Source organism: Pseudomonas sp. AC083 (genome assembly GCF_979253165.1).
Map to the genome: position 1 here is coordinate 168,215 of NZ_CEEDDH010000010.1, position 43,351 is coordinate 211,565.

The 43,351-nt window shown below is 60.3% G+C and carries 35 protein-coding genes (1 of these 35 only partly in view); 25 read left to right on the forward strand and 10 right to left on the reverse strand.

The window, feature by feature from the left end; all coding sequences use genetic code 11:
• The 14 genes from hscA to AC0IXA_RS16685 form a co-directional block, all read left to right on the forward strand.
• A protein-coding gene (gene hscA / locus AC0IXA_RS16620) for a Fe-S protein assembly chaperone HscA (protein ID WP_073473310.1) crosses the window boundary here: on the forward strand, nucleotides 1–817 show its 3' end. The gene continues 1,049 nt to the left of window position 1, outside the view; only the last 817 of its 1,866 coding nucleotides appear in the window; its start codon lies beyond the left edge, outside the window; it ends in the stop codon at nucleotides 815–817.
• The gene (gene fdx / locus AC0IXA_RS16625; RefSeq protein WP_016773327.1) at nucleotides 817–1,158 is read left to right on the forward strand and encodes an ISC system 2Fe-2S type ferredoxin; all 342 of its coding nucleotides are present in this window, start codon (nucleotides 817–819) and stop codon (nucleotides 1,156–1,158) included. The genes hscA and fdx overlap by 1 nt, the downstream gene beginning before the upstream one ends.
• 14 nt (nucleotides 1,159–1,172) lie before the next feature.
• Nucleotides 1,173–1,373, forward strand: a complete 201-nt coding sequence (gene iscX / locus AC0IXA_RS16630) for a Fe-S cluster assembly protein IscX (RefSeq protein ID WP_016773328.1) — start codon at nucleotides 1,173–1,175, stop codon at nucleotides 1,371–1,373.
• Between the two features lie 87 nt (nucleotides 1,374–1,460).
• Nucleotides 1,461–1,886: a nucleoside-diphosphate kinase gene (gene ndk / locus AC0IXA_RS16635; protein WP_024014216.1), complete on the forward strand. Its 426-nt coding sequence runs from the start codon at nucleotides 1,461–1,463 to the stop codon at nucleotides 1,884–1,886.
• 28 nt (nucleotides 1,887–1,914) lie between these two features.
• Nucleotides 1,915–3,063 carry a dual-specificity RNA methyltransferase RlmN gene (gene rlmN, locus AC0IXA_RS16640; protein ID WP_024014215.1) on the forward strand — a complete coding sequence of 383 codons (1,149 nt, stop codon included), beginning with the start codon at nucleotides 1,915–1,917 and terminating at the stop codon, nucleotides 3,061–3,063.
• A 12-nt stretch (nucleotides 3,064–3,075) separates the two neighbouring features.
• Nucleotides 3,076–3,834 (forward strand): type IV pilus biogenesis/stability protein PilW, encoded by a 759-nt coding sequence (gene pilW, locus AC0IXA_RS16645; protein WP_016773330.1) that lies wholly within the window; start codon nucleotides 3,076–3,078, stop codon nucleotides 3,832–3,834.
• Complete coding sequence (locus tag AC0IXA_RS16650; RefSeq protein WP_024014213.1) at nucleotides 3,834–4,853, forward strand: RodZ domain-containing protein; 1,020 nt, start codon at nucleotides 3,834–3,836, stop codon at nucleotides 4,851–4,853. Before pilW ends, AC0IXA_RS16650 begins: the two co-directional genes overlap by 1 nt.
• 3 nt (nucleotides 4,854–4,856) lie before the next feature.
• Nucleotides 4,857–5,966, forward strand: coding sequence for a flavodoxin-dependent (E)-4-hydroxy-3-methylbut-2-enyl-diphosphate synthase (gene ispG / locus AC0IXA_RS16655; RefSeq protein WP_042608337.1), 1,110 nt, complete (start codon nucleotides 4,857–4,859; stop codon nucleotides 5,964–5,966).
• Between the two features lie 22 nt (nucleotides 5,967–5,988).
• On the forward strand, nucleotides 5,989–7,278 hold the full coding sequence (gene hisS, locus AC0IXA_RS16660; RefSeq protein WP_016773333.1) for a histidine--tRNA ligase: 1,290 nt from the start codon (nucleotides 5,989–5,991) through the stop codon (nucleotides 7,276–7,278).
• Between the two features lie 41 nt (nucleotides 7,279–7,319).
• Nucleotides 7,320–7,961, forward strand: a complete 642-nt coding sequence (locus AC0IXA_RS16665) for a tetratricopeptide repeat protein (protein ID WP_016773334.1) — start codon at nucleotides 7,320–7,322, stop codon at nucleotides 7,959–7,961.
• The gene (gene bamB / locus AC0IXA_RS16670; RefSeq protein ID WP_341638855.1) at nucleotides 7,954–9,105 is read left to right on the forward strand and encodes an outer membrane protein assembly factor BamB; all 1,152 of its coding nucleotides are present in this window, start codon (nucleotides 7,954–7,956) and stop codon (nucleotides 9,103–9,105) included. Before AC0IXA_RS16665 ends, bamB begins: the two co-directional genes overlap by 8 nt.
• 135 nt (nucleotides 9,106–9,240) lie before the next feature.
• On the forward strand, nucleotides 9,241–10,713 hold the full coding sequence (gene der / locus AC0IXA_RS16675; protein ID WP_024014210.1) for a ribosome biogenesis GTPase Der: 1,473 nt from the start codon (nucleotides 9,241–9,243) through the stop codon (nucleotides 10,711–10,713).
• A 151-nt stretch (nucleotides 10,714–10,864) separates the two neighbouring features.
• A complete protein-coding gene (locus AC0IXA_RS16680) occupies nucleotides 10,865–12,013 on the forward strand; it encodes a pyridoxal phosphate-dependent aminotransferase (protein ID WP_471813915.1) in 1,149 nt (382 codons plus the stop codon).
• Nucleotides 12,001–12,792, forward strand: coding sequence for an amidohydrolase (locus AC0IXA_RS16685; RefSeq protein WP_471813917.1), 792 nt, complete (start codon nucleotides 12,001–12,003; stop codon nucleotides 12,790–12,792). The genes AC0IXA_RS16680 and AC0IXA_RS16685 overlap by 13 nt, the downstream gene beginning before the upstream one ends.
• A gap of 178 nt (nucleotides 12,793–12,970) precedes the next feature.
• Here the strand turns inward: AC0IXA_RS16685 and leuA are convergent, their stop codons facing one another.
• The 3 genes from leuA to xseA form a co-directional block, all read right to left on the reverse strand.
• Complete coding sequence (gene leuA / locus AC0IXA_RS16690) at nucleotides 12,971–14,650, reverse strand: 2-isopropylmalate synthase (protein ID WP_133338429.1); 1,680 nt, start codon at nucleotides 14,648–14,650, stop codon at nucleotides 12,971–12,973.
• Nucleotides 14,651–15,114: 464 nt separating this feature from the next.
• The gene (locus AC0IXA_RS16695) at nucleotides 15,115–15,936 is read right to left on the reverse strand and encodes a peptidoglycan DD-metalloendopeptidase family protein (RefSeq protein WP_217878787.1); all 822 of its coding nucleotides are present in this window, start codon (nucleotides 15,934–15,936) and stop codon (nucleotides 15,115–15,117) included.
• Between the two features lie 3 nt (nucleotides 15,937–15,939).
• Entirely contained in the window at nucleotides 15,940–17,319 is a 1,380-nt protein-coding gene (gene xseA / locus AC0IXA_RS16700) for an exodeoxyribonuclease VII large subunit (RefSeq protein ID WP_024014206.1), read from the reverse strand.
• A gap of 187 nt (nucleotides 17,320–17,506) precedes the next feature.
• Here xseA and AC0IXA_RS16705 point away from each other — a divergent pair, with 187 nt between their 5' ends.
• From AC0IXA_RS16705 to guaA, 4 genes are all read left to right on the forward strand, one after another.
• Nucleotides 17,507–18,274: a sulfite exporter TauE/SafE family protein gene (locus AC0IXA_RS16705; RefSeq protein ID WP_471813920.1), complete on the forward strand. Its 768-nt coding sequence runs from the start codon at nucleotides 17,507–17,509 to the stop codon at nucleotides 18,272–18,274.
• Between the two features lie 135 nt (nucleotides 18,275–18,409).
• Nucleotides 18,410–18,958 carry a sugar ABC transporter ATPase gene (locus tag AC0IXA_RS16710; RefSeq protein ID WP_263471237.1) on the forward strand — a complete coding sequence of 183 codons (549 nt, stop codon included), beginning with the start codon at nucleotides 18,410–18,412 and terminating at the stop codon, nucleotides 18,956–18,958.
• Between the two features lie 105 nt (nucleotides 18,959–19,063).
• The gene (guaB, locus tag AC0IXA_RS16715) at nucleotides 19,064–20,533 is read left to right on the forward strand and encodes an IMP dehydrogenase (RefSeq protein ID WP_471813922.1); all 1,470 of its coding nucleotides are present in this window, start codon (nucleotides 19,064–19,066) and stop codon (nucleotides 20,531–20,533) included.
• A 125-nt stretch (nucleotides 20,534–20,658) separates the two neighbouring features.
• Nucleotides 20,659–22,236: a glutamine-hydrolyzing GMP synthase gene (gene guaA, locus AC0IXA_RS16720; protein ID WP_016773344.1), complete on the forward strand. Its 1,578-nt coding sequence runs from the start codon at nucleotides 20,659–20,661 to the stop codon at nucleotides 22,234–22,236.
• 77 nt (nucleotides 22,237–22,313) lie between these two features.
• Here the strand turns inward: guaA and AC0IXA_RS16725 are convergent, their stop codons facing one another.
• From AC0IXA_RS16725 to treR, 3 genes are all read right to left on the reverse strand, one after another.
• The gene (locus AC0IXA_RS16725) at nucleotides 22,314–25,442 is read right to left on the reverse strand and encodes a dermonecrotic toxin domain-containing protein (RefSeq protein WP_471813924.1); all 3,129 of its coding nucleotides are present in this window, start codon (nucleotides 25,440–25,442) and stop codon (nucleotides 22,314–22,316) included.
• 116 nt (nucleotides 25,443–25,558) lie between these two features.
• Nucleotides 25,559–27,769: a TerD family protein gene (locus AC0IXA_RS16730; protein WP_240996766.1), complete on the reverse strand. Its 2,211-nt coding sequence runs from the start codon at nucleotides 27,767–27,769 to the stop codon at nucleotides 25,559–25,561.
• An 83-nt stretch (nucleotides 27,770–27,852) separates the two neighbouring features.
• On the reverse strand, nucleotides 27,853–28,557 hold the full coding sequence (gene treR, locus AC0IXA_RS16735; protein WP_110647051.1) for a trehalose operon repressor: 705 nt from the start codon (nucleotides 28,555–28,557) through the stop codon (nucleotides 27,853–27,855).
• Nucleotides 28,558–28,792: 235 nt separating this feature from the next.
• Here treR and treP point away from each other — a divergent pair, with 235 nt between their 5' ends.
• From treP to tadA, 7 genes are all read left to right on the forward strand, one after another.
• Entirely contained in the window at nucleotides 28,793–30,235 is a 1,443-nt protein-coding gene (gene treP / locus AC0IXA_RS16740; RefSeq protein ID WP_110647052.1) for a PTS system trehalose-specific EIIBC component, read from the forward strand.
• A 117-nt stretch (nucleotides 30,236–30,352) separates the two neighbouring features.
• Nucleotides 30,353–31,999: an alpha,alpha-phosphotrehalase gene (treC, locus tag AC0IXA_RS16745; protein WP_471813926.1), complete on the forward strand. Its 1,647-nt coding sequence runs from the start codon at nucleotides 30,353–30,355 to the stop codon at nucleotides 31,997–31,999.
• A gap of 107 nt (nucleotides 32,000–32,106) precedes the next feature.
• On the forward strand, nucleotides 32,107–33,330 hold the full coding sequence (locus AC0IXA_RS16750; protein WP_471813928.1) for a carbohydrate porin: 1,224 nt from the start codon (nucleotides 32,107–32,109) through the stop codon (nucleotides 33,328–33,330).
• A 50-nt stretch (nucleotides 33,331–33,380) separates the two neighbouring features.
• The gene (ptsP, locus tag AC0IXA_RS16755) at nucleotides 33,381–35,909 is read left to right on the forward strand and encodes a phosphoenolpyruvate--protein phosphotransferase (protein ID WP_471813930.1); all 2,529 of its coding nucleotides are present in this window, start codon (nucleotides 33,381–33,383) and stop codon (nucleotides 35,907–35,909) included.
• Between the two features lie 2 nt (nucleotides 35,910–35,911).
• On the forward strand, nucleotides 35,912–36,202 hold the full coding sequence (locus AC0IXA_RS16760; protein ID WP_471813932.1) for a PTS sugar transporter subunit IIB: 291 nt from the start codon (nucleotides 35,912–35,914) through the stop codon (nucleotides 36,200–36,202).
• A 117-nt stretch (nucleotides 36,203–36,319) separates the two neighbouring features.
• Nucleotides 36,320–37,696 carry a multicopper oxidase family protein gene (locus AC0IXA_RS16765; RefSeq protein ID WP_471813934.1) on the forward strand — a complete coding sequence of 459 codons (1,377 nt, stop codon included), beginning with the start codon at nucleotides 36,320–36,322 and terminating at the stop codon, nucleotides 37,694–37,696.
• Complete coding sequence (gene tadA / locus AC0IXA_RS16770) at nucleotides 37,696–38,193, forward strand: tRNA adenosine(34) deaminase TadA (protein ID WP_471813936.1); 498 nt, start codon at nucleotides 37,696–37,698, stop codon at nucleotides 38,191–38,193. Before AC0IXA_RS16765 ends, tadA begins: the two co-directional genes overlap by 1 nt.
• Before the next feature lie 131 nt (nucleotides 38,194–38,324).
• Here the strand turns inward: tadA and cmoB are convergent, their stop codons facing one another.
• The 4 genes from cmoB to lon form a co-directional block, all read right to left on the reverse strand.
• Nucleotides 38,325–39,281 carry a tRNA 5-methoxyuridine(34)/uridine 5-oxyacetic acid(34) synthase CmoB gene (cmoB, locus tag AC0IXA_RS16775; protein ID WP_122507787.1) on the reverse strand — a complete coding sequence of 319 codons (957 nt, stop codon included), beginning with the start codon at nucleotides 39,279–39,281 and terminating at the stop codon, nucleotides 38,325–38,327.
• Nucleotides 39,278–40,021, reverse strand: a complete 744-nt coding sequence (gene cmoA / locus AC0IXA_RS16780) for a carboxy-S-adenosyl-L-methionine synthase CmoA (RefSeq protein WP_122602380.1) — start codon at nucleotides 40,019–40,021, stop codon at nucleotides 39,278–39,280. The genes cmoB and cmoA overlap by 4 nt, the downstream gene beginning before the upstream one ends.
• 209 nt (nucleotides 40,022–40,230) lie before the next feature.
• Complete coding sequence (locus AC0IXA_RS16785) at nucleotides 40,231–40,623, reverse strand: protease inhibitor I42 family protein (RefSeq protein WP_024014192.1); 393 nt, start codon at nucleotides 40,621–40,623, stop codon at nucleotides 40,231–40,233.
• A gap of 216 nt (nucleotides 40,624–40,839) precedes the next feature.
• Entirely contained in the window at nucleotides 40,840–43,254 is a 2,415-nt protein-coding gene (gene lon, locus AC0IXA_RS16790; protein WP_471813938.1) for an endopeptidase La, read from the reverse strand.
• Between the last annotated feature and the right edge of the window lie 97 nt (nucleotides 43,255–43,351).

Sequence of the window (43,351 nt, forward strand, 5' to 3'; positions counted from 1 at the left end):
AGCCTTCGGTCGTCAGCCTTTGACGGAAATCGACCCGGATCAAGTGGTGGCCATCGGGGCCGCGATCCAGGCTGACACCCTGGCTGGCAACAAGCGCGATGGCGGCGAACTGCTGCTGCTCGACGTGATTCCGCTATCCCTGGGGCTGGAAACCATGGGCGGTCTGATGGAAAAGGTGATTCCGCGCAACACTACCATTCCCGTCGCCCGCGCTCAGGATTTCACCACCTATAAAGACGGCCAGTCGGCCATGGCGATCCACGTGTTGCAGGGTGAGCGCGAGCTGATCAGCGATTGCCGCTCTCTGGCACGTTTCGAATTGCGTGGCATTCCGGCAATGGTGGCGGGCGCGGCGAAAATTCGCGTGACCTTCCAGGTCGATGCCGACGGTCTGCTCAGCGTGTCTGCCCGTGAATTGGGCTCGGGCGTTGAGGCGAGCATTCAGGTCAAACCTTCCTATGGTCTGACCGATGGCGAAATCGCCAAGATGCTCAAGGATTCGTTCCAGCACGCCAATGACGACAAGGTCGCCCGCGTTCTGCGTGAGCAGCAAGTCGATGCCCAACGCCTGCTCGAAGCGGTGCAGGGCGCGCTGGAGGCCGATGGCGAGCGTTTGCTCGACGCCGAAGAGCGCATGGTCATCGAACTGCAAATGCAGGAACTGGCCGAACTGATGAAAGGTACCGATGGTTACGCCATCGAGCAGCAGACCAAACGTCTGTCGCAAGTGACCGATGCTTTTGCTGCCCGCCGCATGGATCTGACGGTGAAAGCCGCTCTGTCGGGGCGCAACCTGAATGAAATCGAGGATATCTGATGCCGCAGGTCATTTTTCTGCCCCACGAGAAGTTCTGCCCTGAAGGCATGGTGGTCGAGGCTGCGCCCGGCACATCGATTCTCGAACTGGCCCACGAACACCATATCGAGATGGAAAGCGCGTGCGGCGGCGTCTGCGCCTGCACCACCTGCCACTGCATCATCCGCGAGGGTTTCGACTCGCTGGAAGAGGCGGATGAGCTGGAAGAAGACTTCCTCGACCGTGCCTGGGGCCTTGAGGCGCAATCGCGTCTGGCTTGCCAGGCCATCGTCGGTGAGGAAGACCTCACCGTCGAGATTCCGAAATATTCGCTTAACCATGCGGCCGAAGCGCCGCACTGACTGGTAAGACTGTCATGAGCTACGGTTGGAATGATGTTCAACGCATTGCAGAAGAGCTGGCCGAGGCCCATGAGGGACTCGACCCGTACTCTGTAGGTTTTGTCCGTTTGCAGCAGATGATTCTTGAACTGCCTGACTTCGATGCTACTTCTGGCCGGGTCGGCGAGAAGGTGCTCGAAGCGGTTCAGGAGCTCTGGGCCGCAGAATTGGACTGATCGTCTCGCAGGTTAGGCAATACCCAAGAACCCGCGTATAATTCGCGGGTTTAATTTTTCGCAAATTACCGTTTCTGGAGTTACACCATGGCTGTTCAACGTACTTTCTCCATCATCAAGCCTGACGCCGTTGCTAAAAACGTGATCGGCAAGATCACCACTCGCTTCGAAGACGCTGGCCTGCGCGTTGTAGCTTCGAAACTGAAGCAACTGTCCAAAGCCGAAGCCGAAGGCTTCTACGCTGAGCACAGCGAGCGCGGTTTCTTCGGTGACCTGGTTGCATTCATGACTTCCGGCCCGGTTGTCGTTCAGGTTCTGGAAGGCGAAAACGCTATCGCTCGCAACCGTGAGCTGATGGGCGCTACCAACCCTAAAGAAGCTGCTGCCGGCACCATCCGTGCTGACTTCGCTGAATCGATCGACGCCAACGCCGTTCACGGTTCGGACTCCGAAGCTGCTGCCGCTCGCGAAATCGCTTACTTCTTCGCAGCTACTGAAGTAACCACTCGCTAAGCATTGCTTGCAGAGTGAAGGTGAATCCATGACTACATCGACTGTTAAAACAAACCTGCTGGGTCTGACCCAGCCGGAAATGGAAAAATTCTTCGACTCAATCGGGGAGAAGCGTTTCCGTGCCGGTCAGGTAATGAAATGGATTCACCACTTTGGCGTCGATGATTTCGACGCCATGACGAACGTCAGCAAAGCCTTGCGCGACAAGCTCAAGGCCATTGCTGAAGTGCGTGGTCCGGAAGTGGTCAGCGAGGACATCTCCAGCGACGGCACCCGTAAATGGGTGGTGCGCGTGGCGTCCGGCAGCTGCGTCGAGACCGTGTACATTCCCCAGGGCAAGCGCGGCACCTTGTGCGTTTCGTCCCAGGCAGGCTGTGCCCTGGATTGCAGTTTCTGCTCCACCGGCAAGCAAGGCTTCAACAGCAACCTCACCGCCGCCGAAGTCATCGGTCAGGTGTGGATTGCCAACAAATCTTTCGGCAGCGTCCCGGCCACCGTCGACCGCGCCATCACCAACGTGGTGATGATGGGCATGGGCGAGCCGTTGCTGAACTTCGACAACGTCGTCGCCGCCATGCATCTGATGATGGATGACCTCGGCTACGGGATCTCCAAGCGCCGCGTGACCCTGTCCACCTCGGGTGTGGTGCCGATGATCGATGAGCTGGCCAAGCACATCGACGTGTCCCTGGCGTTGTCCCTGCACGCACCAAATGACGCATTGCGTAACCAATTGGTGCCGATCAACAAGAAATATCCGCTTAAGATGCTGCTCGAGTCGTGCCAGCGCTACATGTCCGCCCTTGGCGAGAAACGTGTGCTGACCATCGAGTACACCTTGCTCAAGGATGTCAACGACAAGCTTGAGCACGCGGTGGAAATGATCGAGTTGCTTAAAGATATCCCGTGCAAGATCAACCTGATCCCGTTCAATCCGTTCCCGCACTCCGGGTACGAGCGGCCGAGCAACAATGCCATCCGCCGCTTCCAGGATCAGTTGCATCAGGCCGGTTTCAACGTCACTGTGCGCACCACTCGTGGTGAAGACATCGACGCCGCATGTGGTCAATTGGTAGGGCAGGTGCTGGATCGCACCCGTCGCAGCGAACGTTACATCGCCGTGCGCGAGTTGAGCGCCGACAGCGATCTGGCACAGAACGCCGCGAACACTAACTAAGAGAGGATCTCTATGTCCCTGCGCTTTGCGCTGCTGTTGCTGTTGGCCAGCCTGTGTGCTGGTTGTGTCCTGTCGGGTGACTACAACCCGATGAAGACCAGCAAGGGCCGCGATGAAGCGCGGGCTGCCTACGTGCAACTGGGGCTGGGCTATCTGCAGCAGGGCATGACCGAGCGCGCCAAGGTGCCATTGAAGAAAGCGCTGGAGCTGGACGGTTCCGACCCCGACGCCAATGCGGCCCTCGGTCTGGTGTTTCAGGCCGAGATGGAGCCGGCACTTGCCGACGAGCACTTTCGCAAGGCCCTGTCCTCACGTCCCGCCGATGCGCGCATCCTCAACAACTACGGCAGTTTTCTCTACGAAGAACAGCGCTACAAGGAAGCCTACGAGCGTTTTGAACAAGCGGCCGCCGATACCCTGTATCCTGAGCGCTCGCGGGTCTTCGAAAACCTCGGCATGACCGCCGCCAAGCTTGGCCAGCGTGATCTGGCCCAGCAACAGCTGGAAAAAGCCCTGCGCCTGAACCGTCAACAACCACGCGCATTGCTGGAAATGGCTGAGTTGTCTTTCGAAGACAGGCATTATGTGCCCGCGCGTGACTATTACGACCGTTTCAGCCAGCTCACCGAACAGAATGCACGTAGTCTATTGCTCGGCGTTCGGCTGGCAAAAGTGTTTGAAGATCGCGACAAGGCAGCCAGTTACGGTCTGCAATTAAAACGACTCTATCCCGGTACGCCGGAATATCAGCAATACCTGTCGGAGCAATGATGAAAGCGGCGCATCCCGAAGTTGTAGCAGCGAATCGCGTAAATCCCGGTGAGACCCTGCGCCAGGCCCGCGAAAGCAATGGCTGGTCGCTGGCCGAAGTGGCCCTCAAGCTCAACCTCACCGTGACGTCACTGAGCAATCTTGAAGCCGGCGCTTTCGACAAGCTGCCGGGGCATACCTTCGCTCGCGGTTACATTCGCGCCTATGCCAAATTGCTCGGCATGGACCAGACCGTTCTGGTTCAGCAATTCGACCAGTCCACCGGCACCGACTCCCAAGGCAGCAACGTTCACGCCCTCGGTCGTATCGAAGAGCCTGTGCGGGTCTCCCACACCATTTTGCGTATCGTCAGCCTGTTGCTGCTGATCGCGGTCATCGGCGGAGGTTTCGTCTGGTGGCAGGATCAGACCTCGCAGCGCACCCGCGATCTGACCAGCCTGGCGCCGGAGCACGTCGAAGTCGAAGGCGCTGACGGCACAACGCAGATCCACCCGATCGACGAGCCGGAAGACCAGGCTGTCGCCGAAAATCAGGCTGACAATTCGACATCGCTGGCCTTGCCGCAGTCGGAAACCAGTGCTGAATCCACCGGCGCCGAATCTGCTGCGCCAGCAGCCGAGCCGGCTGCCCCGGCAGTTGCGCCAAGCGCACCGGCACAGACGCCTGCGCCAGTGGTGGCGGCTCCGGCCACTCCAGCGCCGAATGTCCCAGCGACACCTGCCCCGACCGCGCCGGTCGCCCAAGCGCCAAGCGCTGAAGCAGCTGCTCCGGTTGCCGGCGAAGGCCAGGTGCAATTGCAGTTCACCGGCGATTGCTGGGCACAGGTGACCGATGGCCGTGGCAAAGTGATTTTCAGTGGTCTGAAGCATAAAGGCGACAGCGTGAGCGTTTCCGGCAAACCGCCGCTCAATGTGCGTCTGGGCGTTGCCCGCGCAGCACAGGTCAGCTACAACGGCCAACCGGTCGACATCGCTCCGTTCACCAGTGGCGAGACTGCTCGCCTGAAGTTGGGTCAATAAGTCATGCACGGCGAATCTCCAATCAAACGTCGCGAATCGCGCAAGATCTGGGTCGGCAACGTACCGGTGGGCGGCGACGCGCCGATCGCTGTGCAGAGCATGACCAACAGCGATACCAATGATGTCGCTGCGACCGTGGCGCAGATCAATCGTCTGGAAGCCGCCGGCGTCGACATAGTTCGCGTTTCGGTGCCGGACATGGACGCCGCCGAGGCGTTCGGCAGGATCAAGCAACTGGTCAAAGTGCCGTTGGTGGCCGACATTCACTTCGACTACAAGATCGCTCTGCGCGTGGCCGAACTGGGTGTTGACTGCCTGCGCATCAACCCGGGCAACATCGGTCGCGAAGACCGTGTGCGTGCCGTGGTCGATGCCGCCCGTGATCGCGGCATTCCAATCCGCATCGGCGTCAACGCCGGTTCGCTGGAAAAAGACTTGCAAAAGAAATACGGCGAGCCGACCCCGGCGGCGCTGGTTGAATCCGCCCTGCGTCACGTCGAGCACCTTGAACGCTTGAATTTCCAGGACTTCAAGGTCAGCGTTAAGGCCTCCGACGTGTTCATGGCCGTCGAAGCGTACCGTTTACTGGCGAAAGAAATCGTCCAGCCGCTGCACCTCGGCATCACTGAAGCTGGCGGTTTGCGTTCGGGTACGGTGAAATCCGCCGTGGGCCTAGGTATGCTGCTCGCCGAAGGGATTGGCGATACTATCCGCATCTCGCTGGCGGCCGACCCGGTCGAGGAAGTGAAGGTCGGTTACGACATTCTCAAGTCTTTGCATCTGCGTTCCCGTGGCATCAACTTCATCGCCTGCCCGAGCTGCTCGCGGCAGAACTTCGATGTGGTGAAAACCATGAACGAGCTGGAAGGGCGCCTTGAAGACCTGCTGGTGCCGCTGGATGTCGCGGTCATCGGTTGCGTGGTCAACGGCCCCGGCGAAGCCAAGGAAGCCCATATCGGCTTGACCGGCGGCACGCCCAACCTGATTTACATCGACGGCAAGCCGTCGCAGAAGCTGACGAATGACAATCTGGTGGACGAGCTGGAAAAGCTGATCCGCCAGAAAGCGGCCGAAAAGGTCGAAGCTGACGCTGCCGTTATCGCGCGCGGCTGATCGAACGAATTAAGGAAATTTTGTGAGCAAGTCTCTGCAAGCCATTCGTGGCATGAACGACATCCTGCCCGAACAGACCCCGCTGTGGCGTTATTTCGAAGGCACCGTGGCGCGTCTGCTGGATAACTACGGTTACAAGCAGATCCGCATGCCGATCGTCGAGTTCACCGAGCTGTTCAAGCGCTCGATCGGCGAAGTCACCGATATCGTCGAAAAAGAGATGTACACCTTCGAAGACCGCAACGGTGATTCCCTGACCCTGCGTCCGGAAGGCACTGCGGCCTGTGTGCGCGCAGTGCTCGAACACGGCATCACCGGCGGTGGTCAGGTGCAGAAACTCTGGTACATCGGCCCGATGTTCCGCCACGAGCGTCCGCAGAAAGGCCGTTATCGCCAGTTCCACCAGATCGGTCTGGAAGTGTTCAACCTCGACGGTCCGGACATCGACGCCGAGCTGATCATCATGACCTGGCGCCTGTGGGGCGAGCTGGGCATCCGTGATGCGGTCAAGCTCGAACTCAACAGCCTCGGTACCAGCGAATCCCGTGGTCGCTATCGTGAAGCGCTGGTCGAGTACCTCTCGGCGCACCACGACAAGCTCGACGAAGACAGCCAGCGTCGTCTGAAAACCAACCCGCTGCGCGTGCTCGACACGAAAAATGCCGACACCCAGGCCGTGCTGGTCGATGCGCCGAAAATGGCCGACTACCTCGACGACGAGTCCCGCGCTCACTTCGAAGGCCTGAAGGCGCGTCTGGATGCCGTTGGCATTCCTTACGTGCTCAATCCGAAACTGGTGCGTGGCCTCGATTACTACAGCAAAACCGTTTTCGAATGGGTCACCGACAAGCTCGGCGCCCAGGGCACCGTGTGCGCGGGCGGCCGTTACGACGGTCTGGTCGAGCAGATGGGCGGTAAGCCAACCCCGGGCGTCGGTTTCGCCATGGGCATCGAGCGTCTGGTATTGATGCTCGAAACCCTTGAGCAGATCCCGCAGGAAATTGCCCGTCAGGTCGACGTCTACCTCTGCGCCTTCGGTGAAGAAGCCGAGCTGGCCGGTCTGGCCCTGGCCGAACGGGTTCGCGATGAACTTCCAAACCTGCGCCTGCAAGTCAATGCCGGCGCCGGCAGTTTCAAAAGCCAGTTCAAGAAGGCCGACAAGAGCGGTGCGCTGTACGCATTGATCCTCGGTGACGACGAAATGGCCCAGCAAGTGGTAGGTTTCAAACCCCTGCGTGGCCAGGGCGAACAACAAAGCATTGCCTGGGATGCGCTCGCCGCTCACCTGGCCACCTGCGTCGTGCAGGGTTGAAGCTGTCTTAACAGCCGATTTAGCGATTAAGGAGTATTGGGGTGTCGAGTACCGAAGACGAACAGTTGGCGGATTTGAAGGACTGGTGGACACGCAACGGCAAACCTCTGGTCACCGGCGGCCTGTTGGCGCTGGTCATCGTGTTCGGCTGGCAGGCATATCACAAATACCAGAGCAACCAGTCGCAAGGCGCCTCGGTGCTCTATCAGCAATTGCTGGAAACCACGCTGACGCCTGACGGCAAGCCTGATGCCGCCCGCGTTGCGGATCTGGCCGGCAAGCTCAACAGCGAATACGGCGGTTCGGCCTACGCGCAGTACGGCAGCCTGTTCGTCGCCAAAGTAGCGGTCGACAGCGGCAAGCTGGACGACGCGGCAACCGAACTCAAAGCCATCGTCGACAAGCCGGCCAACCCGGCGCTGGGCGAAATCGCCCGTCAGCGTCTGGCGCAGGTACTGGGCGCGCAGGACAAGGCCGAAGACGCCCTGAAACTGCTCGACGGCGATGCCGACAAAGCGTTCCTGGCCACTCGCGAAGAACTCAAGGGCGACCTGCTGGTGCGCTTGGGCCGTACCGATGACGCGAACAAGGCGTATCAAAAAGCCAAGGCGGCACTGTCGGATGAAGCGGCGGTCGGTGGCCTTCAAATCAAGCTCGACGACCTGGCCAAAGGGGATGCGTGACGTGATCCGTTGGAAGCATGCAGCATTGCTGGCTCTGGCCCTTCTGGCCGCGGGTTGCAGCAGCAACAGCAAGAAAGAATTGCCACCGGCCGAACTGACCGACTTCAAAGAAGAAGTGGTTCTGCAGAAGCAGTGGAGCCGCTCGATCGGTGACGGTCAGGGCGAAACCTACAACATGCTGGTGCCGGCGATCGACGGTGACACCATCTACGCCGCCGATGTGACCGGTGTGGTGATGGCGCTGGATCGCAGCAACGGCGAGGTGAAGTGGGACCAGGATCTGGAACTGCCTGTCTCCGGCGCCGTTGGCGTGGGTTACGGTCTGGTACTGATCGGTACCCTGCGTGGCGAAGTCGTCGCTCTGGACACTAGCAATGGTGAAGAGAAGTGGCGTGCCCGCGTCAACAGTGAAGTCCTCGCGCCGCCGGCCAACAATGGCGACGTGGTCGTTGTGCAGACCCAGGACGATCGTCTGATCGGTCTGGACGCTGCCACCGGCAACCAGCGCTGGGTGTATGACAGCACCCCGGCGGTCCTGACCCTGCGTGGCACCAGTGCTCCGCTGGTGACCAACCGTCTGGCGGTAGCTGGGCTGTCGACCGGTAAAGTGGTCGCGCTGGACATCTCCAACGGCGTGCCGGTGTGGGAACAACGCATCGCCATTCCGCAAGGTCGTTCGGAACTGGAGCGCGTGGTCGACATCGACGGCGGTCTGCTGCTGTCCGGCGGCACGCTGTACGTGGCCAGTTATCAGGGTCGCGTTGCGGCACTGGACCTGGAAAGCGGTCGTCAACTGTGGCAGCGCGATGCGTCGAGCTATGCCGGTATCGCTCAAGGTTTCGGCAGCGTCTACGTGAGCCTGTCTTCGGGCACCGTTGAAGGCGTCGACGAGCGTTCCACCACCGCACTGTGGAGCAACGACTCGCTGGCTCGCCGTCAACTGTCGGCACCGGAAGTGTTCTCCAGCTATGTAGCTGTGGGTGACCTGGAAGGTTATCTGCATCTGCTGAGTCAGGTCGACGGTCGTTTCGTCGGCCGTGAGCGCATCGACAGCGACGGCCTGCGTGCCCGTCCGCTGGTGGTGGGCGACACGATTTATGTGTATGGCAACAGCGGCAAACTGGAAGCCCTGACCATCAAGTAACAACTATGCTTGGGGTTCATCCCCAAGCGGCCCTGCATCAGCAGGGTTTGCAGCGCCCCCGGGTGTTGCCCCGAGCACCAGCCGCTGCCTCGCAGCGGCTTTTGTATTTTCTGAAATAACGAAGTGGAGAGCCGCATGGTTCCCGTAATCGCCCTGGTGGGCCGACCGAACGTCGGCAAGTCCACCTTGTTCAACCGCCTGACCAGGACTCGTGACGCCATCGTCGGCGACCTGTCCGGTCTGACCCGTGATCGCCAGTACGGTGAGGCCAAGTGGCAAGGGCGTTCCTACATTCTGATCGACACCGGCGGTATCTCCGGTGACGAACATGGTATGGACGAAAAAATGGCCGAGCAGTCGCTGCTGGCCATCGAAGAAGCCGATGTGGTGCTGTTTCTGGTAGATGCCAAGGCCGGTTTTACCGCTGCCGACCAGATGATCGCCGAGCATTTGCGCAAACGTAACAAGCGTTCCCACGTGGTTGCCAACAAGGTCGACAACATCGACCCGGAAATGGCCCGCGCCGAATTCGCCCCGCTGGGCATGGGCCACGCGATCCCGATCGCCGGCGCCCATGGCCGTGGCATCACGCAATTGCTGGAAGCCGCTCTGAGCGAATTCCCGCGTGATGATGACGAGCCGGCTGAAGGCGAAGAGGAAGAAGTCGTTGCCGAAGGCGAGGAAGCCAAGCGCATTCCTGGCCCGAGCGAGAAAGACGGGATCAAGATCGCCATCATCGGCCGTCCGAACGTCGGCAAGTCGACCCTGGTCAACCGCATGCTCGGTGAAGACCGCGTCATCGTGTATGACCAGCCGGGCACCACCCGCGACAGCATCTACATTCCGTTCGAGCGCAATGAAGAGAAGTACACGCTGATCGACACTGCCGGTGTGCGCAAGCGCGGCAAGATCCACGAAGAAGTCGAAAAATTCTCCGTGGTCAAAACCCTGCAGGCGATCAAAGACGCCAACGTGGTGATCTTCGTGATGGACGCCCGCGAGGGTGTGGTCGATCACGACCTGAACCTGCTGGGCTTCGCGATCGAATCCGGTCGTGCGCTGGTCATCGCGATCAACAAGTGGGACGGCATGACGCCGAGCGAGCGCGACTTCGTGAAAGTCGAGCTGCAACGCCGGCTGTTCTTTGTCGACTACGCCGACATTCACTTCATCTCGGCGTTGCACGGCACGGGCGTGGGCAACCTCTACGCCTCGGTGCAGAACTCGTTCAAGTCGGCGGTTACCCGCTGGCCGACCAACCGTCTCACCCAGATTCTGGAAGATGCGGTGGGCGAGCACGCGCCACCGATGGTCAACAACCGCCGGATCAAGCTGCGTTACGCTCACTTGGGTGGTGCGAACCCGCCGATCATCGTGATCCACGGTAACCAGATCGAGAAAGTGCCGAAGTCGTATGTGCGCTATCTGGAAAACACTTACCGCCGTGTACTCAAGCTGGTCGGTACGCCGATCCGCATCGAGTTCAAGGGCGGCGAGAACCCGTACGAAGGCAACAAGAACACGCTGACCGACCGCCAGGTCAACAAGAAGCGTCGCTTGATGTCGCACAACAAGAAAGCCAGCAAGAAGCGCCGCGACAAGAAGTAGAAGCAGCTGCGAGTTTCAAGCTGCAAGCTGCAAGTAAAAGCGGTAAAGCAGAGAGGGCTTCGTATGAAGCCCTTTTTTGTGGGCGCGGGTTTTTGCTTGCAGCTTGCAGCTTGACGCTTGAAACTTGCAGCTCACCTGCAAGGGGCCTCCGATGATCACCAGCAAGCTGCCGAATGTCGGCATCACTATTTTCACGCAGATGTCTCAGCTCGCGGCGCAGACCGGCGCGATCAACCTGTCCCAGGGTTTCCCGGATTTCGACGGCCCGCAGTCGTTGCGTGATGCGGTCGGGCGGCATATCGCCAGTGGCCATAACCAGTATTCGCCGATGACCGGTTTGCCGGCATTGCGTCAGCAGATCGCGGCCAAGATCGCCCGCAGCTACGGCGTGACTGTCGATGCCGATCATGAAGTGACGGTAACACCCGGCGCGACCCAGGCGATCTTCTGCGCGATTCAGGCCGTTATCCACAGCTGCGATGAAGTCATCGTCTTCGATCCGTGCTACGACAGTTACGCACCGGCAACGGAGCTGGCGGGTGGTCGTTGCGTGCATGTGCAGCTGAATCCGGTCGATTTCTCCATCGATTTCGACCAGCTCGCCGCGGCCCTGAGCCCGCGGACGAAAATGATCGTCATCAACACCCCGCACAACCCCAGCGGCGCATTGATCAGCCGCGCCGAGCTCGATCAACTGGCGGCGTTGATCCGTGACCGCGACATCTATCTGATCAGCGACGAAGTCTACGAGCACTTGGTTTTCGACGGCATGCCACATGTCAGCGTGCTGGCCCATGAAGAGCTGTATCAGCGCGCGTTCGTGGTCAGTTCGTTCGGCAAGACGTACCACGTCACCGGCTGGAAAACCGGCTATGTCGTCGCCCCGCCAGCCCTGACAGCCGAATTGCGCAAGGTGCATCAGTACGTCAGTTTCTGTGGCGTCACGCCGCTGCAATACGCGCTGGCCGATTACATGGCCGAGCACCCGGAGCACGTTGAAGAGCTGCCGGGTTTCTATCAGGCCAAGCGCGATCTGTTCTGCGATCTGCTCGCGCCGTCGCGCTTCAGTTTTACCCGAGTCACCGGCACCTATTTCCAATTGGTCGATTATTCGCAGATCTGTCCTGATCTGAATGATGTCGACATGGCCATGTGGATGACTCGCGAGCACGGTGTCGCGAGCATTCCGGTGTCGGTGTTCTACCAGCATCCACCGCAAGGCCAGCGCCTGATACGCCTGTGCTTTGCCAAACGCGAGGAGACGCTGCGTGAAGCGGCGGCGAAACTATGCGTGATCTGAGTGCATTGCCAGACCTGACCCTGGCGCTGATCCAGACCAGCCTGGTCTGGCACGACCGCCAGGCCAATCTCGAGCATTTCGAGCTGCTGCTGGAGCAGGCCCGGGGCGCTGATCTGATCATCCTGCCGGAGATGTTCACCACCGGATTCTCGATGGAATCGGAAACCCTCGCCGAAGCCGAAAACGGCCCGACCAGCAAATGGCTGCGGGCGCAGGCGGCCAAGTTCGATGCGGTCATCACTGGCAGCGTGATCATTCAGGCGGCCGACGGCAGCCATCGCAACCGCTTGCTCTGGGCGCGGCCGGACGGCGAAGTGCTGCATTACGACAAGCGTCACCTGTTCCGCATGGCCGGCGAGCACAACCATTACACGCCCGGCGAGCGGCAGGTGCAGTTCGAGCTCAAGGGTTGGCGGATTCGTCCGCTGATCTGCTACGACCTGCGCTTCCCGGTGTGGAGCAGGGACGCGCAGGACACCGATCTGCTGCTGTACACCGCCAATTGGCCGGGCGCACGGCGTCTGCACTGGAACCGCCTGCTGCCGGCACGAGCGATTGAAAATCTCTGCTACGTGGCAGCGGTAAATCGGGTGGGCAGCGACGGCAAAGGCTTCGCCTATACCGGCGACAGTCAGGTGCTGGATTTTCAGGGCGAGACGTTGCTGGCGGCGGGGGAGGCGGATGGCGTGTTCAAGGTGGTTGTGGAAGCGGCGCCGTTGGCGGCGTATCGCGAGCGCTTTCCGGCGAATCTGGATGCCGACACGTTTGAGTTCACCTGAGGCAGCCGATCGTTCCCACGCTCTGCGTGGGAATGCAGCCCGTGACGCTCCGCGTCACTGGACGCGGAGCGTCCCTTGAGGCATTCCCACGCGGAGCATGGGAACGATCGCATCCTTTGATCTACAAAAAAAGGCCCCGGAGTTTGCACTCCGGGGCCTTTCGCATTTCAGCGGTCGATTACGCTGCTTTTGCCTCTGGCTGGCTCAGCGAACGGTTCAGTGCGCTGAACAATGCCTTGAAGCTGGCGGTGGTGATGTTTTCATCGATACCCACGCCGTGCACCGCACGTTCACCGTTCACCCGCAGTTCGATGTAGGCCGCTGCTTTGGCATTGGTGCCCGCGCCGATCGCGTGTTCGTTGTAGTCCATGATTTCCACCGGAATCGGCAGGCCGGCGACCAGTGCTTCCAGCGCGCCGTTGCCCTTGCCGCGCCAGTGCAGGTTGGTTTCGCCCTGACCTTTGCTGGCTACTTCGACTTCGACGGCGCTGTTGCCGTTCTCTTCCTGCAAACGATGGCTGACCAACGCGTACGGGGTGTTGGCCTGCAGGTATTCGCTGATCAACAGCGAGTGAATCTGCTTGGCGGTCATCTCCAGGCCCAGGCGGTCGGTCTCACGCTGTACGACCTGGCTGAACTCGATCTGCATGCGGCGTGGCAGGCTGATGCCGTATTCCTGTTCCAGCAAGTAAGCGATGCCGCCCTTGCCCGACTGGCTGTTGACGCGGATCACCGCCTCGTAGCTGCGACCGATGTCGGCCGGGTCGATCGGCAGGTACGGCACTTCCCACAGGGTGTCCGGTTTCTGCTGGGCGAAGCCCTTGCGGATTGCATCCTGGTGCGAGCCGGAGAACGCGGTGTGCACCAGATCGCCAACGTATGGATGACGAGGGTGCACCTGAATCTGGTTGCACTCTTCGACAACTTTGCGCACGCCGTCGATGTCGGAGAAGTCCAGCTCAGGGTCTACGCCCTGGGTGTACATGTTCAGCGCGACGGTGACGAGGTCGACGTTACCGGTGCGCTCGCCGTTGCCGAACAGGCAGCCTTCGACGCGATCGGCCCCAGCCATCAGGCCCAGCTCGGTGGCCGCGACGCCGGTGCCACGGTCGTTGTGGGTGTGCAGGCTGATGATCACGCTGTCACGACGGTTGATATTGCGGCCGAACCACTCGATCTGGTCGGCATAGATGTTCGGGGTCGCGCACTCAACGGTGGCCGGCAGGTTGAGGATCATCTTGTGCTCAGGCGTCGGGTTCCACACCTCGATCACGGCGTCACATACTTCTTTGGCGAATTCCAGCTCGGTAGCGCTGAAGGTTTCCGGCGAGTATTCGAAGGTCCACTCGGTTTCCGGCTGCATGGCCGCATATTTGACGAACAGCTTGGCGGCGTTAACCGCGATGGCCTTGATGCCGTCCTTGTCCTGGTTGAAGACGATGCGACGGAAAGAAGGCGAGGTGGCGTTGTACAGGTGAACGATGGCTTTCTTCGCCCCGCGCAGGGATTCGAAGGTGCGCTCGATCAGGTCTTCACGGCCCTGGGTCAGCACCTGAATGGTGGTGTCGTCGGGGATGTGGCCTTCTTCGATCAGGGTACGCACGAAGTCGAAGTCGGTTTGCGACGCGGCGGGGAACGACGCTTCGATTTCCTTCACGCCCACCTGCACCAGGGTTTTCCAGAAGCGCAGCTTCTTCGCCGCGTCCATCGGTTCGATCAGCGACTGGTTGCCGTCACGCAGGTCGGAGCTGCACCAGATCGGCGCGGCGTCGATGGTTTTCGACGGCCAGGTGCGATCCGGCAGGTTGATGACGGGAAACGCGCGGTATTTCGAAGACGGGTCTTTGAGCATGCTCATCGGGAAATTCCTTGTTGTCTGGGCCGAAAAGAGGCGGCCTGCCGGTTGAACGAATGTTCTTGGAAAAGCGTGGGACGAGGCGCAGCGATTCAGCCTGGCAGTCGTGCACTGACGAGGCACAGGCTGCGGTGCTGGCGAAGCTGAATGAGGGTGTGAGAGGTTTTCATGGCTTCAACCCTAACCGCGAGGGGAAAGGATGGCAAGCAGTCGTAAAAAATTGAGAGGAATACTCGGGAAGAGAGTTTTTGCGGGATTTTATTGCGCTTAAGGCGGTGGAAGTTGTTGATGTTTGCGTAAGGCTAGAGTGGGGCGCAATTGAGTTTTTGGAGATTCATTGAGTATGGCGGTGTTTTATAGGCGGCCTTCGCGAGCAGGCTCGCTCCCACACAGGATCTTATTGACATCAAAGATACCCCTGTGGGAGCGAGCCTGCTCGCGAAGGCGCCGGTAGCCCAACCAATGATTCAGGGTTGAAAAGCCCCAATGAAAATCGCCGGATCCACCCGCGCATCATTCAGGCTGACGTTCCAGTGCATATGCGGCCCGGTCGCGCGGCCGGTCGCGCCGACCTTGCCCACCACCGCGCCACGGGCCAGTTGCTGGCCGTTCTTCACGTCGATCTTCGACATGTGGCAGAACATGCTGATAAAGCCCTGGCCATGGTCAACGAACACCGTGTTGCCGTTGAAGAAGTAATTGCCGATCAGAATCACCTTGCCCGCCGCCGGGGTCTTGATCGGCGTGCCCGCGGGCACTGCGAAATCGAGACCGGCATGAGGATTACGTTCTTCGCCATTGAAGAAACGACGCACGCCAAACTTGCTCGACAGCGGCCCGTTGACCGGTTTGTCCAGCAGCAGATTGCTCGGCGTGTTCGGGCTGAAACTGCGGTAAGCCGCGATCTGTTCCGCCAGTTCACCCTCAATGCGCTTGAGGTTGTCGGCGTTCGGATTGACCTGCTGTTTGTTCTTCAGGGTGATGTGCTGTTCCGGGTATTTCTTGCTGCCCACGGTGAATGGCAGATTGCGCCCGCCACTGCTGATCTGCTGCGCGCCAGGCTTGACCGTCAGCGGCACGCCAACGATTGCCAACCAGTTGTTCTGCTCTTTGACCACCAGCACCGGTTTGCCCTGATAAGAAGCTTTCGGCGCCTGCGCGGCAGTGCCCAGATCCACCACGGCGACGCCGCCCGGCACCGGTTTGTTCAGCAGCCGGGTGATGTAACTGTCGGCGTGGGCGTTGAAGGTCAGGCAGAGCAACAGCAGCGAAGCGAGAAAACGCGGCATGGATCAGTCCAGTAAAGAGAGGGTGACGGGCGTCAGGTGATTGTCCTCGACGCGCACTTGCAGTTCGCCTTCGCCGAGCTTGGCTTTCAGACGCTGGCCGGTGTGGGTCTGCGCAGCGTTGCGAATCGCGTGGCCGCGCTCGTCGAGCAGAATGCTGTAACCGCGACCGAGAGTCGCCAATGGGCTGACCACGTGCAGGGTCTGCATCTGACTGTGCAATTGCTGCCGACGCTGTTTCAAAGCATCGCGCATGGCCCGGGGCAGGCGTTCGGCAAGACTGTCGAGGCGCTGGCGAAGCATGGCCAGTTGGCGCCCCGGATGTTGCCCGGCGAGACGGGTTTCCAGGCGGATCAGGCGTTCGCGGCGGGTATTGAGGCTGCGTTCGAAAGCCCGGCGCATGCGCATGTCCAGATCATCCAGACGCTGCGCCTGCTGGCGCAGACGTTCGCCGGGATGGCGCAACCGTCGCGCCATGCCTTCCAGACGCAGGCGATCACGCATCAAGCGATCACGCATGCGCATCACCAGACGCCGGTGCAGGCTCTCGACCTGACGAATCAGATGGCTGGAATCCGGGGCGAGCAGTTCGGCGGCGGCCGAGGGCGTGGGGGCGCGAACGTCGGCGACAAAATCGCTGATCGAAACATCGGTTTCATGGCCGACGGCACTGACGATCGGCGTGACACAGGCATCGACCGCGCGCGCCACCGCTTCCTCGTTGAAGCACCAGAGGTCTTCCAGCGAGCCGCCGCCACGGGCGAGGATCAGCGCGTCGAAGCCGCGGGCATCGGCCATTTTCAGCGCGCGGACGATTTGCGCGGTGGCCTCGCGGCCCTGTACGGCGGTCGGAATCAGGGTCAGTTGCACCTGCGGCGCACGGCGGCGGAATACGCTGATGATGTCGCGAATCACCGCGCCGGTTGGCGAACTGATGATGCCGATGCGCTGCGGATGCGCGGGCAGCGGCACTTTGCGTTCGGCACTGAACAGGCCTTCGGCGCTGAGCTTTTCCTTCAGCGCATCGAAGGCCAGACGTAGCGCGCCGTCACCGGCCGGCTCCACGGTGTCGAGGATCAGCTGATAGTCGCCACGGCCTTCGAACAGCGAAACCTTGCCGCGCACCTTGACCGCCAGACCGTCCTTCAACGCTTGGCGCACGCGGGCGGCGTTCTGCCGGAACAACGCGCAACGCACCTGCGCGCCGCTGTCCTTGAGGGTGAAGTAGACGTGGCCGGACGCCGGGCGTGCGAGGTTGGAGATTTCGCCTTCGACCCAGATGTTGCTGAACACGTCTTCAAGCAACACCCGCGCGCGGCCGTTGAGCTGGCTGACGGTCAGGACTTCACGGTCCAGGCCAAGTCTTGCAAAGGGATCTTTAATCATGGGGCGCAGTTTAAAGGCATTCTTCTGCTCATTGCACGAACCCTGTAGGAGCTGTCGAGTGCAACGAGGCTGCGAGCTTTTGATCTTGCTTTTTCAGCATCAAGATCAAAAGATCGCAGCCTTCGGCAGCTCCTACAGGGCGAGTGTCAGTCGTAACCGTCGGCGGTCTTATAAAGGAAACGCGTTGATGAGCGTGATGGAGCTGTTGGGGGCGTGGTCGTGGGGCGCTGGCGGTTGGGCGGTCATCGGGGTGGCCATTGCCCTGGCCTACATCGTCTTCGGCATCGCCGGTTTCGGCACTGCCCTGGTCGCGGGGCCGATGCTGATCCTGTTCATGCCACTGTCGAAAATCGTGCCGCTGCTGGTGCTGCTCGATTTCGTCGCGGCATTCGGCAATCTGCTGCCCTCGCGGCGCGACGTCGCCAAGCCGGAATTGCTCAGGCTGCTGCCGTGCATGGCGATCGGTTGCACGTTGGGGGTGATCTTCCTGCTGAATCTGAAATCCGATCTGTTACTGCTTTTGATGGGGCTGTTTATCAGCGCCTATGCGGTTTACAGCCTGTGGGTGAAAGCGCGGCCGGCACAGTTGTCGGCAGCGTGGGCGGTGCCGATGGGCACAGTGGGCGGGTTGTTCGGCGCGTTGTTTGGCAGTGGCGGCTTTCTTTACGCGATCTATCTGAACAGCCGCCTGCCCAAGGACGCGGCGCGGGCCACGCAAAGTGCCTTGATCAGTTGCAGCACCGTGGTGCGCTTGAGTCTGTTTGTCATCGCCGGTGTGTATGCCGAGCTACCCTTGTTGATGCTGGCGCTGTGTCTGTTGCCGGCCATGGCGCTGGGCTTGTGGATCGGCCGGCGGCTTACCATGAAATTGTCGCGCGAGGCGTTTGTGCGGCTGGTGACTTGGCTGGTGCTGGCCAGCGGCATCGCGTTGATCGTGCGCTATTTCAGCACTTGACCGGATTTCGTCAGGGATTAAGCTGCCGGCCTTCAGGGCCTCTTCGCGAGCAAGCTCGCTCCCACATTGGCATGCAATCTCTGTGGGAGCGAGCTTGCTCGCGAAGGCGTCAGAAGTCACACCGCAGGATTTCCCATGAACTCGCAAAGCATCATCGTCCCGAAAATCTCCACCCTGCCGGTGCACGAGCCCCGGGCGCGGGCGATCGTGCGCTGGCTGGTGCGCAAGAACATCATCGAAGAACAGTTGACCACCTGCGGCCGCACCGGCAACCGTATGGCGCACGCCATCGCTGATGGTGCTCGCGCTGTGGTGCTGCATCCGCAAGCGCTGCCGTTCGGCGAGCCGATCAATGGCCTGGAGATCGTCACCAAACGCTGCATCTACACCCCGGCCAAAGGCTTTCTCGAAGAGGCCGGTTGCGCGCAGTGCCGCCGCGAAGTGGGCGAGGCGCTGTTCGAAAGTCTAGAAGACTGGTTTCCAGGGCGCACCGACAATTTCACCTGCCCGGAATGCGGGCACGAGGACGACATCAACGGCTTCCTGTTTTTGCAGGAATGCGCGTTTTCCAACCTCGGCTTCATTTTCAACAATTGGCTGGAGGCGGGGTTCAAGCAGAGCTTTATCGACGAGTTCGCCGATTGGCTCGATCAACCTGTCTCTTGGGTCAAGGTGGAGCTGTAGGGCCGGGCTTTTCCATCTATCAATTAGGCTGAGTTTTACATTGAACAGCAGGGGGTGTCTGACTATAATGGCGCGCTTCCATTTTCCCGCTCGGGAGCCCCCGCGATGCTGCGTATCAGCCAAGAAGCTCTGACATTCGACGACATTCTCCTAGTGCCCGGTTATTCCGAGGTGCTTCCCAACGAAGTCAGTCTCAAGACCCGTCTTACCCGTGGCATCGAACTGAATATTCCTCTGGTTTCTGCCGCCATGGACACCGTTACTGAAGCCCGTCTGGCAATCGCCATGGCTCAGGAAGGTGGCATCGGCATTATCCACAAGAACATGACCATCGAGCAGCAAGCTGCCGAAGTGCGCAAGGTCAAGAAGTTCGAAGCCGGTGTGGTCAAGGATCCCATCACCATCGAGGCCGATGCCACGGTGCGTGATCTGTTCGAACTGACCCGTCTGCACAATATCTCCGGCGTTCCGGTCTTGCACGATGGCGACCTGGTCGGCATCGTCACCTCCCGCGACGTACGTTTCGAAAACCGTCTGGAAGCCACTGTCCGCGAAGTGATGACGCCTAAAGAGCGTCTGGTCACGGTCAAGGAAGGCGCCGACAAGAACGACGTACGCGAACTGCTGCACAAGCACCGCATCGAGCGCGTGTTGATCGTCGACGACAAATTCGCCCTCAAAGGCATGATGACCGTCAACGACATCGAAAAAGCCAAGGCCTACCCGCTGGCCAGCAAGGACGATCAAGGTCGTCTGCGCGTTGGCGCTGCGGTCGGCACCGGTAAAGACACCGGTGATCGCGTGACTGCACTGGTCAACGCCGGCGTGGACGTGGTGGTGGTCGACACCGCACACGGTCACTCCAAAGGCGTGATCGACCGCGTTCGCTGGGTCAAAGAGAACTTCCCTGAAGTGCAGGTGATCGGCGGCAACATCGCCACCGGCGCTGCCGCCAAGGCCTTGGCCGAAGCGGGCGCCGACGCAGTCAAGGTCGGTATCGGCCCTGGCTCGATCTGCACCACCCGTATCGTCGCCGGTGTCGGCGTGCCGCAAATCAGCGCCATCGCCAACGTTGCCGCCGCCCTTGAAGGCACTGGCGTGCCGTTGATCGCCGACGGTGGTATCCGTTTCTCCGGTGACCTGTCCAAGGCCATCGTGGCCGGTGCGTCCTGCGTGATGATGGGCTCGATGTTCGCCGGTACCGAAGAGGCCCCGGGCGAGATCGAACTGTTCCAGGGCCGTTCGTACAAGGCTTATCGCGGCATGGGTTCGCTGGGCGCCATGTCCCAGGCTCAAGGTTCGTCCGACCGTTACTTCCAGGACTCCTCGGCAGGCGCCGAGAAACTGGTTCCGGAAGGCATCGAAGGCCGTGTGCCGTACAAAGGCACCCTGAGCGCGATCATTCACCAGTTGATGGGCGGCCTGCGTTCCTCGATGGGTTACACCGGCAGCGCCAACATCGAAGAAATGCGTACCAGGCCCGAGTTCGTGCGGATCACCGGTGCCGGCATGGCCGAGTCCCACGTTCACGACGTGCAGATCACCAAGGAAGCGCCGAACTACCGGGTCGGCTGACGCCGACAGCTCTAAGCCACAAGTTACAAGCTGCAAGCGGTGCTGCGTCAGAGCAGTGCCGCTCGGCTTCCGATTACTTGCAGCTTGCAGCTTGAAGCTTGCAACTGCTTTTCAGAGTTTCTTTCATGGCCCTCGACATTCACGCTCACCGCATCCTGATCCTCGACTTCGGTTCGCAATACACCCAGCTGATTGCCCGCCGCGTGCGCGAGATCGGCGTGTACTGCGAACTGCACCCGTTCGACATGGACGAAGATGCGATCCGCGAATTCGCCCCTAAAGGCGTCATCCTCGCCGGCGGCCCCGAGTCCGTGCACGAAGCCAACAGCCCGCGCTGCCCGCAGGCAGTGTTCGACCTGGGCGTTCCGGTGTTCGGCATCTGCTACGGCATGCAGACCATGGCCGAGCAACTGGGCGGCAAGGTGGAAGGTTCCGAACTGCGTGAGTTCGGTTACGCCCGCGTTGACGTGGTCGGCAAGAGCCGCCTGCTCGACGGCATCGAAGACCACATCGACGCCGACGGCCTGTTCGGCCTCGACGTGTGGATGAGCCACGGTGACAAAGTCACGAAGATGCCGGAAGACTTCCACATCCTCGCCAGCACCCCAAGCTGCCCGATCGCCGGTATGTTCAACGACGACCGCGCTTACTACGGCGTGCAGTTCCACCCGGAAGTGACCCACACCAAGCAGGGCGGTCGCATTCTGTCGCGCTTCGTGCTCGACATCTGCGGCTGTGAAGCCCTGTGGACGCCGTCGAAGATCGCTGAAGACGCCATCGCCAACATCCGCGCCCAGGTTGGCACCGACAACGTGCTGCTGGGCCTGTCCGGCGGCGTTGACTCCTCGGTGGTTGCCGCGCTGCTGCACAAGGCCATCGGCGATCAGCTGACCTGCGTCTTCGTCGACAACGGCCTGCTGCGTCTGCACGAAGGCGAGCAAGTGATGGCCATGTTCGCCGAGAACATGGGCGTCAAGGTAATCCGCGCCAACGCTGAGGAGCAGTTCCTCAACAACCTGGCCGGCGAAGCCGACCCGGAGAAGAAGCGCAAGATCATCGGCCGCACTTTCATCGACGTGTTCGATGCCGAATCGTGCAAGCTGGACAACATCAAGTACCTCGCTCAGGGCACCATCTACCCGGATGTGATCGAGTCGGCTGGCGCGAAAAGCGGCAAGGCCCACGTGATCAAGTCGCACCACAACGTGGGCGGCCTGCCGGAAGAAATGAACCTGAAACTGGTCGAGCCCCTGCGCGAACTGTTCAAGGACGAAGTCCGTCGTCTGGGCCTGGAGCTGGGCCTGCCGTACGACATGGTCTACCGTCACCCGTTCCCGGGCCCGGGCCTGGGCGTGCGCATCCTCGGTGAAGTGAAAAAGGAATACGCCGACCTGCTGCGTCGCGCCGACCACATCTTCATCGAAGAATTGCGCAAGGCCGACTGGTACCACAAGGTCAGCCAGGCGTTCGTAGTATTCCAGCCAGTCAAATCGGTCGGCGTGGTCGGTGACGGCCGCCGTTACGCCTGGGTCGTGGCCCTGCGTGCCGTGGAAACTATCGACTTCATGACCGCGCGTTGGGCACACCTGCCTTACGAACTGCTGGAAACCGTTTCCGGCCGCATCATCAACGAAATCGAAGGCATCTCCCGCGTTACTTACGACGTGTCGAGCAAGCCGCCGGCGACGATTGAGTGGGAGTGATCCCGCTGCGGTTCGAATAACGAAAAACCCTTGGCGTGAAGCCAAGGGTTTTTTCGTTTCAGACCCCTGCAAACAGGTCAGGCGGGTAAACGACTTTGCAGGGTCATGCCGAGCTCGATCAGGCGCTCGGCTACTGCGGCGATGTCGCGGAATATCATGCCGGTGATGCGGCGCATCGACTGGTCCCAGATATAAAACCGGCCATCTGCGGTGCAATGCACCCTTGTTTGCACGATGTTGCTGGCGCTGTTGCGCCGCACGAGTGTGTATGTGCCGGGTGCTGTTTTTCGTATCACGAACATGCCATTGCGATGCAGAAGCTTTTCCAGCGTAGCGTCATTCCATGGCGGCACGGGGGCCTTGACCTGCAATCGCAGGTCAGCGAACAGAGGGTCGAAGGCGTTGCTTGTCGTCGCCCCGTTGTGAAACGGACCGCGAGCGACTTCCACGCCCGGGTCAATCCTGACGTCGGCTGCCTCGTCGGGCCAGACTTCTTCGATGCGCAAACCGATACCGCCCCTGAGTTCGCTTATGCCTGGCAGGTCCCTGAAGGTATTGGTGTTCGTGGCATCGACCAGAGCCACCCACTTGCCGGGTCTGTTGAGGAGCTTGTCACGCTCCATGATCTGCGTTGCCAGGCGGGTCTTGATCATCTGCTCTTCGATCGAAGTGAGTGGGACTTTCAGCGTGCAGGTTTGTGCTGCGTCCAGTCCATGGACGCGGACGCCATTGGCTTGGGCAGACCTGATCAATTCGAGCATGTTGAACCGGTTCTCAGGGTCGGTACCCAGGCTGGACAAATAGGTAGTGAGGTTCTCTGACATGTCTCCAGAGAGGTAGAAATGGTTGAGGTCCTCTTGGGCGAAATCACTCAGCAATCCACGCACGTAGAGCGTTCTGATATGCCGCGCGAACGTTGGCATGTTCTCGATCATGAAGCGCATGCTGGCGATGCGATCGAGGGTTTCACCGACCGCCAGTCCATCGGTATTGGCAAACATCAGATCTATCAGCTCTTCGGTTTGCATCAAGGGATCGATTTGCGGAATGAGCGGCCGTCCCGGCAGATTTGTCCATTTCAGCTCTCGAAAGAATTCTCCTGCGTTGTTCAGCAGTGCTGTTCGTTGTTCGCTGAAATGCGCCTGGTAACGATCGGTAGCCAGTAAATAACGGCGTCCAGCGCTTGTTGACTCGGCAGAAGCGTTGGGCAAGTTCATTGCCCATCTCCTCATTCCGGGTTTTTCCGTCTCTGAAATATCTTTGAGCGCCGTAACCAGGCGCAGCGGGCACGGAACGCCTGGAAGCGGTTCGACGCGTGGCAGATCCACCGATGGTGTTGCCTCAGAAGGGCTCAAATCTGTCTCCGGCGCACACGCCTTGCCCACGCATTGACCGCCTCCGCGCAGCCGCAGCGCAGGCATGCGCTCCCACTTGCCAGCGCTTCCCAGGCGGACCGGCAACGAATAAGCGAACTGATTGGGGCGCTCGGGATTGATGATTGCCCAGTTGCCGCTGTCCTGCGAGTCGGCGAAGTAGCGCACGTAATAGGCGGCACCATCCATTTCGATGGCATGGCCGGGCTCTTTGTCGAGGCGGTAAATGCCTTCGTATTTACCCGGCGTCGCCTCTACGGAATGTTGCGCAAGTAACTCGTTGCATCGATAGCTGGCAGGTACTTGTGGAAATGTCGAACCTTGCCGTGTGGCAGGCGTATTCAAGGGCTCAGTGACGTCGACGAATGTCGCCCCGCTGGGTATCTCGTTTGCCAACTCGCTGCTTGCTTCTTCAGCCGCTGTGACGGATGGCGGATCCACAGGTGGCAATAATCGCGTGTCAGCCGAGGCAAGTTCGACCAGCCCGCGCATCTCTTCAGCCTCGGCATACTCGACCTGTGGCCCGACTTCCAGTTGCGCGCCGGTGCCGATCAGGAACGGCACATTGAATACGGTTTCGATCGCGCTGAGCACCGCACCGATCACCCCGGCTCTACGTTCGGTCGCCGTAATGCCGTTGATCGCCTGATCGATGTTCAGCCCCATGTTCGCGACGCCGGCGCCGATCAAGGGCAAAGCCACGGGCCAGCCCACGGCCGCCATCGGGCCGAACACTTTCAGCCCGGCGCTCAGATACCCGGTCCAGAGTTTCTTGCGCAGATCACTGTTGGACGTGAGCACCAGATGCGCCTCGGCAGCCATGCCCGCGCGAGTCGAATCGCTTAACCACGTGAAGGCGTCACCGCTGATCGCAACGTTGCTGCGGTTGATCATCCGGTGATCGCTGTAGCCCCAGGTGCTCACCAAACGGTTCATCAGATCAGTGAGGTTCTCAGTGATGTGATTGCTGTCAGCCAGCGAGAAGTGCTTGAGAAACAAAGGGCGTTTCTGCTCTGAATTCATCTGTTCGAGCAACCACCAGTGCAGATCCGCCGCAGTGTCCATCAGCCGAAAGGCCTGGGCTTGTCCCGGCAGGTAAAGGGTCTGCCGGCCACTGTCTTCGACCAGACGCAGCACGTTGGTGGCGACGTGACCGTCCAGATCCAGCGTGCGCACCTGCGCGCCGACCGGGTACGTCGATCGGAGCATTTGCAGGGTTACCGGCCAGGTAACGGGGCCGATCAGCGAGCTGACGATGCGTTGAAAATCATTGCCGTCAACGTCCCCCTGTTGCAGCGCCTGCACCGCCTGACTGAGGAAACTGCACTTGGCCATGGCGCGGAAATCTTCCGACGAGGTTTGCCAGAATTTGGCCAATTGATCGCTGTAACGCGTGCTGAAATCAACGGCCCAGAATGCCTTCAGCACATCGCTGCCAAGCAGTCGCACTTCGTTGTCCTGATTGAAATTCTCCGCGTCCGGGCCATCCGAGTAGAAGCCACAGTAAAGGCCCAGCAAATCTGCGTTGTCTTGATCGGTCGCACGAAATCGATGGATCACCAACTGCGTGAGCGTGAGCGTTTCATAAGGCTTTTCCAGCAAGTGTTCCCAACCGGTAAAGGTCAGCGTGCTGCTTTGCGCCGTTTTGAATCGATGGAAATAAACCTGGTCGGGATCAAGGCCGGACAGCCCTTTGTCGGTCAGCAGTTCGATCGCAACTTGCCTGGCCGCATCGAGCAGACTTGGGCAGTTCTGCACAATGGTGTTGGCGATGGCTTTGAGGGCGGTTTTGTCCGCTGCGTTTGGCAGCAGACGACGTTCGGGAGCGGTCATGCAGGTGTTCATCCTTGAGACACAAAGGCCGAAGATGACCGATGTGCTCAAGGGGAGGGTGTTACTCGGCTATTGCGTGTTGTCCTTTTGAAAGTGAGCCAATGCCTTCGCAGATATCAAAGATATTCAGACCGAATCAGATCCGTATCGAACGGAGTCAGCCCTTGTTCAGGTGCGAACACCCTCTGCGCCTGCTCAGCAGAGGCCACTCGTTCGCCTCGTGCCCGCACATGTAAATCGAAAAGCGTGTGCAGGTCCGGCCTTGGTGTATGCACCAGGGCGCGCAGCATCAACGAAACTCCGCTGAGGTTGTTGTCAACGTTGTTCCAGCGGGGCGATGAAGTCAGCCCCAGATCGGCCCAGATCATGCGACCTTCCTGTAAGTCCATCACGAAAGGTAGACAGATACCGGTGTCGGAGGCGATATCGATGCGGTCGACTACGGTGCGCGGCTCGAACACTTCGCCAGATGCCGTGTCGGCGCGGGCCATCCAGCCTGCGAAGCATTCCGGAAGATCACAATATGGCTGCCAGGTAAACGAATTGAGGGACGTGACGACATAGCGGACGCCCTTTTTGACGAGAACATCAAGGTCGAGGTCGATGAATTCGGAGGCGCCGTTGGGCGCGTCGACGATGTCGCCGCTGTGGTAACCGCCATAACCTTTGAGGTTGTAATAGGCGATCGCTTCCTTGAAGACGAAGTCGGTGTCGAAGAAGGCGGCCGACAAGTCGATGTCCGTACGGTCACGACCATTCTTCCACCACAGGAACAGGCGAATGAATCGCGTGTCGGGCATCGGCAGTCGACTGCCGCGCACCAGCGTGCGCAGCGACTTCGCTGCGGCGCGCTGTGCCAGTGGCACCCGGTATTCGCGCAACGCCGGATCGATGAAACAACGCCCTAGTGGTGGCAGCAACGTGAAACGCGCGATCAGGGCGTTCTCGCAAATCTGTGCGGCACGTGCCAATACCTGCGGTGCGATCGACTCTCGACGATCAGCAGTGCCGAAGACTTTCGCCAGCGCTCCTTTTGGTGTGAACGCCCTCAAGGGCAGGGGACGCGGGGCATTTACCTGGGCCAGCAATTGCAGCAACACAGGTGAGGACACTTGCGCCGCAACAGCCGCAAAGGCGTCGAGCACCGCGTCCGGTTCTGTGGCACGCCGTAACATCACGTCCAGACGGCGCGCGAATTCTCCGGGACGATCCTGCAGCACCGGCGTAAGCGCGGCGATCTGGCGTTGGGCAAGCATGGTTTCGACACGCGACCCGAACGAGGGCGGCGGATCGTTGCGTCGCGCTGCGGTGATGGCCGCGAATGCTCGCGGATACTTCTCAGCGTAATCGCCTGGATGCAGGACTTCGGCCAGTCGTTTCCAGCGTTCGGCCTGGCGCATCACATCTTCCGTAGCGTTGGGCGTGCGGTCGAGCAGGCGCAACAGCTTGCGCCGCATCGAGCGTTTCATTTTGCCAAAGCGCGTCTGCGCTGTTGCCAGCGACACGTCTCCACCATGCAGTGCGATCGCCACGCGCAGCACGTCCGTTGCCGTTTCGACATTTTGCTCAAGGAAGGCCTCAACCTGCGCATCGTCGTCGATATGCAGGATCAGTGCGCCGCCAACCAGCGCGCGAATCTCGCGAAACGGGATGGTCTCGGGCAGTAGACGGAACACATCGTTTTTGTACGTTCGGATAAACCAGCCGACATCCGCAGCTTCCTCTTCGGACAGCGAGGTGCGTGATGAGACCAGCGGCTCGAGCAATGCCTCGAACTCGCTGACACTTCCCGGTTCGATGACCCAATGGATGAAGTTGCCTTCAAGCATGGCTGGCCGAACCTGTTCGCTGGGTGGCAGGCGCCGAAGTGTGTGGTAGTGAATGACGGCGTTGAGATACAACTCCGCCTCTGTCGCTTCGAGGACTTGATTGGGGAAGTCAGGATAAAACGGTCGGTGATGTACATGAGCACCGCTGCGCCGCCGCAGGACTCGAATGACTTCACGCAGCCAGTTCTTGAGTTCGACCGCAGAGAGCATGCCGATTCGCTCGATCAGCGGCTCGGAGAGAACGCATCGAAACGCTGTAACTTCTTTGACAGCTGATGCGACCTGCGCGCGTGTGGCTCCGCCAGAGCCCGCGGGAACGTGCAGTTTTGTACGGCGCCGCAGGAACAGCTCCTGATTCATCATGATTTCTTCCTTGGTCGCCGTTTCCAGTGAGCTGAAGCTCACCTGTGCAATCGATACGAAAACGCCTGCAATAAGCAGGCGCGGTGTGGAGAGCGGAACCCCTAGTTCATGGAGGATAGAAGGAAGGTGTTCCATAGCCACGGCGGCATACTACCGGAGGTCATCGCGGCTTGTCAGCGAATCACATATTTTGAAATGGGCTCGCCTGTTGGCGAACGTCAGCGCCGCGCCACATCCGAAAAATAGAACTTGTCCAGCGTATGCCGCGATTCGGTGTATTCGAACTGGCGGCCGTCCTGCAGGAAGGTCTGGTTGCTGACCACGATGACATGGCTCTGGCCGTCGAGGTCCAGGTGTTGTTGGTCGTCCTTGCTGCACGGCACGGCTTCGATGGTGCGCTGGGCGTAGGCGATCTGCAGTTGCAGGGTCTGTTCGATGTGGGCGTAGATCGAATGTTCGGCGATGTCTGCTGACAGATCGGGGATGACGTCGCTGACGAAGTGGTTGATGTCGAGGATGACGCGTTTGCCGTCGATGCGCCGTACCCGCTTGATGCGGGTGATCGGGCTGCCGGGTTCGGCATTGATATGTTCAAGCAATGCACCTTCAAGCGGCACCTGACACATCTCGACCACTTCGGTGCTGACGTCGTTGCCCAGTCGCGGGTGGGTCTCCTGGAAGCTGACGATGCCGCCGAGCTGGAATTCGATCGGGTTGGTCGACAGCACGAACGCGCCTTTGCCGTGAATCTTCTGAGCGAAACCGCGCTCCTGCAACTGGTCGATGGCCTTGCGCACCGTGCCACGGCTGGCCTGATAGGTGTCCATCAGTTCGGTTTCGGAAGGCAGCCGGGCGCCACGCTCCAGGCGCTGGGTGGTGATGCTGGCAAGCAAATCGCTGTAGATCTGGTTGTATTTGCTCATGGCTGGACTCTGTGCCGACGGTGCTCAAAAGCCCGAACCTTAAGGGCAGGGTAGGGGTTTGTCCATGCGGACGAAGGAAAACATCTTAGGTCAGAGTAGGAAGAATCCGCGTTTTTCTGACGTTCATCCACGGATGCAAACTCGTACAGACGAGTTGTTGCATTAACTCGTACAGACGAGTATTTTTCGTTTCGGCGTGCTGCCAATAACAACAATCCACGACGGAAGAACAAGCATGAGCCATGACTATCCGAACATCGCCAAGGAGCTGCTGGAAAGCCTTGGTGGCCGTGACAACATCGAGCAGGCGGCGCATTGCGTGACGCGTTTGCGCCTGGCGCTGAAGAACCCCGCGCTGGTGAATGTGGCCGCGCTCAATGGCGTCGATCTGGTCAAGGGTTCGTTCTTCACCGGCGGGTTGTATCAAGTGGTCATCGGCCCGGGTGATGTTGAAAAGGTTTATGCCGAACTGCGCCAGCAGACTGGCCTTGCGGCATCGACCATCGCCGACGTTAAACAGAAAAGCGCCGAGAAGATCAACGCCATGCAGCGGCTGGTGCGGGTGTTTTCCGATGTGTTCATGCCGATCCTGCCGGCGCTGATCATTGCCGGCCTGTTGATGGGCATCAACAACCTGCTCGGCGCCAAGGGCATGTTCATCGACGGCCAGACCCTGCTTGATGCCTATCCCAACCTCGACGGGTTGTGGAGCCTGATCAATCTGATGGCCAACACCTCGTTCGTGTTCCTTCCGGCGCTGGTCGGCTGGTCGGCAGCCAAGCGTTTCGGCGGCAGCGAAATCCTCGGCATCGTCCTCGGTCTGATGCTGGTGCACCCGGACCTGCTCAACGCCTGGAATTACGGCAAGGCGGTGGCCGGGCTGGACGGGCAGCAACTGCCGTACTTCGACATCCTCGGCCTGTTCCAGGTGGAAAAGGTCGGTTACCAGGGGCAGATCCTGCCGATCCTGCTGGCGGCGTACGTAATGAGCGTGATCGAAAAATGGCTGCGCGCACGCGTGCCCAACGCGGTGCAGTTGCTGGTGGTACCGATCACCACCATCGTTGTCACCGGCGTGCTGGCGTTGGCGATCATCGGCCCGGTGACCCGGCATATCGGCATCTACATCACCGAAGGGCTGGTGATGCTGTTCGATCTGGCGCCGCTGGTGGGCGGTCTGATTTTCGGCCTGTTGTATGCGCCGCTGGTGATCACCGGCATGCACCACATGTTCCTCGCCGTGGACCTGCAATTGATTTCGAGCCAGGGCGGCACCTTCATCTGGCCGATGATTGTCATGTCCAATCTGGCGCAGGGCAGTGCGGCCCTGGCGGTGTTCTGGATGACGCGCAATGCGCGGGACAAGAGCATGGCCTCGACCTCGGCGATTTCTGCGTATTTCGGCATCACCGAGCCGGCGATGTTCGGCGTCAACCTACGCTACAAATTCCCGTTTTACGCCGCGCTGGCCGGTTCGGCGCTGGGCTGCATGTTCCTCTCGCTGAACAAGATCCAGGCCTCGGCCATCGGCGTCGGTGGCTTGCCCGGTTTCATCTCGATCGTTCCGCAATTCATCCCGATGTTCGTCATCGGGATGCTGATCGCCATGCTCGTGCCGTTTGCCCTGACCTGCGTGCTGAGCATGAAGATCGTCCGTCCGGGTTACCGGGTTGCCTGAAATCAAACTGTAGGAGCTGCCGGAGGCTGCGATCTTTTGATCTTGCCTTTCAAAATCAAAAAATCGCCGCCGTCGGCAGCTCCTGCACGGCTCCAAAATTCAAGAGGGAAATCCGCCATGCAAGACTGGCAACGTTCGGTGATCTACCAGATCTACCCGAAGAGCTTCCACAGCCATGCGGGCAACGCCACTGGCGATCTGCTCGGCATCGTCGCCAAGCTCGATTATCTGCAATGGCTGGGAGTCGATTACCTGTGGATCACGCCGTTCCTGCGCTCGCCGCAACGCGATAACGGCTACGACATCAGCGACTACTACGCGGTTGATCCGAGCTACGGCAGCATGGCCGACTGTGAACTGCTGATCGCCGAAGCGGGCAAACGCGGGATCAAGCTGATGCTCGACATCGTGGTCAACCACACCTCGATCGAGCACGTCTGGTTCCAGCAGGCGCGCAGCAGCCTCGACAACCCTTACCGCGACTTCTATATCTGGCGCGACCAGCCGAACAACTGGGAATCCAAGTTCGGCGGTTCGGCCTGGGAATACGAAGCGCAGACCGGCCAATATTATCTGCACCTGTTCGACCACACCCAGGCGGATCTCAATTGGGACAACCCCAAGGTCCGCGACGAAGTGTTCAAGATGATGCGTTTCTGGCGCGACAAGGGTGTCGGTGGCTTTCGTCTGGACGTGATCAATTTGATCTCGAAACCGGCGGACTTCCCCGAGGACGACAGCGATGGTCGGCGCTTCTACACCGATGGGCCGAACGTGCATACGTACTTGCAGGAAATGCACCGTGAGGTCTTCGAAGGGCATGAGCTGATCAACGTCGGCGAGATGTCTTCGACCCGCCTCGAACATTGCATTCGTTACTCCAATCCGCAGTCGAAAGAGCTTTCGATGACCTTCAACTTTCATCACTTGAAGGTCGATTACCCGAACCTGCAGAAGTGGGTCCGCGCCGATTTCGACTTCCTCCAGCTCAAGCAGATCCTGTCCGACTGGCAGACCGGCATGCAGGCGGGCGGTGGCTGGAATGCGCTGTTCTGGTGTAATCACGATCAGCCGCGCGTGGTCTCGCGCTTCGGCAACGACGGCGAATACCGCGAGCTGTCGGCGAAGATGCTCGGCACTGCGCTGCACTTTCTGCAGGGCACACCCTTCGTTTATCAGGGCGAAGAATTGGGAATGACCAATCCGGGGTTCGAGAGCATCGAGCAATACCGTGACGTCGAAACCCTGAATATCTTTCGCCTCAAGCGTGAAGCCGGCACCAGCGACCTCGACAACATGGCGGCGATCATGCAGAAGTCCCGCGACAACGGGCGCACGCCGATGCACTGGCACGCCGGGCACAACGCCGGCTTCACTCGCAGCGAACCATGGATTGGTGTATCGGCCAATGCCGCACAGATCAATGTCGCGCATCAACTGCACGACCCGGAATCGGTGCTGCATCACTATCGGCGCCTGATCGCTTTACGCCGCACTGAAGCGTTGATCTCCGATGGCATCTATCGCCAGTTGTTGCCCGAGCATCCACAGGTCTGGGCGTACCTGCGCGAGGGGACGGGAGAACGCTTGTTAGTGGTGAACAACTTCTATGGCACTGCCTGTGAGGTCGAGCTACCGGCCCTTATCGACGAAGCCCAGGAGCAGCGTCTGTTGATCAGCAACTACCCGGACTGCCCGCAACGCACACGGTTGATGCACTTGCGACCTTACGAATCCTTCGTGCTGCACCTGACCGATCCCTGATTTTTTAACTGAATAACAGCCTTTGAAAAAACACGCAGAACGCTGCGCGGGGAATCTGTGCGCGCTGAATTCCTGCAACCACACAATAAAAACAACGGGTGGCATATATGAGAGCAACCATAAATTACAGTCTGGCAATCGCGGGGATTTGTCTGGCAATGCCCACGTCATCACATGCGCTGGAGTTCGGCGGCTATTTGCGCAGCGGGGTCGGTACATCGGTCAACAGCAGCAGCCAGTCGTGTTTCCAGTTGCCCGGCGCGCAGACCAAATATCGCCTCGGTAACGAGTGCGAGCAGTACGGTGAGCTCGAGCTGCGCCAGGATCTGTACACCCTCGACGACGGCTCGGTGTTGAGCGTCGACGGCATGGCCTCGCTGTATAACCGCTACGACCGCAGCCTGACGTTCAAGGAAGACAACGGCTCGATTCGTTTGCCGCAGGCGTATGCGCAATGGTCGGCGATGCCCGCGCTCAACGGCGGCTCGCTGTGGGCAGGGCGGCGTTACTACAAACGTAACGACATCCATATTTCCGATTTCTATTACTGGAACCAGAGCGCCACCGGTGCAGGCATTGAAGACGTGTTGCTCGGTGGCCTGAAATACAGCTACGCCTTTTCGCGCAAGGACAATCTTTACCAAAAGGATTACATCAACCGCCATGACTTCAATGTCGGCGGTTTCAACAGTAACCCGGGCGGTGAACTGGAGTTCGGCCTGAGTTACATCGACAAGCCCGACAGTCGCGATGCCCACCGTGGCTGGGCGATCACCACCCAGCACGTGCAGCAGGACTTTTTCGGTGGCAAGAACAAACTGGCGCTGCAATACGGCGAAGGGCCGGGCACCGGATTGGGCTATACCGGTAACGTCAGGCTCGATGACCGCAACAAGAGCTATCGCATCGTCGAATTCTTCGACTGGCAACTGACGCCGCGTTTTGGCGGACAATTCCAGGCGGTGTATCAGAAAGATATTCGTCAGGGCGGCGCTGACCAGAACTGGCTGTCACTCGGCGTGCGCCCGGCCTATGCGCTGAGCGAGCAGTTCAAACTGGTGACCGAACTGGGTCACGATCAGGTCGAGGCGGCGGACGGCACGCGCAAGCTGAGCAAGTTTACCTTCGCGCCGACCTGGTCACCGAACGGCCCGGAATTCTGGGCGCGGCCCGAGGTGCGTCTGTATTACACCTATGCCAGCTGGAACCAGGCAGCCAAGCGTGCCGCCAACCTGTTGGCCAAAGGCTCGGCACTCTCCGACACGGGCGCCTTCGGCAACGCGCGACACGGCGCCAATGTCGGCTTGCAGGTTGAATACTGGTGGAAATAAGCAAAGCGGCTGCGACCGCTCATTCAATCAATACAAGCTCAGGTGATGTCATGGCCACACCCCAACAATTGCAGCTGCTGGCTCCTTTATCCGGCGTGCTGATGGCGCTGGACGAGGTGCCCGACCCGGTGTTTTCCGGGCGGATCATCGGCGACGGTTTGTGCATCGACCCGACTTCGTCAACGCTCTGCGCACCGATGGCCGGTGTGGTCAGCGATGTGCAGGCCAGCGGGCACGCGCTCACCATCACCAGTGACGCGGGTGTTCAGGTGTTGATGCATATCGGCCTGGACACGGTGAATCTCGCCGGCGAAGGATTCACCCGTCGCGTTGAAGCGGGGCAGCGGGTCGAAGCGGGGCAGGCGCTGATCGACTTCGACGCTGACTATATTGCCCTGCACGCGCGCAGTTTGTTGACCTTGATGCTGGTAGTCAGCGGCGAGCCGTTCGATTCACTCGTTGGCTCAACCGGGTTGGTCGAGGTGGGCCAGCCAGTGCTGGACGTCGTGGTCGGCGCAGCCGTCGGCGAACATCCAGCGCCGCTGCCGGGGGACGCGGTGTTCTCGCAGCCGATCAACTTGCCCAATCCCAATGGCCTGCACGCGCGGCCGGCGGCAGTATTTGCTCAAGCGGCCAAGGCATTTTCAGCGACCATCCATCTGCACAAGCTGCAAACGCAAGCCAACGGCAAATCCCTGGTGGCGATCATGGCGTTGCAAACGGCTCATGGCGACAGTGTGCAGGTCAGCGCCGAAGGCGAAGATGCCGTAGCCGCCGTCGATGCGCTGACACGCTTGCTGAGCGAAGGCTGCGGCGAAGCGGTGACAACGCCCGCACCGGTCGAAGCCGATGCAGCAGAAATGCCGGACATCCTGCGCGGTGTCTGCGCCTCGCCCGGTTCGGCGTTGGGACAAGTCATGCAGATCGTCGAAGCATCGCTTCTGGTCAACGAGTTCGGCGCCGAGCCGCCGATCGAGCTTGAGGCGTTGAGCCAGGCCCTGATCGAAGCCGACATGGCTCTGCAACATTTGCGTGACACCGCCAGCGGCCAGGCGCAGACGGAGATCTTCAAGGCGCATCAGGAACTGCTGGCCGACCCGAGCCTGCTGGATCAGGCCAGGGCGCTGATTGACGCGGGCAAAAGCGCAGCGTTTGCCTGGAAGACCAGCACCGATGCGACGGCGGCGATGTTTCGCTCGCTGGGCAATGCCTTGCTGGCTGAGCGCGCGGCGGATCTGGATGATGTCGGCCAGCGCGTGCTCAAGCTGATCCTCGGTGTTCACGAGCAGACGCTGGAGTTGCCGGACGACACCATTCTGATCGCCGATCAGCTGACCCCTTCCCAGACCGCCGGGCTCGATACGCGCAAGGTGCTGGGGTTCGCCACGGTTGGCGGCGGCGCCACCAGCCATGTCGCGATCCTCGCGCGGGCCTGCGGGTTGCCGGCGATCTGCGGCATGCCGCTGCAAATGCTTGCGATCAAAAACGGCACGCGGGTCCTGCTCGATGCCGATAAAGGCGAATTGCAGTTGCACCCGGACGCCGAGTCCATTGATCAATTGCGCACGCGGCATGAGCGCCAGCGCCAGCGTCATCAGCAGGAACTGGCGCAGGCCAGCGAGGCGGCCTGTACCCGTGACGGTCAGCACATCGAAGTCACCGCCAACGTTGCCTCGCAGGGCGAAACCGCCCAGGCCATGGAGCTGGGCGCAAGTGGCGTCGGGCTGCTGCGTTCGGAGTTTCTCTACCTCGGCCGCCAGCAAGCGCCGAGCCATGACGAACAGGTGGCCACTTATAGCGCCATCGCGCGCACCATCGGGCCGGCACACAATCTGGTGGTACGCACCCTCGATGTCGGTGGCGACAAACCGCTGGCCTATGTACCGATGGACAGCGAAACCAATCCATTCCTCGGTTTGCGTGGCATTCGACTGTGTCTTGAACGACCGCAACTGTTGCGCGAGCAGTTCCGCGCAATCCTCGCCTGCTGTGAACTGACGCGTCTGCACATCATGTTGCCGATGGTCACGAATTTGGCCGAACTGCGTCTGGCGCGGCAGATTCTTGAGCAAGAAGCGCGGGTGCTGGGCCTGGCGCATCTGCCAAAGCTGGGAATCATGATCGAAGTGCCTGCCGTTGCGCTGATGGCCGATGTGCTGGCGCCGCACGTGGAGTTTTTCTCCATCGGCACCAACGATCTCACCCAATACACCCTGGCCATGGATCGTGATCATCCGCGTCTGGCCAGTCAGGCGGACAGCTTTCACCCTTCGGTGCTGCGCCTGATTGCCATGACGGTGAAGGCGGCCCATGCGCACGGCAAATGGGTCGGCGTCTGCGGCGCCATGGCGTCTGAACGCCTTGCGGTGCCGTTGCTGCTGGGGCTGGGTGTGGATGAATTGTCGGTGAGCGTGCCGTTGATTCCGGCGATCAAGTCGGCGGTCCGCGAAGTGGATCTGGCCGACTGTCGAATCATCGCGGAACAGGTTTCGAATCTGGAAAGCGCCACTGATGTCCGTGAAGCCTTGCAGCGCTTTCATGAGGCGAACATCGCTGCCTCGCCGGTTATGGAGAATTGAACATGTTCGACAAATTGCAGCAGGCATTCTGGAAAGCACTGACGCCGGATCTGATCCCGGATGAGGTGAAAGTCACTGCCGAACCGGTTGCCGGCTTGAACGCCGAGATCGTCGCCGCGCTGGGTGGTCTGGATAACCTCAAGTCGCAGCAACCGCTGGCGCTGACCCGTGTGCGCGTGACGTTGCATGACGAGGCCCGTGTCGACCGTCAGGCCCTGAGTGTGGCCGGCGTGGCGGGCGTCATGTGCCTTGAGGGCGGCGTGCTGCACCTGATTACCGGGCTGCGCGCATAAGGCCGACAAGACGTGCGGCCGCAGGTCGCCCTTACTGTTTCTCAACTGCGGGTGTATCGTATTCGCCTTTTGCGGATCCCTCGGGGTCTGTCGCTGATACGTGAGGTAGTTGAGTTCATGTCCTTTACCCGTCGCCAAATCCTCGGTGGCCTGGCCGGTCTTGTTGTCGTTGGCGTGGGCGCGGGAGGCGCGTCGCGTTACTGGCTGGGCAAGATGGCCGACGCCGAGGCCGGCCACGATTATGAACTGATCGCCGCGCCGCTCGACGTCGAGCTGGTGCCGGGGCACAAGACCGAGGCCTGGGCGTTCGGTCCGTCGGCACCGGGCACCGAGTTGCGTGTACGCCAGGGTGAATGGCTGCGGGTGCGTTTCATCAATCACCTGCCGGTGGCGACCACCATCCACTGGCACGGCATCCGCCTGCCGCTGGAAATGGACGGCGTGCCTTATGTGTCGCAACTGCCGGTATTACCAGGCGAATACTTCAACTACAAATTCCGCGTGCCGGACGCCGGCAGCTATTGGTATCACCCGCATGTCAGCAGCAGCGAGGAACTGGGGCGCGGGCTGGTCGGGCCGCTGATCATCGAAGAACGCGAGCCGACCGGCTTCAAGTACGAGAAAACCCTGAGCCTGAAGAACTGGCACATCGACGAGCAAGGCCAGTTCGTCGAATTCAGCATCCCCCGCGAAGCGGCCCGTGGCGGTACCGCTGGGCGCTTGTCGACGATCAATGGTGTGCCGCTGCCGGTGATTGATCTGCCGGCCGGGCAGATCACCCGGGTGCGTTTGCTCAACCTCGACAACACCCTGACCTATCGCATCAATATTCCTGGGGTCGAAGCGAAGATCTACGCGCTGGATGGCAACCCTGTCGAGCCACGACCATTAGGCAAGGAATACTGGCTCGGCCCTGGCATGCGCATTTGCCTGGCGATCAAGGCCCCGGCGGCGGGTGAAGAGTTGTCGCTGCGTAACGGCCCGGTGCGTCTGGGCACGCTACGTTCAGTCGCCAACACCGACGCGCCGACGGACTGGCCGAAAGCCCTGCCGGCCAACCCGGTGGCCGAGCCGGATCTGGCCAATGCGGAGAAACTCAACTTCAATTTCGAATGGGTCGGCTCGGTCTCGGTGAACACCGAAAACGGCAAACCGCCGAGCCTGTGGCAGATCAACGGCAAGGCCTGGGACATCACCGACAAGACCTGTGCTGACCGACCGATTGCCAGCCTGAAACTGGGTCAGAGCTATATTTTCGAATTGAAGAACATGACCCAGTACCAGCACCCGATTCACCTGCACGGCATGAGCTTCAAGGTGATCGCGTCGAACCGGCACAAAGTCGTGCCGTACTTCACCGACACTTATCTGCTGGGCAAGAACGAGCGTGCGCAAGTGGCGCTGGTGGCGGATAACCCGGGGGTGTGGATGTTTCACTGCCATGTCATCGACCACATGGAAACCGGCCTGATGGCCGCGATCGAGGTGAAGTGATGCGCCAGATCCGCCCGGCGGCGATCATCGACCGCAGCCGCGACCGCGACTTCATGCGCGAAGCCCTGACCCTCGCCGCACAGGGCGCCGCCCTCGGTGAGGTGCCGGTGGGCGCGGTGCTGGTGCACGATGGCGTGGTCATCGGTCGCGGCTTCAATTGCCCGATCAGCACCAGCGACCCGAGTGCCCACGCCGAAATGGTCGCGATCCGCGCCGCCGCGCAGGCAGTGGATAACTATCGCCTGCCGGGTAGTACGCTGTATGTGACGCTGGAACCGTGCAGCATGTGCGCCGGGCTGATCGTGCATTCGCGGGTGGCGCGGGTGGTGTATGGCGCGCTGGAACCCAAGGCCGGTATTGTGCAGAGTCAGGGACAGTTTTTTACCCAGGGCTTTTTGAATCACCGGGTGTTGTATGAGGGCGGGGTGCTGGCTGAAGAATGTGGTGCGGTGCTGACCGAGTTTTTCCGCGCCAGACGCACCAAACCTGCTGAATAAACACAGGTTAAATGTGGGAGCGAGCCTGCTCGCGAAAGCGTCGGTACATTCAAAATGAATGGTGACTGACACACCGCTTTCGCGAGCAGGCTCGCTCCCACAGGTGGATCTCCGTTGTTGGGGAGATTGAGTTATTTCTTCGCGACGATAACTGCCCGCATCGGCGCCGGCAGCCCTTCAATGGTTTTGCTGTGATCCTCAGGATCCAGAAAATCACTCAGCGACTGATACTTCATCCACTCCGTCCCGCGTTGTTCTTCCACCGTCGTGGTACTGACATCCACACAACGAATATCGCTGAATCCGGCTCTGCGCAGCCACAATTCCAGCGCCGGCACCGACGGCAAAAACCACACGTTGCGCATCTGCGCGTAGCGATCTTCCGGCACCAGCACTTGGTGCTTGTCGCCTTCGACCACCAGGGTTTCCAGCACCAGTTCGCCGCCCTTGACCAGGCAGTCCTTCAGCGCCAGCAAATGCTCGATCGGCGAGCGACGGTGGTAGAACACGCCCATGGAAAACACCGTGTCGAAGCCTTCCAGATTCGGCGGCAGGTCTTCGAACGGGAACGGCAGGTGCCAGGCATTCGGCTCGGACAGGTAACGCTGCACCGCCTGGAACTGGCAGAAGAACAGCCAGTTCGGGTCGACACCGATCACGCTGTCGGCACCGGCGCCGAGCATGCGCCACATGTAGTAGCCGTTGCCGCAGCCGACATCGAGAATGCGTTTGCCCTTCAGGTCCAGGTGTGGTGAGACGCGCGACCACTTCCAGTCCGAGCGCCATTCGGTGTCGACATGCACACCGAAAAGATCGAACGGCCCCTTGCGCCACGGCGACAAGCCCATCAGCGCGGTGCGCATCTGTGCGCGAGTGTCGTCGTCGCAATCGGTGTCGAGTTTCAGGCCGTTGAGCAGGTCGATTTCGCTTGGCTGGATCTTCGGCAAGGCGTCCAGCGCACTTTGCCAGCGTTCCAGATCGCCATGGCCTTTGTCCATTTTCTTGTCGAGTTGCGCTTGCAGCGTGTTGGCCCATTCGGCCAGCGGGGTACCGGCCAGACGGCGGGCGAGGGGGGACAGATCAATCATGGCAAGGCAATCAACGAGGCAAAGTTAAGACACTGGAACCACGGCACGACTTTCGAGAACCCGGCGGCCAGCAGGCGTTCGCGGTGTTCTTCGAGGCTGTCGGGCTTCATGACGTTTTCGATGGCGCTGCGCTTCTGGGCGATTTCCAGTTCGCTATAGCCGTTGGCGCGTTTGAACGCCACGTGCAGATCGGTGAGCAGCGCATGCTCTTCGGCATTGTTGAAGCGCAGCTTCTCGGAGAGAATCAACGCGCCACCGGGCAGCAACGATTGGCGAATGCGCGAGAGCAACCCGGTGCGCTGGTCCGGGGCAATGAATTGCAGGGTGAAGTTCAGCGCCACCACCGAGGCCGGTTGAAACTCCAGCGCGAGGATATCGCCCTCGATCACCTCGACTGGCAGCAATTCCTGAAACATCGAATCCTGACCGTTGAGGTACTCGCGGCAACGCTCGACCATCGCCGCCGAGTTATCCACAGCAATAACCCGGCAACCGTCGGTGCGCACATGACGGCGCAGGGCTTGCGTGACTGCGCCGAGCGACGAACCGAGGTCGTAGAGCACGCTGTTCGGCTGGGCGAACTGCGCCGCGAGCACGCCGAGGTTTTCGACGATGGTCGGGTAACCCGGCACCGAGCGCTTGATCATGTCCGGGAACACCCGCACCACGTCTTCATTGAAGGCGAAGTCAGGCACCTGGGCCAAAGGCTGGGCGAATAGGCGATCGGGTTCTTTGCTCACGGCGGCGTCCGGCGGTGTCGGTGGAAAAGGCCGGCATTTTAGCCAAAGTGGCGCGGGGATGCTTGGGTTGTCTGATAAAGCACCGAGAGGGGTGTAATTTCTCGCCGTCAGGGATATGGCTTTCGCGAGCAGGCTCGCTCCCACAGGGGTATCGTGGTGTCCTGTGGGAGCGAGCCTGCTCGCGAAGAGGCCAGCGCGGTTTCCCGCCGTCAGTTCACCGAAATGGCGCAATCAAAGGTTTCCACCGGCAGCACTTCCGGAGCCCACGGTTGTTGCGAGGTCAGGCGCAAGCGCCCGGTGCCGGCCGCGAAGGCCTGGAAGCGCCAGGTCGAAACCCCCGCTGCGCCCACCACGCCGGCATCTTCCGGATTGCTGTAAACCTCCGGGCTGAGCGCGCGCAACACGCCGCCAGCCGAATCCTGAATCGCCCAGCGGTAGCCGGTGGTCGGGTTGCTTGGCAGGCTGATGATCAGGTTTTGCCCGACGTTGAGCCGCACGGGGCATTCGCTTTGTTTTTCCACGGTCACGTTGTGTTTCGGTTGCGTGGCGCAGGCCGCCAGCAAGGAAAGGGCGAGGGGGAGAAACAGGCGAGTGGGGGACATAAGGTCAGCAGCTCCGGCAGTTACGACGAGCGGCGAGCATAACTGAAGATGAGACAAAGTGTGACGGTCAGGGAGTTCCGTGTTGGCAGCACTGAAGCCATCGCTGGCAAGCCAGCTCCCACAGGTTTCTCGGTTGACCACAAGATTTGTGGGCACATTGAACATTGTGGGAGCTGGCTTGCCAGCGATAGCGGTACATCAGGCACTACATCATTGTCAGAAGAGTACCTTCGCCACGTCCGCAAACCGCTTGGCAAAGTGCACGGTAATCCCTTCCTTCAGGTAATCCGGCAGTTCCTCAAAATTACCCCGGTTCGGCTCCGGCAGAATCAGCTCGAAAATCTTCTGCCGCCGCGCTGCGATCACTTTCTCGCGCACGCCGCCGATCGGCAGTACATGCCCGGTCAGGGTCAGTTCGCCGGTCATCGCCACGCCTTTTTTCGGTGGCTGATTACGTGCGAGGGAGAGCAGGGCGCTGGCCATGGTCACGCCGGCGCTCGGGCCGTCCTTCGGCGTTGCGCCTTCGGGCACGTGCAGGTGGACGAAGGCTTCGTCGAAGAACTTCGCATCACCGCCAAACTGTTTGAGGTGCGAGCTGACGTAGCTGTAGGCGATCTCTGCCGATTCCTTCATCACATCGCCCAGTTGCCCAGTGAGCTTGAAGCCGCGGTTGAGTGTATGAATTCGCGTGGCCTCGATCGGCAAGGTCGCGCCGCCCATGCTGGTCCAGGCCAGGCCGGTAATCACGCCGGTGCCGGACAGCACTTGCTCATTGCGGAATACAGGATGGCCCAGCGAGGCTTCGAGGTCTTTCGGGCCGAGTTTGATCACCGCTTTCGGATCGTCGATCAGCTTCATCACCGCTTTGCGCACCAGTTTGCCCATCTGCTTTTCCAGCTGCCGCACGCCGGCTTCACGGGCATAGCCGTCGATCAAGGCTTTGAGCGCGGTGTCGCTGATGCTCAGGCTGCCTTTTGATACGCCGGCCTTTTCCAGCAGTTTCGGCCACAGGTGACGCTTGGCAATGGCAACTTTTTCTTCGGTGATGTAGCCGGACAGGCGAATCACTTCCATCCGGTCCAGCAACGGGCCGGGGATCGAGTCGAGGGTGTTGGCGGTGCAGACGAACAGCACCTTCGACAGATCCATGCGCAGGTCGAGGTAGTGGTCGAGGAATTCGACGTTCTGCTCAGGGTCGAGGGTTTCCAGCAGCGCCGAGGCCGGGTCGCCCTGGTAGCTCTGGCCCATTTTGTCGATCTCGTCGAGCATGATCACCGGGTTCATCACCTCGACGTCTTTCAACGCCTGCACCAGTTTGCCCGGCTGGGCGCCGATGTAGGTGCGGCGATGGCCCTTGATCTCGGCTTCATCGCGCATGCCGCCGACGCTGAAGCGGTAGAACGGCCGGCCGAGGGATTCGGCGATGGATTTGCCAACGCTGGTTTTACCCACGCCCGGCGGGCCGACCAGCAACACGATCGAGCCGCTGATCTCGCCTTTGTACGCACCAACAGCGAGGAATTCGAGGATGCGATCCTTGATGTCGTCCAGACCGGCGTGATGCTTGTCGAGGATTTTGCGTGCGTGCTTGAGGTCGAGTTTGTCCTCGCCGTACACGCCCCACGGCACCGATGTTGCCCAGTCCAGATAATTACGCGTGACGGCGTATTCCGGCGAGCCGGTTTCGAGGATCGACAGTTTGTGGGTTTCTTCCTCGAGGCGCTTCTGCACCTGCGCCGGCAGGGTTTTGCCTTCGAGGCGTTGCTGGAACTGTTCGAGGTCGGCGCTGCGGTCGTCCTTGGTCAGGCCGAGTTCCTGCTGAATGACCTTGAGTTGCTCCTTGAGGAAGAACTCCCGCTGATGCTCGCCGATCTTGCGGTTAACTTCGGCGGAAATCTCTTTCTGCAGACGCGCGACTTCGACTTCCTTGCGCAGCATCGGCAGGACTTTCTCCATGCGCTTGAGCATCGGCACGCAGTCGAGCACTTCTTGCAGCTCGGGGCCGGTGGCGGAGGTCAGCGCGGCGGCGAAGTCGGTCAGCGGCGATGGGTCGTTGGGGCTGAAGCGGTTGAGGTAATTCTTCAGTTCTTCGCTGTACAGCGGGTTGAGCGGCAGCAGCTCCTTGATCGCATTGATCAGCGCCATGCCGTAGGCCTTGACCTCGTCGGTCGGCTCGGTCGGCTGGTGCGGGTATTCGACTTCGACCAGGTACGGCGGGCGATGGTGTTTGAGCCAGGTCTTGATGCGCACGCGGCTCAGGCCCTGGGCGACGAATTGCAGTTTGCCGTTTTCGCGGCTGGCGTGGTGAACCTTGACCAGCGTGCCGTATTCGGGGAGGGCGCTTGTGTCGAAGTGGCGCGGGTCCTCTTGGGGCGTGTCCATGAAGAACAGCGCCAGGGAGTGGTGTTCGGATTTGCTGACCAGTTCGAGGGTTTCGGCCCACGGCTCTTCATTGACGATGACCGGCAGGACCTGGGCCGGGAAGAACGGACGGTTGTGGATCGGGATGATGTAGACCTTGTCCGGCAGGTTTTGCCCGGGCAGTGCCAGGCCGGTGCCGGAGGAGGTGTGTTCGATGTGGTCGGTTTCGTAATCGTCGTGGTTGTCCGGGCGATCTTGCTGGTCGGTCATGGGGCACCTGCGCAATGGGGTATGGGGTCTTAGATCTGTCTCTTATACACATCTCCGAGCCCACGAGACCCGTATGTTCATCGCGTATGCCGTCTTC

Bases quoted from the DNA above. Each gene is read 5' to 3' on its own strand.
- tadA (WP_471813936.1), top strand. From the start codon at position 37,696: ATGCGCCAGATCCGCCCGGCGGCGATCATCGACCGCAGCCGCGACCGC.
- guaB (WP_471813922.1), top strand. From the start codon at position 19,064: ATGCTGCGTATCAGCCAAGAAGCTCTGACATTCGACGACATTCTCCTA.
- bamB (WP_341638855.1), top strand. From the start codon at position 7,954: ATGCGTGACGTGATCCGTTGGAAGCATGCAGCATTGCTGGCTCTGGCC.
- guaA (WP_016773344.1), top strand. From the start codon at position 20,659: ATGGCCCTCGACATTCACGCTCACCGCATCCTGATCCTCGACTTCGGT.
- lon (WP_471813938.1), bottom strand. From the start codon at position 43,254: ATGACCGACCAGCAAGATCGCCCGGACAACCACGACGATTACGAAACC.
- iscX (WP_016773328.1), top strand. From the start codon at position 1,173: ATGAGCTACGGTTGGAATGATGTTCAACGCATTGCAGAAGAGCTGGCC.
- AC0IXA_RS16705 (WP_471813920.1), top strand. From the start codon at position 17,507: ATGAGCGTGATGGAGCTGTTGGGGGCGTGGTCGTGGGGCGCTGGCGGT.
- AC0IXA_RS16650 (WP_024014213.1), top strand. From the start codon at position 3,834: ATGAAAGCGGCGCATCCCGAAGTTGTAGCAGCGAATCGCGTAAATCCC.
- rlmN (WP_024014215.1), top strand. From the start codon at position 1,915: ATGACTACATCGACTGTTAAAACAAACCTGCTGGGTCTGACCCAGCCG.
- AC0IXA_RS16725 (WP_471813924.1), bottom strand. From the start codon at position 25,442: ATGACCGCTCCCGAACGTCGTCTGCTGCCAAACGCAGCGGACAAAACC.
- cmoB (WP_122507787.1), bottom strand. From the start codon at position 39,281: ATGATTGATCTGTCCCCCCTCGCCCGCCGTCTGGCCGGTACCCCGCTG.
- AC0IXA_RS16710 (WP_263471237.1), top strand. From the start codon at position 18,410: ATGAACTCGCAAAGCATCATCGTCCCGAAAATCTCCACCCTGCCGGTG.
- leuA (WP_133338429.1), bottom strand. From the start codon at position 14,650: ATGAGCATGCTCAAAGACCCGTCTTCGAAATACCGCGCGTTTCCCGTC.
- treR (WP_110647051.1), bottom strand. From the start codon at position 28,557: ATGAGCAAATACAACCAGATCTACAGCGATTTGCTTGCCAGCATCACC.
- ndk (WP_024014216.1), top strand. From the start codon at position 1,461: ATGGCTGTTCAACGTACTTTCTCCATCATCAAGCCTGACGCCGTTGCT.
- ptsP (WP_471813930.1), top strand. From the start codon at position 33,381: ATGGCCACACCCCAACAATTGCAGCTGCTGGCTCCTTTATCCGGCGTG.
- treP (WP_110647052.1), top strand. From the start codon at position 28,793: ATGAGCCATGACTATCCGAACATCGCCAAGGAGCTGCTGGAAAGCCTT.
- treC (WP_471813926.1), top strand. From the start codon at position 30,353: ATGCAAGACTGGCAACGTTCGGTGATCTACCAGATCTACCCGAAGAGC.
- der (WP_024014210.1), top strand. From the start codon at position 9,241: ATGGTTCCCGTAATCGCCCTGGTGGGCCGACCGAACGTCGGCAAGTCC.
- ispG (WP_042608337.1), top strand. From the start codon at position 4,857: ATGCACGGCGAATCTCCAATCAAACGTCGCGAATCGCGCAAGATCTGG.
- AC0IXA_RS16695 (WP_217878787.1), bottom strand. From the start codon at position 15,936: ATGCCGCGTTTTCTCGCTTCGCTGCTGTTGCTCTGCCTGACCTTCAAC.
- AC0IXA_RS16730 (WP_240996766.1), bottom strand. From the start codon at position 27,769: ATGGAACACCTTCCTTCTATCCTCCATGAACTAGGGGTTCCGCTCTCC.
- AC0IXA_RS16685 (WP_471813917.1), top strand. From the start codon at position 12,001: ATGCGTGATCTGAGTGCATTGCCAGACCTGACCCTGGCGCTGATCCAG.
- pilW (WP_016773330.1), top strand. From the start codon at position 3,076: ATGTCCCTGCGCTTTGCGCTGCTGTTGCTGTTGGCCAGCCTGTGTGCT.
- AC0IXA_RS16680 (WP_471813915.1), top strand. From the start codon at position 10,865: ATGATCACCAGCAAGCTGCCGAATGTCGGCATCACTATTTTCACGCAG.
- AC0IXA_RS16750 (WP_471813928.1), top strand. From the start codon at position 32,107: ATGAGAGCAACCATAAATTACAGTCTGGCAATCGCGGGGATTTGTCTG.
- AC0IXA_RS16785 (WP_024014192.1), bottom strand. From the start codon at position 40,623: ATGTCCCCCACTCGCCTGTTTCTCCCCCTCGCCCTTTCCTTGCTGGCG.
- AC0IXA_RS16765 (WP_471813934.1), top strand. From the start codon at position 36,320: ATGTCCTTTACCCGTCGCCAAATCCTCGGTGGCCTGGCCGGTCTTGTT.
- fdx (WP_016773327.1), top strand. From the start codon at position 817: ATGCCGCAGGTCATTTTTCTGCCCCACGAGAAGTTCTGCCCTGAAGGC.
- AC0IXA_RS16760 (WP_471813932.1), top strand. From the start codon at position 35,912: ATGTTCGACAAATTGCAGCAGGCATTCTGGAAAGCACTGACGCCGGAT.
- xseA (WP_024014206.1), bottom strand. From the start codon at position 17,319: ATGATTAAAGATCCCTTTGCAAGACTTGGCCTGGACCGTGAAGTCCTG.